Source organism: Enterobacter sp. K16B (genome assembly GCF_020216105.1).
Taxonomy (GTDB): domain Bacteria; phylum Pseudomonadota; class Gammaproteobacteria; order Enterobacterales; family Enterobacteriaceae; genus Enterobacter; species Enterobacter sichuanensis.
The window spans coordinates 1-48295 of the sequence record NZ_JAIWJZ010000045.1 but is presented as its reverse complement, the minus strand read 5'-3'; the positions used below and the strand labels follow the sequence as shown (position 1 = coordinate 48295).

Genomic DNA, 48295 nt, shown 5'->3' with positions numbered 1-48295 from the left:
AGGCCCGTCTCACGACGGGCCTTTTTTGACGAAAGGTTGCTTATTCGCGGAACAGCGCTTCGATATTCAGACCTTGCCCCTGCAGGATTTCACGCAGACGGCGCAGACCTTCAACCTGAATCTGACGAACACGTTCACGGGTCAGGCCAATTTCACGGCCGACATCTTCCAGTGTCGCAGCTTCATACCCCAGCAAACCGAAACGACGTGCCAGCACTTCACGCTGTTTGGCGTTCAGTTCGAACAGCCATTTGACGATGCTCTGCTTCATGTCATCGTCCTGCGTGGTGTCTTCCGGGCCGTTGTCTTTTTCATCAGCCAGGATGTCCAGCAGCGCTTTTTCGGAGTCGCCACCCAGCGGGGTGTCAACGGAGGTAATGCGCTCGTTGAGACGCAGCATACGGCTTACGTCATCAACCGGTTTATCGAGTTGTTCGGCAATTTCTTCTGCGCTTGGCTCGTGGTCCAGTTTATGGGACAACTCGCGCGCGGTGCGCAGATACACGTTCAACTCTTTGACGATGTGAATCGGCAGGCGGATCGTACGGGTCTGGTTCATAATAGCCCGTTCGATGGTCTGACGAATCCACCAGGTCGCGTAGGTTGAGAAACGGAACCCGCGTTCCGGGTCAAACTTCTCAACTGCGCGGATGAGACCTAAGTTGCCCTCTTCAATCAGATCCAGCAGAGCCAGACCACGATTGCCGTAACGGCGGGCAATTTTCACGACCAGTCGCAGGTTACTTTCAATCATGCGACGACGCGAGGCCACATCACCACGCAAAGCACGACGTGCGAAATAGACTTCTTCTTCGGCCGTTAGCAGTGGGGAGTAACCAATCTCCCCAAGGTAAAGCTGAGTCGCGTCCAGTACACGCTGTGTGGCGCCCTGCGATAACAGCTCTTCTTCAGCCAAATCGTTATCACTGGGTTCCTCTTCTACTAAGGCTTTTTCGTCAAAAGCCTCTACTCCGTTCTCATCAAATTCCGCGTCTTCATTTAAATCATGAACTTTCAGCGTATTCTGACTCATAAGGTGGCTCCTACCCGTGATCCCTGGACGAGACACCCTGGCTGGCATGCCCCGTCAAATTATCGCTGCGGCAAGTACTGCAGCGGGTTTACGGATTTCCCCTTGTAACGAATTTCAAAATGCAAGCGTGTAGAACTGGTTCCGGTGCTACCCATGGTAGCGATTTTTTGCCCCGCCTTAACTTCTTGTTGTTCCCGGACCAGCATTGTGTCGTTATGGGCGTAGGCACTCAGGTAATCATCGTTGTGTTTGATGATGATAAGATTACCGTAACCGCGCAGAGCGTTACCGGCATACACAACGCGTCCGTCTGCGGTCGCGATGATAGCCTGTCCTTTACTCCCTGCGATATCGATCCCTTTATTTCCCCCTTCGGAGGAAGAGAAGTTTTCGATAACCTTGCCGTCAGTTGGCCAGCGCCATGCAGAGATTGGCGAACTGGATGTCATACTGCTGGCAGTCGGTTCAGTAGAGCTAACCACAGGTGCCGTTACCGGTGCTGTGACAACAGTCGCAGTCCCTTTATTATTCGGCAACATTTTGTTAGCAGTCTGATCACCTGAATCCTCAGAATACGTAATTACAGGTTGTGAAGCAACCACCGTGGTGGATTTTTGTGCAGGCTTAACGCTGTTATTTTGCGCGGTCACGTCGGCTGCGGAAACGGTGTTGCCAGGCGTAAGCGGCGTACCCGTTGCGTTGCCAACCTGCAGCGTTTGCCCGACTTCCAGACCGTATGGGGCCTGCACGTTATTGCGCTGGGCGAGGTCACGGAAATCGTTCCCGGTGATCCAGGCGATGTAGAACAACGTGTCGCCACGCTTCACGGTATAGGTGCTGCCACCGGTATAACTGCCTTTCGGAATGTTCCCATACTGGCGGTTATAGACTATGCGGCCATTTTGGGTCTGAACAGGTTGTTCAACTGGCTGAACCTGCATTGGCTGTGTAACAGGATGTTGCACAGGCTGAATTTGTGGTGTTTGCTGCGGTGCAGCAGTGCCCATTTTAGGTGGCGGCGTGATTAACATTCCGCTGGACGTGTTACCGGAGCCGCTGTTTCCGCCGACGGAACTGACGGGCGCAGGCGCGTTATTAGAACTTGTGCAACCTGCCAGCCAGAGCGAAACCAGTGATAATGCCGCAACACGGCTGATGGTGAATTTAGGGCTTCCCGCGCTCATTTATCCCCCAGGAATGTGTTAACTACCAGTGACTTAAAATTTACCGTGATGGCACGAATCTTTCGCGCCACACCATACGCTGAATTTGCCTTAATAACCCTGGATAATTCCGAGTCTCAGGCTAACTCCCCCTTTACCAGAGGCACAAAGCGCACGGCTTCCACGGTATCGATAATAAACTCGCCGCCGCGGCGACGAACGCGCTTCAGAAGCTGCTGCTCGTCCCCGACGGGCAGAACAAGAATGCCCCCCTCATCCAGCTGCGACAACAGTGCCACAGGTATTTCAGGTGGGGCCGCCGTCACGATGATAGCGTCAAACGGGGCACGAGCCTGCCAACCCTGCCATCCATCACCGTGTCGTGTCGAAACATTATGTAAATCAAGTTGTTTCAGGCGGCGACGCGCCTGCCACTGTAAACCTTTAATCCGCTCAACGGAGCAGACATGATGTACCAGATGCGCCAGGATCGCGGTCTGATACCCCGACCCGGTACCGATCTCCAGCACGCGGGAGTTGGGCGTGAGCTCCAGCAGCTCGGTCATGCGCGCCACCATGTAGGGCTGCGAAATCGTCTGGCCCTGCCCGATGGGTAGCGCCACGTTTTCCCACGCTTTGTGTTCAAACGCCTCGTCGACAAATTTCTCACGCGGAACCCGGGCGAGCGCGTCAAGCACGTGCTCGTCGCGGATCCCCTGTGCGCGGAGTTGCTCCAGAAGAGTTTGTACACGTTTGTTTACCATTGCGCGTTCACTCCTGCGCGATCCAGCCAGCCCGACACCACATCATGCGCGCTATACGCGGTTAAATCTACGTGCAAGGGCGTCACCGAAACATAGCCTTCATCCACGGCGGCAAAGTCGGTATCCGGGCCCGCATCGCACTTCTCGCCGGGAGGGCCAATCCAGTAAAGCGTGTTGCCGCGCGGATCCTGCTGCGGGATCACCTGATCGGCCGGATGCCGGCTTCCGCACCGGGTGACGCGAATGCCTTTAATCTCACTCAGGGGCAGATCAGGCACGTTGATATTGAGGATGCGTCCGGTGCGCAGCGGCTCGCGGCTGAGGGCCCGCAGGATCGAACAGGTCACCACGGCGGCGGTATCGTAATGGGTGTGGCCGTTTAACGAGACCGCCAGCGCCGGAAACCCGAGGTGACGCCCTTCCATTGCCGCCGCCACGGTACCGGAGTAAATCACGTCATCGCCGAGGTTGGGCCCGGCATTAATGCCGGAGACGACAATATCCGGACGCGGCCGCATCAGCGCGTTCACGCCCAGAAAAACGCAGTCGGTTGGCGTGCCCATCTGCACGGCAATATCGCCATTTTCAAAGCTAAAGGTGCGAAGCGACGACTCCAGCGTCAGCGAGTTAGACGCTCCACTGCGGTTACGATCGGGAGCCACGACCTGCACATCCGCGAATTCGCGGAGGTGTTTCGCCAGCGTCTGAATGCCTGGCGCGTGGATCCCGTCATCGTTACTCAGCAATATTCGCATAATCACCCGACGTGTTGATAAGTTCCCTGACAACACTGGTGGCAAAGCTACCTGCCGGCAGCCAGAAACGTAACTCGACGGTCACGTCATCCCACCAGTTCCAGCTTAACTGCTGCGGATAAAGCAGCATCGCGCGGCGTGCTGCGTCGACTTTTTCCCGCACCAGCAAGGATTGTAATGCCTGCGCATCCGCAACGGCAGACTGCTCCGCCGCCAGGGCTTCGCCCTGGGTTCCCCAGTCGCCTGTACCGGGCAACGCGGCGGTAATCATCAGCGCTTTGGCGTCCACGCGCGACTGTACATCGGCCATCTCTTCGGCCGTTGCCACAAACCAGCTTCCGCGTCCCGCTAATTGTAGCGCATCGCCAACAACAACTTGATTCGCGTCCGGTTTTTTCAGCCTTTCGCTCACAATCTGATTAAACAACGCACTGCGGGCCGCCGACAACCAAAAACTGCGTTTATTCCTGTCACGAACCGGCGCATCGCTTTGCGCCCAGCGCAATGCGCCCTGCAGGTTACTGCCGCCGATCCCAAAACGCTGCGCGCCAAAGTAGTTCGGCACGCCCTGCGCGCTGATGGCATTCAGGCGTTTCTCCACGTCATCGCGGTCGGTCACTTCACGCAGCACCAGCGTAAAGTCGTTACCTTTCAACGCCCCCAGACGCAGTTTGCGCTTGTGACGGGCATATTCCAGTACCTTACAGCCCTCAAGTTCAAATTTGCTTAAATCAGGCATCGCATTGCCGGGCACGCGGGCGCAGAGCCACTGTTCCGTGACGGCGTGTTTATCTTTCTGACCAGCAAAGCTCACTTCGCGGGCATGAATTTTGAGGAATTTTGCCAGAGCGTCGGCCACAAAACGGGTATTGCAGCCATTTTTAAGAATGCGCACCAGGATATGTTCGCCTTCGCCATCCGGCTCAAAGCCCAGATCCTCCACCACGAGGAAGTCTTCAGGGCTGGCTTTCAGCACCCCATGCCCCTGCGGTTTACCGTGCAGGTAGGTCAGGTTGTCGAAATCTGTCATTTGCTCGCCTTCACCAGCAGCGCCACGGCTTCACAGGCAATGCCTTCACCGCGGCCAGTAAAGCCCAGCTTCTCGGTGGTCGTTGCTTTGACGTTGACGTCGTCCATATGGCAGCCCAGATCTTCAGCAATAAATACGCGCATCTGCGGAATATGCGGCAGCATTTTCGGTGCCTGAGCAATAATCGTGACGTCAACGTTGCCGAGGGTGTAGCCTTTCGCCTGGATGCGGCGCCACGCTTCGCGCAGCAGCTCGCGGCTGTCCGCCCCTTTAAAGGCCGGGTCGGTGTCCGGGAACAGTTTGCCAATATCGCCCAGCGCCGCAGCGCCCAGTAAGGCGTCGGTAAGCGCATGCAGCGCCACGTCGCCATCAGAATGCGCCAGCAGCCCTTTTTCATAAGGAATGCGCACGCCGCCAATGATAATTGGGCCTTCTCCGCCAAAGGCGTGTACATCAAAACCGTGTCCAATTCGCATTATGCCTTCTCCTGATGGGTCGAACGGGTAAGATAGAATTCCGCGAGCTGTAAATCTTCCGGACGCGTCACTTTTATATTATCAGCACGTCCTTCAACCAGCGTTGGGTGGAAACCGCAATACTCCAGCGCCGAGGCCTCGTCCGTAATGGTCGCCCCTTCATTCAGCGCTCGCGTTAAGCAGTCATGGAGTAATTCGCGGGGGAAAAATTGTGGCGTCAGCGCGTGCCATAAATCGACGCGCTCAACGGTGTGGGCGATAGCCGCTTTGCCCGGCTCGGCACGCTTCATGGTGTCACGCACAGGGGCAGCCAGAATGCCACCCACCCGACTGGTTTCACTCAACGCCAGCAGGCGAGCGAGATCGTCCTGATGCAGACACGGACGCGCCGCGTCATGCACCAGCACCCACCGCGCGTTTCCGGCAGCCTGAATGCCTGCCAGCACGGAATCGGCGCGCTCGGCACCGCCATCGACAACGGTAATCTGTGGGTGATTGGCCAGCGGTAACTGCGCGAAGCGCGCATCGCCCGGGCTGATGGCGATGATCACCCGCGTCACCCGTGGGTGCGCCAGCAGCGCCGCCACGGCGTGCTCGAGGATCGTTTTATCGCCAATAGAGAGGTATTGCTTGGGACATTCTGTCTGCATGCGCCGGCCAAAACCTGCGGCCGGCACCACGGCGCATACGTCCGAAAAAGTTACTGCCATGTCGTAATCCTGGGCCTGATTATCGATTGTTTTGTGCTGAGCCCTGATTGCGTTTAGACGCATCCGGAACCAGACGATAAAAGGTTTCGCCCGGCTTAGTCATACTGAGTTCATTGCGTGCGCGTTCTTCAATCGCCTCTTGCCCGCCATTGAGGTCATCAATTTCAGCGAAGAGTTGATCGTTTCGCGCCTTAAGTTTGGCGTTTGTTGCCTGCTGAGCCGCGACGTCATCACTCACCCGGCTATAGTCGTGCAGTCCGTTCTTACCGAACCACAGCGAATATTGCAGCCAGATTAGCAAAGCCAGCAACAGCAGCGTTAGTTTACCCATCCTGCCCCCTGAAAAACGGCATCCTCATCCCAAGACTTCCCCAGAGCACAACGCCGGGGTAACAGAGATGCCGCAACATCGCGGGCAAATGTACCACATTTTTTCCGCAGAATCGTCCTGCACAATATCGCCACACAGTTGGTTACGGTTTGAATTATGGCTGAAGTTAGCCCATGAGCCACAAAAATAACAGGCCAAACATCAGAACCACCGTCACAATCGTGATCGCGGTACTGTACAGGAGGCGGCCATTGAGCAGCGAGTGCAGCGCAATGCCGACAACCACCGCCACGGGCATTAACGCCAGGAAGAAAGGCCAGGTGTAGAGAAAGAAGAACAGCGTGTTACCGCCGTAGATGAGAAACGGAATGCCAAGCGCCAGCAACCATGAGACGAAGCCAATGATGGCCCCAGGAAATGACCAGGTCGTCTCGTCGTCGGTCGCAAGCGGCTCCGACCCGGTGGTGATGATGTAATTTTCACTGTTGCGCATAGCTAATCCTGTGACCGTGACTCATCGTTCGGGAAGACAGCTCCCGAACGATACCGTCTCAGGATCTGATAATATCGTCCCGTCTGAGCAGGTCTAATAATTGGCTTACTAAATTTGTTACCAATTGTTGACCTTCCAGGTGAATTTCAGGCGATTCAGGCGCTTCGTAGACCGCGTCAATGCCGGTGAAGTTGCGCAGTTCACCGGCACGGGCTTTTTTGTACAGCCCTTTCGGATCGCGCGCTTCGCAAACCTCCAGCGGGGTGTCGACAAACACTTCGATAAAGCGATCCTGACCCACACGTTCGCGCACCATCTGGCGCTCGGCGCGGTGCGGTGAGATAAACGCCGTCAGCACCACCAGCCCGGCGTCCGCCATCAGGCTGGCGACCTCCCCGACCCGGCGGATGTTCTCTTTACGATCGTCATCGCTGAACCCCAAATCGCTGCACAGGCCGTGGCGCACGTTGTCGCCATCCAGCAGGTAGGTGCTTACTCCCTGCTGATGCAACGCCTCTTCCAGCGCCCCGGCGACCGTGGATTTACCGGAGCCAGAGAGCCCGGTAAACCACAGCACAACCCCACGGTGGCCGTGGAGCTGTTCGCGCTGGGCGACGGTGACCGGATGAGGATGCCAGACGACGTTCTCATCATGGGCGGCCATTACTTACCTCCCAGCAGATCGCGTGCGCCCCAGTGCGGGAAGTGCTTACGCACCAGTGCGTTCAGTTCCAGCTCAAAGGCGCTGAATTCCGAGGCCACGCTCGCCTGCTCGTTTGGCTCGCGCACCATACCCGCGCCGACGGTAACGTTCGTCAAGCGGTCGATAAAGATCAGCCCGCCCGTCACCGGGTTCTGCTGATACGGATCCAGCACCAGCGGTTCGTCGAAGGTCAGATCGACCAGACCAATGCCGTTCAGCGGCAGCTCGGTGACCTCGCGCTGGGTCAGGTTGTTGATGTCCACCTGGAACTGAATGCCGTCCACGCGGGCGCGGGTTTTCTTGCCGGCAATTTTGATGTCATAGCTCTGACCCGCGGTCAGCGGCTGCTCCGCCATCCATACCACGTCCACAGAAGCACCCTGCACGGCCGCCAGCGTTTCCTGGGCATCCACCAGCAGGTCTCCGCGACTGATATCAATCTCGTCTTTCAGCACCAGCGTTACCGCTTCACCGGCGCCCGCTTCCTGCAGGTCACCGTCAAAGGTAACGATACGGGCAATGGTTGATTCCACACCGGATGGCAGCACCTTGACGCGTTGCCCCACCTTCACGACACCCGAAGCGAGGGTACCGGAGAACCCGCGGAAATCGAGGTTCGGACGGTTGACGTACTGCACCGGGAAGCGCATCGGCTGGGTGTCGACCACGCGCTGGATCTCAACGGTCTCCAGCACTTCCAGCAACGTCGGGCCGCTGTACCACGGCATGTTCGCGCTCTGGGAGGCGACATTGTCCCCTTCCAGCGCCGAGAGCGGCACAAAGCGAATGTCGAGGTTGCCCGGCAGCTGTTCAGCAAAGGTCAGGTAGCTCTGGCGGATCGCGTCGAACGTCTCTTCACTGAAGCTCACCAGATCCATCTTATTGATGGCCACCACCAGGTGTTTGATCCCCAGCAGCGTGGAGATAAAGCTGTGGCGACGGGTCTGATCCAGCACGCCTTTACGGGCGTCGATCAGCAGGATCGCCAGGTCACAGGTCGACGCACCGGTCGCCATATTGCGGGTGTACTGCTCGTGCCCCGGGGTGTCGGCGATAATAAATTTGCGCTTCTCGGTGGAGAAATAACGATAGGCCACGTCGATGGTGATGCCCTGCTCGCGTTCCGCCTGCAGGCCATCCACCAGCAGCGCCAGGTCGAGTTTTTCGCCCTGGGTACCGTGACGCTTACTGTCGTTATGCAGGGAAGAGAGCTGATCTTCATAAATCTGGCGCGTATCGTGCAGCAGGCGGCCAATCAGGGTACTTTTCCCGTCATCCACGCTGCCGCAGGTCAGAAAACGCAGCAGGCTTTTATGTTGTTGCGCGTGCAGATACGCTTCCACGCCGCCTTCTTTGGCAATTTGTTGAGCAATAGTGGTGTTCATGGCGGCTCCTTAGAAATAACCCTGACGTTTCTTCAGCTCCATCGAGCCTGCCTGGTCGCGGTCGATCACGCGCCCCTGTCGCTCGCTGGTGGTCGACACCAGCATCTCTTCGATGATCTCCGGCAGCGTCTGCGCGCTGGATTCCACCGCGCCGGTCAGCGGCCAGCAACCCAGGGTACGGAAACGCACCATCTGTTTTTTGATCACTTCCCCCGGCTGCAGGTCGATACGATCGTCGTCGATCATCATCAGCATGCCGTCGCGCTCCAGCACCGGGCGTTCAGCCGCCAGATACAGCGGAACGATCTCGATATTTTCCAGATAGATGTACTGCCAGATATCCAGCTCGGTCCAGTTGGAGAGCGGGAAGACGCGAATGCTTTCGCCTTTGTTGATCTGACCGTTGTAGTTGTGCCACAGCTCCGGACGCTGGTTTTTGGGATCCCAGCGGTGGAAGCGGTCGCGGAAGGAGTAGATGCGCTCTTTGGCGCGGGATTTCTCTTCGTCACGGCGCGCGCCGCCGAAGGCCGCATCAAAACCGTATTTATTCAGCGCCTGCTTCAGCCCCTCGGTTTTCATGATATCGGTGTGTTTGGCGCTGCCGTGCACGAACGGGTTAATGCCCATCGCCACCCCTTCCGGGTTTTTATGCACCAGCAGCTCACAGCCGTAGGCTTTCGCGGTACGGTCACGGAACTCATACATCTCGCGGAATTTCCAACCGGTATCTACGTGCAGGAGCGGGAACGGCAGCGTACCCGGATAAAACGCTTTACGCGCCAGATGCAGCATGACGCTGGAATCTTTACCGATGGAGTACATCATCACCGGGTTAGAAAACTCGGCGGCCACTTCGCGGATAATATGGATACTTTCCGCTTCAAGCTGTCGCAGGTGAGTAAGACGTTTTTGGTCCATAACCGTTCCTTAAGCCAAATTTATGACAGAAGCGCCGAAGCCTTCTGTGTCGGTTGTGTGCTGAAACCAGGCGAGCGTGCTGTGCAGTTGCACCACTTCCCCAACCACGATCAGGGCGGGCATCGGGGCGTCTTTCGCCAGGGTTGCAAGTTCCTGAAGTGTGCCGACAGCAACGTGCTGATCGACGCGCGTACCGCGGGAAATCACGGCGACTGGCGTCGTCGCCTCACGGCCGTGCTGAATAAGCTGTTCGCTGATGTCCGCCGCCTTCATGGTGCCCATGTAGATAGCCAGCGTCTGTCGGCTCTGGGCGAGGTGCGACCAGTCAAACGGCGTGCTGTCCGCCTTGTAATGGCCGGTCACAAAGGTCACGCTCTGGGCGTAATCGCGATGCGTGAGCGGAATACCGGCGTAGGCCGTTACCGCAGAGGCCGCCGTGATGCCTGGCACCACCTGGAACGGCACGCCCGCTTCGGCTGCCGCCTGCAGCTCTTCACCGCCGCGACCAAAAATAAACGGATCGCCGCCTTTCAGGCGCACCACGGTCTTGCCCGCTCTGGCGGCCGCAATCAGCATCTGGTTGGTGTCATGCTGGGGGACAGAGTGCTCGCCTGCCCGTTTGCCGACGCAGATTTGCTCCGCATCACGACGGATCAGTTCGCGCACGCCGTCGGTGACCAGATGGTCATAGAACACCACGTCCGCATCCTGCAGTACCTGCAGGCCACGCAGCGTCAGGAGTCCGGCATCACCAGGCCCGGCCCCCACCAGAATGATTTCCCCGCCCGTGCTGCCGGGGTTATCCAGTTCGTCTTCAAGAATTTTTTGTGCCGCCGTCTCATTACCGGCATGCATCAGGCTGGCAAAGCGGCCGCGAAACACGCGCTCCCAGAAGCGACGGCGTTCCGTCACGCTGGTCAGGCGGGTTTTCAGATGGTTGCGCCAGTAGCTGGCTTTCTCCGCCATTCGTCCAAGGCTGGTTGGCAGCAGCGCTTCGATTTTTTCACGCAGCACGCGCGCCAGCACCGGTGCGGTGCCGCCGGAAGAGATAGCCACCAGCAGCGGCGATCGGTCGACGATTGAGGGGAAAATAAACGAGCACAGAGGCTGGTCGTCGACCACGTTCACCAGGCGGTAACGCGCCTGCGCGGCCTCGGAGATCCGCCGGTTGAGTTCGCGATTTTCCGTTGCCGCAATCACCAGCACCACGCTGTCGATCTGTGATTCGTCAAAATCTGCCTCTGCGACGGTCTGCACCTGCGCGCCCGCACGCTGCAGAAACGCGATTTTGCGATCGGCAATGTCACCGGTACCAACAACCAGCACCGGTTTCTCTTTAATCGCGGCAAATAAGGGCAGATAGTCCACAAGCAACAACTCACTCACAACAAGGAATAGAGGGACTATAGGGGGCGGCTTAGACCGAATGAAATTACGAATTGGAATGAGTAGTTACTCAATGGAATAACGCAATGAAAAAGCAAATATCAAAAAGTGCTTAACACGCGAAATTTCGGGCATTTAAGAGCAATTCAAATTGTGTATGGGCGATCACAGTTTCATACTAGGCGGGTTAAAATTTTGCTCTGTTTTTTAAGGACTCCCTATGTTTTCCGCAACGCGCCACCGTATCGCTGCCCTGGCGCTCGGCGTTTGCTTTATCCTTCCGGCTCAGGCAAAAAATCAACCGTATGGTGAAATCGCCAATATGCAGGCGCGGCATATTGCTACCGTCTTTCCCGGACGCATGACCGGCTCTCCGGCGGAAATGCTCTCCGCCGACTATATTCGTCAGCAGTTTGCCGATATGGGTTACCAGAGCGATATCCGTTCGTTTCACAGCCGCTACGTTTATACCTCCAGAAATAAAACCAAAAACTGGCATAACGTGACCGGCAGTACGGTTATCGCGGCGCATGAAGGTCGCGCGGCTGAGCAGATCATTATTATGGCGCACCTTGATACCTACGCCCCGCAGAGTGACGCAGATTCGGATAACAACCTCGGTGGGCTGACGCTGCAGGGCATGGACGATAACGCCGCAGGCCTGGGCGTGATGCTTGAGCTGGCCGAGCGGATGAAAGACATCCCGACAAAATATGGTATTCGCTTTGTGGCGACCAGCGGCGAAGAGGAAGGCAAGCTTGGCGCTGAGAATCTCCTTAAGCGCATGAGCGCAGAGGAGAAGAAAAATACGCTGCTGGTGATTAACCTCGATAATTTAATCGTCGGCGATAAGCTCTATTTCAATAGCGGACAGAGTACGCCAGGTACCGTGCGGAAACTGACCCGTGACCGGGCGCTGGCGATTGCCCGCAGCCATGGCGTTTATGCCACGACCAATCCTGGCGGGAACGCCAGCTATCCGCGAGGAACGGGCTGCTGTAACGACGGCGAAGTGTTCGATAAGGCCGGCATTCCGGTACTGTATGTGGAAGCGACAAACTGGTCGCTGGGCAAGAAAGATGGCTATCAGCAGCGGACTCAATCGAAAGCCTTTCCGGGCGGGACAAGCTGGCATAACGTGATGCTGGATAATCAACAGCACATTGATAGCGCCCTGCCGCAGCGCATAGAGCACCGCAGCCGGGATGTGGTGAAAGTGATGCTGCCGCTGGTGAAAGAACTGGCAAAAGCGGGGAAAGCGTAGAGCGGTATTTCCCCCTCATCCCTGCCCTCCCCAAAGGGGCGAGGGAGAAAAGACGCCTCCGGGCAATCCCCTCTCCCCTTTGGGGAGAGGGTTAGGGTGAGGGGGGCAAAGGCATCACCCTTCGTGCAACCCGCACTCGCGCTTCAGCCCAAAGAATCGCGTCTCTTCTTCCGCCATTCCCGGTTCCCATTTGCGCGTGGTGTGGGTATCTCCCACTGACAGGTAGCCCTGATCCCACAGCGGATGGTACTTCAGCCCGTGTTTTTGCAGGTACTGGTACACCGTCCGGTTATCCCAGTCGATGATCGGCAGCACTTTAAACACCCCGCGCTGAACCGCCAGCACCGGCAGCGTGGCGCGGCTGCCGGACTGCTCACGGCGCAGCCCCGCAAACCACGTCTGCGCGTTCAGCTCTTTCAGCGCCCGGTTCATCGGCTCAACCTTGTTGATCTCATTGTATTTCTCAATGCCCTCAACGCCCTGCTCCCACAGCTTGCCGTAGCGCGCTTCCTGCCAGGCCGCGCTTTCAGCCGCGCGGTAGACTTTCAGGTTCAGCCTGAGCTTGTCCGTCAGCTCGTCAATAAACTGGTAGGTTTCCGGGAACAGGTAGCCGGTATCGGTGAGGATCACCGGAATGTCCGGGCGGATCTGATTCACCAGATGCAAACTGACCGCCGCCTGAATACCAAAGCTCGACGACAGCACGTAGTCTCCCGGCAGGTTTTCCAGCGCCCACGCCACACGCCCTTCGGCGTCCAGCTTCTCCAGCTGAGCGTTGGTTTCGGCGAGTGCCAGAATGCGTTCGACTTTTGGCAATGCGTTAAGCGCGTTTAGATCGAGTACGGACATAAGAACCTCGTTTGCCTGTTTTGCCGGGCGGCACTGCGTTTGCCCGGCCTACAAAACCCGTAGGCCCGGTAAGCGAAGCGCCACCGGGCAAAGGAAGGGTTACTCCCAGAAATCCCTGGCGGGATCGAGCACCGGGCGAATGATGCCCGCACGCACCGTAAAGTCGCCGAAGCCTTCACCCGCTTCGCGCTCTTTCGCCCAGCGCCCGACAAGCTCGTCGATGGAATCAAGAATTTCCGGCTCGGTGATGTTCTCGCGGAACATACGCGGAATACGCGTGCCGATACGGTTACCGCCCAGGTGCAGGTTATAGCGCCCCGGCGCTTTCCCCACCAGGCCCAGCTCAGCGAGCATCGCACGACCGCAGCCGTTCGGGCAGCCGGTGACGCGCATAACAATATGCTCGTCCGGAATGCCGTGTTTTTCCAGAATCGCTTCCACTTTGTCAGTGAAGGACGGCAGGAAACGCTCCGCTTCGGCCATCGCCAGCGGGCAGGTCGGGAATGACACGCAGGCCATCGAGTTTTCACGCTGCGGCTTCACCGCATCCATCAAGGCGTGTTCGCGCGCCAGCTTCTCGATCTTCGCCTTCTGGCTTTCCGGCACGCCGGCAATGATCAGGTTCTGGTTAGCCGTAATGCGGAACTCACCTTTATGGATCTTCGCGATTTCCAGCAGACCGGTTTTCAGCGGACGCCCCGGATAGTCCAGGATACGGCCGTTTTCGATAAACAGCGTCAGATGCCATTTATTGTCGATGCCTTTAACCCAGCCAATACGATCGCCGCGGCTGGTGAATTCGTAAGGGCGAATCGGCTCAAATTTGATGCCCGCACGACGCTCCACTTCCGCTTTGAACGTCTCCACGCCCACGCGCTCCAGGGTATATTTGGTTTTCGCGTTTTTACGGTCGGTACGGTTACCCCAGTCGCGCTGGGTTGTGACCACCGCTTCCGCCACGGCCAGCGTATGCTCAAGCGGCAGGAAGCCGAACTCGCTCGCGGTGCGGGCGTAGGTTTTCTTGTTACCGTGTTCGATGGACAGACCGCCACCCACCAGCAGGTTAAAGCCCACCAGCTTGCCGTTTTCGGCAATCGCCACGAAGTTCATGTCGTTGGCGTGCAGATCAATATCGTTCTGCGGCGGGATCACTACTGTGGTTTTGAACTTACGCGGCAGGTAGGTCTGGCCGAGGATCGGCTCTTCATCCGTGGTCGCGACTTTTTCCTGATCGAGCCAGATCTCTGCATACGCGCGGGTACGCGGCAGCAGGTGCTCGGAGATCTTCTTCGCCCACTCGTACGCTTCGGCATGCAGCTCGGACTCATACGGGTTAGAGGTGCAGAGCACGTTACGGTTCATGTCGTTAGCGGTCGCCAGCGCGTCCAGCCCGACGGAGTGCAGCATCTGGTGCACCGGCTTCACGTTCTTCTTCAGAATGCCGTGGAACTGGAAGGTCTGACGGTTGGTCAGACGGATGCTGCCGTAGATCGTGTTTTCACCGGCAAACTTGTCGATGGCCTGCCACTGTTTGGTGGTGATTACCCCACCCGGCAGACGGCAGCGCAGCAGCATCGCATGACGCGGCTCCAGCTTCTGTTCCGCACGTTCGGCACGAATATCACGGTCATCCTGCTGGTACATGCCGTGGAAACGGATCAGCAGGAAGTTGTCGCCTTTGAAACCGCCGGTGAGACCGTCATTCAGATCTTCAGCAATGGTGCCGCGCAGGTAGTTGCTTTCCAGCTTCATGCGCTCGGCGTCTGTCAGTTTACCTTCGACCACCAGTGGCCCTGGATGTTTTTCGCTCATTAGTAGACATCTCGCTGATAACGGCGCTCAACGCGCAGCTCACTTAAAAATTCATCCGCCGCTTCGGCATCCATACCGCCGAACTCGGCAATCACTTCCAGCAATGTCTGCTCAACGTCTTTCGCCATGCGATTGGCATCGCCGCAGACATAAATGTGGGCACCGTCATTGATCCAGCGCCACAGCTCTGCGCCCTGTTCGCGCAGTTTGTCTTGTACGTATACTTTTTCTTTCTGATCGCGAGACCAGGCCAGATCGATGCGGGTCAGTACGCCTTCTTTGACATAGCGCTGCCACTCCACCTGGTAGAGGAAATCTTCCGTAAAGTGCGGGTTCCCGAAGAACAGCCAGTTTTTACCCGGCGCACCGTCTGCCGCACGCTGCTGCATAAAGGCGCGGAACGGCGCAATACCAGTCCCCGGGCCAATCATAATGACCGGCGTTTCCGGATTCGCAGGCAGGCGGAAGTTGTCGTTGTGCTCGATAAAGACGCGCACTTCGCCCTCTTCTTCTACGCGGTCAGCCAGGAAGCCCGATGCTCCACCCGTACGGGCGCGGCCTTCGATGTCGTAGCGCACTACGCCCACGGTGATATGCACTTCGCTCTCCACCTCGGCCTGAGACGAGGCAATGGAGTACAGGCGTGGGGTCAGCGGACGCAGCAGGCCGATCAGCGCCCCGGCATCCAGCTGCGCCGGAGAGAAACGCACCATATCGACAATCGGCGTCGTCGCCGCGTAATGCTGCAGCTTCGCTTTGTCGCCCACCAGCGGCAGCAGGGATTCACTGCGGGTTAAGGTGGCGTAATTTTCGACGATGTTCGGCGTGTTGACCGTCAGCTCGAAATGCCACTGCAATGCTTCAGAGAGGGGCAGCGTTTTGCCTTCCACGGTGACCGGTTCGTCGCCTTTCAGCCACAGCAGCTCAACCAGCTCTTTCACCAGCGCCGGATCGTTCTGATACCAGACCCCCAGCGCATCGCCAGGCTGGTAGCGCAGGCCAGAGTCACCGAGATCGATTTCGATATGGCGCACGTCTTTTTCAGAATCGCGGCCGGTAATTTTCTGGTTCACCGACAGGCTCGCGATCAGCGGTGCCTCTTTGGTGTACGGACTGGTGTGGATGTCGTTGACCGCACCCGTCGCGGTGAATGCCGCCTGCGCCGACGTCGCTTTTGGCACGCGGGCTTTCAGCACCTCAACGATACGGGCACGCCATTCTGCTGCGGCGGTCTGGTATTCGACATCTGCGTCAACGCGGTCCAGCAGGCGCTCCGCGCCGAGCTCCGCCAGCTTACTGTCGAAATCTTTCCCGGACTGGCAGAAGAATTCATAGGAGGTATCGCCCAGGCCAAATACGGCAAACGCCGTGCCGTCCAGTTTTGGGGCTTTTTTCGAGAAAAGGTACTTATGCAGCGCCACCGCTTCTTCAGCGGGTTCACCTTCACCCTGGGTAGAGGCGACAACCACCAGCAGTTTTTCCGACGCGATTTGCTTAAATTTATAATCCCCGGCGTTGACCAGGTTCACGTTCAGTTTGGCGGCCAGCAGGTCGTCACGCAGTGCTTCAGCCACGCGGCGGGCATTGCCTGTTTGCGAGGCGGAAATCAGGGTAATGGCCGGAATTTCAACGGCTGTTGCCGGTGCCCCCGCCACAGCGCCAGGCTGCTGATTGAGCATTCCCCAGAAATAACCGGAGACCCAGGCAAGCTGAGTGGGAGAAAAGTCAGAGGTGGCAGCCTGAAGACGCGCCAGTTGCTCCGGGTTAAGGGGAAGCAAATTTGAAGGTGGGGCCTGTGTTGTCATGCGTCGTTATGTTCCAGTAGCAAAGCGGAATTTATGCAAAAAGACCAAACTAGAGATAAGGTTAACGGCGAGGATAATAACAATTAAAGAAGGGATGGAAATAATAAATAACCAAATGGACTAACCTGTTTTGGTTGTCATGCTTAGCGATAAAACCGATTAATTAACCTTCTGAAATTGTTAAATAAAAACCATATAAAACCGCTTTTAATGCAAGCTCAGGCTTCAGAGCCGTTTTAGTTAATGCGAAAAATTGTGCTTTCCGGTACTATGCGGCGGTTTTTTCCGCATTACTGAGAGCGATCATGTCCACCACACTGTTTAAAGATTTCACCTTCGAAGCTGCCCACCACCTCCCGCACGTTCCTGCAGGACACAAATGCGGCCGGCTGCACGGGCATTCGTTTATGGTGCGTCTTGAGATCACCGGTGAAGTTGATCCGCATACCGGTTGGATCATGGATTTTGCCGAGCTGAAGGCTGCATTCAAACCGACTTACGATCGTCTGGATCACTACTATCTGAACGATATCCCGGGTCTTGAAAACCCGACCAGCGAAGTGCTGGCGAAATGGATTTGGGATCAGATGAAACCGCAGGTTCCGCTGCTGAGCGCGGTGATGATCAAAGAGACCTGTACGGCAGGCTGCGTGTATCGCGGCGAGTGATGCTTGCCGGGTGGCGGCTTCGCCTTACCCGGCCTACGAAAGCCTCGAAACCCCGCCCCGGAAAGCGCTAACGCCACCGGGCTTTTTTTCAGGCGATATTCAGATACTTGTGCGTCTGCATCGACAGGCGCCAGTTGCGCGCAATGCAGGTTTCAATGCACAGGCGCGTCGCGTCCTCTTTCTGGCTGATAGGCTGCAGGGCGATCACCCGCTGCTTTTCATCCGTCAGCGTCGCCAGCAGTTCATCCAGCGCTTCAATATCACGCACGCGTCCCACCGGATGCTTAATCTCATCCGCGCGCTCCAGCGCCTGAGACAGCACATCATATCCGCCGCGCATATTCACTTTCGGCGATACCGTCACCCAGGTGGTATGCGAGCAACGCACTTCATGGGTGCCGCTGGTTTCAATCTGACAGCTGTAGCCGTTCTTTTCGAGCAGCTCGGTCAGCGGGGTCAGATCGTGAATGCAGGGTTCGCCGCCGGTGATCACCACATGGCGCGCCGTCCAGCCCTGACGACCAATGATGGCCAGCAGATCTTCTGAACTGCCCGCGCCCCACTTATCGCTCTCTTTGGTTTTCGCCAGAATGCTAAACAGCGACACTTCCCGATCTGCGAGCTTATCCCACGTATGTTTGGTATCACACCAGGCACAGCCAACCGGGCATCCCTGTAAACGGATAAAGATAGCGGGAACGCCGGTAAAGTAACCCTCGCCTTGCAGGGTCTGGAACATCTCGTTAATCGGGTACTGCATAGTCATCTCAGTAAAGGGGATAAACGATAAGTATCGCAGATCCCCGCCGGATGGTCATGCTCCATCGGTGCTTTGCGCGTCAATCGCCGCCATAAACCGTTCGGTAATTTGCTGTGGACGGGTGATCGCGCCGCCGACGACAACCGTATGCGCGCCCAGCGCCAGACACCTGGCCGCACGCTCGGGCGTATCCACGTTGCCTTCAGCCACCACGGGAATCGTGACGGCCGCCAGCACCGCCTTGAGGAACGCACAGTCATTTTCCGGAAGAGCATGGCCCGCGGTGTCCGCCGTATAGCCATAAAGCGTGGTGCCGACGCAATCAAAACCTAACGCCTGCGCCGTTACGGCTTCCTCTGTTGAGGAAATATCCGCCATCAGCAATACCGTGGGGTAGCGTGCGCGGATACGCGTGACCAGGGCTTCCAGCGATTCACCGCCGGGGCGTGCCCGCGCCGTCGCATCAAGCGCGATGATCTCCGGAGAGACGGTCATAAGCTCATCCACCTCTTTCATCGTCGCGGTGATAAACACCTCGCTGTCGGCATAATCCCGCTTGATGATGCCGATAACCGGCAACGACACCTGCTGTTTAATGGCCACGATATCCACTACGCTGTTGGCGCGTATGGCGGCAGCTCCGCCCTGCGCCGCCGCCAGCGCCATTCGCGACATAATAAACGGGCTATGCAGGGGTTCGTTTTCCAGCGCCTGACAGGAGACGACCAGTTTTCCCTTCAGGGTATCCAGTACAGTTTTCATTACGATAAGATCTCTTCCACTTCGTTTTTGATAATCGTGACGTGCGGGCCATAGATGACCTGAACACCGTTTCCGCGCACGATAACGCCGCGCGCGCCGGTGGCTTTCAGCGCCGCGTCATTCACTTTGCTGCCGTCTTTTACCGTGACGCGAAGACGCGTTGCACAGCAGTCCACCTCTTCCAGATTGTCTTTTCCGCCTAATCCGGCAATCACCGCCGCGGCGCGATCGCTTTGCGGGAGAGTCACCTCGTCAGATATCGTCTCCTTTTCACGGCCCGGCGTGGCAAAATCAAAGCGGTTAATCAGGTAGCGGAACGTGAAGTAGTAGAGGAAGAACCACGGCACGCCGACCAGCGGAACGAACATCCAGTGGGTTTTGGCCTCCCCCTGCAAAATGCCGAACAGCACGAAGTCGATAAAACCGCCGGAGAAGGTTTGCCCGATGGTGATATGCAGCATGTGCGCCAGCATGAATGCCAGCCCGTCAAACAGCGCATGGATGACGTACAGCACCGGTGCGATAAACAGGAAGGAGAACTCGATGGGCTCGGTGATCCCGGTCAGGAACGAGGTCAACGCCGCTGAAAGTAACAGCCCGGCAACGCGTTTTTTGTTCTCGGGTTTTGCCGTGTGATACATCGCCAGACACGCTCCGAGCAGGCCAAACATCATCGTAATAAAGCGCCCGGACATGAAGCGTGACGTACCTTCATAGAACTGACGCGTCGCAGGGTCGGCCAGCTGGGCGAAGAAAATTCGCTGTGTGCCTTCAACAAGGTGACCGTTGACCATCTCACTGCCGCCGAGCGCGGTGGTCCAGAACGGCAGATAGAAGATGTGGTGCAGCCCAAACGGGCCCAGCATGCGTAGAATAAAGCCGTACAGCAGCGTCCCCAGATAACCGGTGGCATCCACCAGCCCGCCCAGACCAAAAATCAGTTTCTGAAAATGCGGCCAGACCACGGTCATTGCGGCACCGACGAGGATCGCCGCCAGGGAGCTGATAATGGGAACAAAACGTGAGCCGCCAAAGAACCCGAGAAACTGCGGAAGCGCAATCTTATTAAACCGATGATGAAGCGCGCAGGTCACCAGTCCAATCACCACGCCGCCAAACACGCCGGTTTCCAGCGTCTGAATGCCCAGCGTCATGCCCTGTCCCACGGCTCCCGGGTTCTCGTGCGCCAGCTTGCCGGTGAGGATCAGCAGCGCGTTGATGGTGGCATTCATCACCAGAAATGCGAGCAACGCCGCCAGCCCAGCCGTACCCTTATCACTTTTGGCCAGCCCGACGGCCACCCCAACGGCAAACAGCACCGGGAGGTTCGCAAAGACGATTGAACCTGCGCTGCTCATGATGGTGAAAATCGCCTGTAGCCAGCCCATATCCAAAAACGGATAAGCCGTCAGCGTATTAGGATTCGATAGCGTACCGCCTATTCCCAGCAGCAGACCCGCCGCAGGCAACACGGCGATGGGCAACATGAAGGATTTGCCAAAGCGCTGCGCTTTTTCAAACCATCCGCCCGAAGAAGCCCCACTGAACATTTGCATCATTTTTTCATCCCCCCTTTCATGGATGAAAATTTTTACCACATTAATATTTAATAGTGAAAATTATCATCATAAACCAGGAGCCCGATCATACTTTTTCGAAATGACTGGCATCTTTCCCCCGCTTTCCGCCACACTAGGCGCAGAGAAATGCATTAAGGACGTGGCATGTCGGATCATGAAAACCTGCTGCTGAAGCTCCGCCAGGAGGCTTCCGGGTACAGCCCAACACAACAAAAACTCGGTGAGTTTGTCCTCAGCGATCCTGCCCGGGTGCTCTACCTGACGATCACCGAGCTGGCCCGCGAAAGCCATACCAGCGAGGCCAGCGTCACGCGTCTTTGCCGCACGCTGGGCTGCAAGGGCTATAACGAATTCAAGATGGCGCTTGCGCTGGATATTCAGCAGGGCCAGCCCGCGCGTCAGGCCGGGGACGAAATTGATAACGTCGTGGAGGAATCGGTGCAGGCTTTGCAGGATACCGCCCGACTCCTCGACCGCGCGCTGCTGGGAAAGGCCGCGCTGGCGCTGCATCAGGCACAGTCCGTGCAGATTTACGGCGTTGCGGCCAGCGCCATACTCGGGGAGTATCTGCACTATAAGCTGCTGCGGCTGGGCAAACCGGCGCAGCTGTTTAGCGATATGCACCGTGCGGCCATGAATGCGACCACGCTTTCAAAAGAGACCCTGGTGGTGGCCATCTCCAGCTCCGGTTCAACGCGGGATTTGCTTCACGTGGTGAAACTGGCCCGCAAGCGCGGCGTTACGGTGCTGGCGCTCAGCAATACGCCACGTAGCCCGCTGGCATCACTGAGCGATATGCAGCTGGTGGCCGCCAAACCGGAGGGACCACTGAGCGCAGGCGCGCTCAATGCTAAGGTTGGGGTTATGCTGCTGGTTGAGCTGCTGACCACGTCCATGATTGCGCTGGACGGTCATTACGGGGACGTTAGCCAGCAAACCGCCAGCGCCACGCTTCCTCTGTTACTCTGAAAACCCTTCGCAGGCTAAATAAAATAGCCTGCGGTTAATATCATCTGATTTGCGTTAAGCTCTATTTAAATGATTTATTCAGTAAATGTTTGGTGTAACAAAGTATTTTATTAATTACATTTTGAATTATGCTTAACACGCTGACACACCCATTTAAATCACTTTAAAATCAGATAATTAAAATATAATAGTTAATAAATTGAATTTTTATCCCAGCCGCAATGTCCAATATCTCCACCTGATTTCCTTTCCTTAAAATAAGCTTAAGAGGCCGTCGGTTTCGGCGTTTTATTATTTAAATGCCGTTTACTTTTGCACGCCTACAATCCGCCTCATCAATCATAATGAGACGGTATTAATGAAAATGTTAATGATTACAGGCGTGACGGGGTTTCTGGGCGGTGCAGTACTGGAAAAAGTGCTAACCGGCGATCAATCCGTGAAACTGCTTTTGCTCGCGCGAGCCGGCGATGCGCAGAGCGGGCTGGAGCGGGTGCTGGAGAACATGCGCAAGTTTAACGTTCCCGAAGATAAACTGGCCTCCCTGAGTGTGGAGAATATCCTTATTGGCGATCTCAGCCAGCCGGAAGCCTTCCTGAACGATCCGCGTCTGGATCAGGTCACACATGTCGTTAACTGTGCGGCCGTTGCCTCATTTGGAAATAACCCGCTGATCTGGAAGGTCAACGTAGAAGGTACTCTGGCGCTGGCGCGCCGCATGGAGCAGGTTTCAACGCTACAGCGTTTCCTCCACGTCGGCACGGCAATGTCATGCACGCCTGAGCAGGATTCCCTGGTCGCCGAAAGCGCTGAATTCAGAGAGAATGCTGAACATTTGGTGGAATACACCTGGTCGAAGTCAACCATCGAACAGCTGATGCGCCAGGCGTGTCCAGACCTGCCGCTGCTGATTGCCCGTCCGTCCATCGTTGTCGGCCATACCCGCCACGGCTGCACGCCATCGAGCAGCATTTTCTGGGTCTTTAGCATGGGTCTGATGCTGCAGAAGTTTATGTGCTCCATGGAAGACCGAATCGACGTTGTTCCGGTGGACTACTGCGCCGATGCACTGTTAATGCTGCTTCACAGCAACGCTCGTCCGGGGGAAGTGGTGCATATTTCGGCGGGTGAAGAGAACAGCGTTCGCTTTGCGGATATTGATAATGCGATGGCGCAGGCGCTGGAGAAAGCCCCCGTGGGTGATAAATATGCGCAGGTCAGCTACGAAACGCTGGTCAGAATGCGCCGCGAGCTGAAGGACATTTTTGGCCCGTGCAATGAACGTCTGATGCTCAAAGCCATGCGGTTATACGGTGCGTTCGCCACGCTTAACGTGCGCTTTAGCAACGACAAGCTGTTGAGCATGGGGATGCCGAAGCCACCCCGGTTTACGGATTATATCGCCCGCTGCGTGCAAACCACCCGGGGGCTGACCATACCGGAACAAATGGCGGTCGACTTCAAATAGACAAAAAAAATGCCAGTCATTCGACTGGCATTTTCATTTTAAGGCTTAAGCAATTATGCCTGGCCTTTGATCTCTTTACGGCCGTTGTATGGTGCTTTTTCGCCCAGCGCTTCTTCGATACGAATCAGCTGGTTGTATTTAGCAACACGGTCAGAACGGCTCATAGAACCGGTTTTGATCTGGCCTGCAGCGGTACCCACAGCCAGGTCGGCAATGGTAGCGTCTTCAGTTTCGCCAGAACGGTGAGAGATAACAGCGGTGTAGCCAGCGTCTTTCGCCATTTTGATCGCAGCCAGAGTTTCGGTCAGGGAACCGATCTGGTTGAATTTGATCAGGATGGAGTTAACGATGCCTTTCTCGATGCCTTCTTTCAGGATCTTGGTGTTGGTTACGAACAGGTCGTCACCAACCAGCTGGATTTTGTCGCCCAGTACTTTGGTCTGGTATGCGAAACCAGCCCAGTCAGACTCGTCCAGACCGTCTTCGATAGACACGATTGGGTACTGTTTGGTCAGGTCTTCCAAGAAGTGAGTGAACTCTTCGGAGGTGAACGCTTTGTTACCTTCGCCAGCCAGAACGTATTTACCGTCTTTGTAGAATTCAGATGCTGCACAGTCCATCGCCAGGGTGATGTCTTTGCCCAGCTCGTAGCCCGCTGCTTTTACCGCTTCAGCGATAACAGCCAGAGCTTCTGCGTTAGAACCCAGGTTTGGCGCATAGCCACCTTCGTCACCCACAGCGGTGTTCATGCCTTTCGCTTTCAGCACTTTCGCCAGGTTGTGGAATACTTCAGAACCCATACGAACCGCTTCTTTCAGGGATTTCGCGCCAACTGGCTGAATCATGAATTCCTGAATATCAACGTTGTTGTCTGCGTGCTCACCACCGTTGATGATGTTCATCATTGGTACAGGCATGGAGTATTTGCCTGGGGTGCCGTTCAGCTCAGCGATGTGCTCGAACAGTGGCATACCTTTCGCTGCTGCAGCCGCTTTGGCGTTCGCCAGGGAAACCGCCAGAATGGCGTTTGCACCGAAGTTAGATTTGTTTTCAGTACCGTCCAGATCGATCATGATCTTGTCGATGCCAGCCTGGTCTTTGGCGTCTTTGCCAATGATTGCCTGAGCAATCGGACCGTTTACAGCGCCAACCGCTTTCAGTACGCCTTTACCCAGGAAGCGAGATTTGTCGCCATCGCGCAGTTCCAGCGCTTCGCGGGAACCGGTAGAAGCACCTGATGGAGCAGCAGCCATACCAACGAAACCACCTTCCAGGTGAACTTCGGCTTCAACGGTCGGGTTACCACGGGAGTCGATGATTTCACGACCGATGACTTTAACGATTTTGGACATTAGATTTTCCTCAGTACAAGTTAAACTAAAACTCCAGACAAACAACGCGTACCAAAGGTACGCGTTGCCGTTCTAACTTTTTTTACTTCGCCTGACGCTTCTGGTAGTCGCTGGCGGCTTTCACGAAGCCTGCAAACAGCGGATGCCCGTCGCGTGGCGTTGAAGTAAATTCCGGGTGGAACTGGCAGGCAACAAACCACGGATGATTTGGCACTTCGATGATCTCGACTAACTGATCATCCCCGGAGCGGCCCGCAACACGCAGACCCGCAGCTTCAATTTGTTTCAACAACATGTTGTTGACTTCATAGCGGTGACGATGGCGCTCGGTGATGACCGGCTCGCCATACAGCTTGCGAACCACGCTATCGTCAGTCAGCTGGCACGCCTGTGCGCCAAGACGCATGGTGCCACCCAGATCGCTCTTCTCGGTACGGACTTCGACGTTACCTTCTTCGTCACGCCATTCAGTGATAAGCGCCACCACAGGGTACTTACAGTCTGGCACAAATTCCGTAGAGTTCGCGTTTTCCATTCCCGCTACGTTGCGCGCAAATTCGATCAGCGCAACCTGCATACCCAGACAGATGCCGAGGTATGGAATATTGTTTTCACGCGCATAGCGCGCGGTGGCGATCTTGCCTTCTACACCACGGTAGCCGAAGCCGCCAGGGATAAGGATAGCATCCAGATCTTTCAGGATTTCAACGCCACGCGTTTCAACATCCTGTGAATCAATCAGCTTGATGTTCACGGAGACACGGTTCTTCAGACCACCGTGTTTCAGCGCTTCAATCACTGACTTATAGGCATCTGGCAGCTCGATGTACTTGCCAACCATACCGATAGTCACTTCGCCTGCCGGATTGGCTTCTTCGTAAATAACCTGTTCCCATTCAGACAGGTTAGCTTCCGGACAGTTCAAGCTGAATCGTTTACAAATATAATCGTCCAGGCCCTGCGATTTCAACAGGCCCGGGATTTTATAAATGGAATCGACATCTTTCATTGAAATAACGGCTTTTTCTGGCACGTTACAGAACAATGCAATTTTCGCACGTTCGTTCGCCGGAACCGCACGGTCAGAACGGCAAACCAGGATGTCTGGCTGAATACCAATAGAGAGCAGCTCTTTGACAGAGTGCTGAGTCGGCTTGGTTTTCACTTCACCTGCAGCGGCCATGTAAGGCACCAGGGTCAGGTGCATGAACAGCGCGTGTTCACGGCCAATGTCTACCGCCAGCTGACGAATCGCTTCCAGGAACGGCAGGGATTCGATGTCACCCACGGTCCCGCCGATTTCAACCAGCACCACGTCGTGGCCTTCGCCACCCGCCACAATGCGTTCTTTGATAGCGTTAGTGATGTGCGGAATAACCTGAACGGTGGCACCCAGGTAGTCACCACGGCGCTCTTTACGCAAAACGTCGGAGTAAATACGGCCCGTCGTAAAGTTGTTACGACGCGTCATTTTGGTGCGGATGAAACGCTCGTAGTGGCCAAGATCCAGATCGGTTTCAGCGCCGTCTTCAGTAACGAACACTTCCCCGTGTTGGATTGGGCTCATGGTGCCCGGATCGACGTTGATGTACGGATCCAGTTTCATCATGGTCACATTGAGGCCACGGGCTTCAAGAATGGCTGCGAGGGAGGCTGCGGCAATGCCTTTACCCAGAGAGGATACGACCCCGCCGGTCACAAAAATATAGTTCGTTGTCATGCTGAACCTGAGAAGTTAGGGTGAAACGATGGAATAACCAGGACGGGAAAGTAGTATACCCGAACACGGCGAGCGCCACAAACTTTCATTCTCCGTCTCCATTCCAGGCCATGACAAACATAAGGAGTGAGAAAATAGCCCCTTTTGGGTAAATGTTTTTGACGCAAATCAAGCGCTTGTCATTTAAAAAATCACACAAATTGCGCTTGATCGCAAAATTCCGTTAGAGATCAGATTCCTGGCGTTTTACTTCCTGCCAGACTTCTTCCATGGCTTCGAGGTCAATTCCGCTCATTTCCAGGCCCCGCGAGGCCACAATCCGCTCGACTTCGCGAAAGCGTCGTTCGAATTTTATGTTTGCTTTTTGCAGGGCGGTTTCCGCTTTTACACCCAGGTGGCGCGAAAGGTTGACGGTCGCAAACAGCAGGTCGCCCATCTCCTCTTCGAGCTTTGCTTCATCCACCACCGCCTGCTGCGCTTCATGCATCACTTCGTCAATCTCTTCGTGCACTTTATCCAGCACCGGGCCAAGCGAGGTCCAGTCAAAACCGACGGCGGAGCAGCGTTTTTGAATTTTATGCGCGCGCATCAGCGCGGGCAGGCTCATCGGGATGTCATCCAGCGCAGAGTGCTGAGATTTTTCTGCCCGTTCGGCGCTTTTGATTTGCTCCCAGCGGGCCAGGACTTCGCTGCTGTTCCCTGCCGTGGCGTCACCGAAAATATGGGGATGACGGCGCTCCAGCTTGTCGCTGATGGCGGCGCAGATATCGTCAAAGTTAAAGCGCCCTTCTTCCTGCGCCATTTGCGCATAGAACACCACCTGGAACAGTAGATCGCCCAGCTCGCCGCGCAGGTCGTCAAAATCTTCACGGGAAATGGCGTCCAGTACCTCGTAGGTCTCTTCAAGGGTGTACGGAGCGATGGTGGCGAAAGTCTGCTCTTTGTCCCACGGGCAGCCGTTTTCCGGGTCGCGCAGGCGTTTCATGATGCCGAGCAGGCGGTCGATTTGAGTCATAATCTGTTCCATTAAAAAACAAGCCGGGTAGCGGCAAAGCCTTACCCGGCCTACATAAGAAAGTGCAGTTAACCGCCGTGCAGACGACGCGCGTCAATCACATCCGGCACCTGGTTCAGTTTACCGAGCACGCGGCCCAGCACCTGCAGGTTGTAGATTTCGATGGTCATATCAATGGTGGCAAGCTGCTCGCGGGTATCGCTGCGGCTGGCGACGCCCAGCACGTTGACCTTCTCGTTGGCAAGAATGGTGGTAATGTCGCGCAACAGACCGCTTCTGTCGTTCGCGGTGACGCGAACCACCAGCGAGTAACCGGCGGAATAGCTCTCGCCCCAGACCGCTTCCACAATGCGCTCCGGTGCGTGAGACTGCAGCTCGGCAAGCTGATCGCAGTCGGAACGGTGAATCGAGATCCCGCGCCCCTGAGTGATAAAGCCGACGATGTCGTCACCCGGAATAGGCTGGCAGCAGCGGGCAATGTGGTGCATCAGATTGCCCACGCCCTCGACCACCACGCGACCGTTGTCTTTGCTGCGCTGCTGCGGCGCATAGGTTTTTTGCTGCAGCTGTTTGAGCGCCGCCGCGTCCTGCTCTTCCGCGCTTGGCTTATTAAACTGCGCCTGCAGGAAGTTCACCATCTGATTCAGACGGATATCACCGCCGCCAATGGCCGCTAACAGCTCATCAAGCTCGTTGAAGTTGTAGCGCGGCAGCAGGAATTTCTCCGCCTCTTTCAGGCTTATCCCGATGTGCTCCAGCTCGTCGTCAAGGATCTGGCGACCGGCAAGGATATTCTTGTCACGATCCTGTTTACGGAACCAGGCGTGAATCTTCGAGCGCCCGCGGCTGGTGGTGACATACCCCAGGTTTGGGTTAAGCCAGTCCCGGCTCGGGTTGGGCTGCTTCTGGGTAATGATTTCAATCTGGTCGCCCATCTGCAGCTGATAGGTGAACGGTACGATGCGTCCGCCAATTTTGGCCCCGATGCAGCGGTGCCCCACATCGCTGTGGATGTGGTAGGCAAAATCGAGCGGCGTAGAGCCGGCCGGCAGGTCGACAACGTCGCCTTTTGGGGTAAAGACATACACCCGGTCGTCAAAGACCTGGCTGCGCACTTCGTCGAGCATCTCGCCGGAGTCGGCCATCTCTTCCTGCCACGCAATCAGCTTACGCAACCAGGCAATACGGTCTTCGTGACCAGAACGCGCCCCACCGGAGGTGCCTTCTTTGTACTTCCAGTGCGCGGCGACGCCCAACTCAGCGTCTTCGTGCATCTGTTTGGTGCGGATCTGAATCTCGACCGTTTTCCCACCCGGACCAAGCACAACAGTATGGATAGACTGGTAGCCGTTCGGTTTGGGGTTGGCGACGTAGTCATCGAACTCGTCCGGCAGATGGCGGAAGTGAGTGTGCACTATCCCCAGCGCGGCGTAGCAGTCCTGCAGACGCTCCGCCACGATACGCACGGCGCGCACGTCAAACAGCTCGTCAAAGGCGAGGTGTTTCTTCTGCATTTTGCGCCAGATGCTGTAGATGTGCTTAGGACGGCCGTAGACTTCGGCGCGCACGTTCTCTTCTTTCATCGCCTGACGTAAGCCGCCGACAAAATCCTCAATATAGTGCTCGCGGTCGATACGGCGCTCGGCAGGAGTTTGGCAATGCGTTTGTATTCCGCCGGATGCAGGTAACGGAAGCAGTAGTCTTCCAGCTCCCATTTGAGCTGACCAATCCCTAAGCGGTTCGCCAGCGGTGCATAGATGTTGGTACACTCTTTGGCCGCCAGCACGCGCTCGTCTTCCGGCGCATCCTTGACCTCGCGCAGGTGGGCAATACGCTCGGCGAGCTTGATGACCACGCAGCGGAAATCATCCACCATGGCCAGCAGCATCCGGCGGACGTTATCGACCTGTTCTGAGGAGACGGAGTCAGTATGTGCGGCTTTAAGCTGGCGGATGGCCGCCATATCGCGCACGCCGTGGATCAGCGCGACAACGGATTTTCCGACGCTGTCGCGCAGCACCTCTTCGGTGACCACGTCCGCATCGGCAAGGGGGAAGAGCAGCGCGGCCTGCAGCGTTTCGATGTCCATATTCAACATGGACAAAATTTCAACCATCTCCACGCCGCGCCACAGCAGAAGATCGGCGTCAGGATGCCCCTGCGTGGTGCGCAGACAATAGGCCCAGGTTTCGGTTAAGCGTTCACACGACTGCTGGCTGGAAATTCCCAGACTTGCGATCCATTTTTGTGGGTCAAATTCCCCAGCTTTATTGAGATGTGCACTTCTTACCGCAACCATTGTCCTCTCCTTTAGGGACCTGGGCCTGTCGAAGTCGACAAGCCAAACTCATTATATATGTTCGAACAACACCATGGATTCCAGATGCCCAGTGTGCGGGAACATGTCCATCATTGCCAGACGCTGAATCTGGTAACCCGCGCTGACTAATGCCTCGCTATCTCGGGCAAGCGTTGCCGGGTTACAGGAAACATAGACCACACGCTTTGGCGCGAGTTTAATAATATGCTGCATTACACCCGGGGCGCCTGCACGCGCCGGGTCGAGAAGAATTTTATCAAAGCCCTGCTTAGCCCACGGCTGTTGAGTGACATCTTCCTCAAGATTTTGATGAAAGAATGTCACATTTTGCAAGCCGTTCTGTTGGGCGTTCTCCCGCCCTTTCGCCACCAGCGCGTCGACGCCTTCGACGCCCACGACGCTGGCCGCGTTGCGGGCCAGCGGCAGGGTGAAGTTGCCCATTCCGCAGAACAGGTCAAGCACCCGATCGCTTTTCTGAACATCCAGCCACGCCAGCGCTTTCTCCACCATCTGCTGGTTAACGCCATCATTCACCTGAATGAAATCCCGTGGACTGAACGTTAAGCGTAGCCCGTTTGACGCATACCAGGGTGCATCACCGGTAACCTGCTCAAGTATCTCGCTTTGTGGTGCAAGGAAAAGCGCCAGGTCGTGGGAATGCGAAAAGCGTTCCAGTTTTTCGCGGTCTTTTTTCGATAATGGCGCCGTATGGCGCAGCACCATCAGCGGGCCATTGTTTGCCATAACCAGTTCAACATGCCCGAGGTGACGAACGCCGTCCAGCCCGGAGAGGCAGGTGCGTACGTCCGGCAGCAATGCCTCAAGTTGGGGCACCAAAATGGGGCACTGCTTCACATCAACGATGTCGCTGGACCCGGCCTTGCGAAACCCCATCTCCAGATGCGCCGTTTTTGGCTGATAGCTCAGACTCAGACGTGCACGGCGGCGGTAGCCCCATGGCTCACCGGCAATGACCTCGTTCACTTCATGTTTAAGCAGACGCGCCAGGGCGTTGCTTTTACTTTTTTGCTGTAATTCTGTGCTCGCATGCTGTTGCTGGCAGCCGCCACAGACGCCAAAATGCGCACAGCGAGGCTTCACACGCTCGGGGCTGTCGTTGAGACGACGCTTAACCTGCCCCCGTGCGAACTGACGTTTGTCTTCCGTCAGCGTAATTTCTGCTCGTTCTGTTGGCAGTAAACCTGTTATAAACAGAGCCTTACCATTGTGACGCGCCACACCCTGGCCAAACGGATCCAGGTCCGTGGCTTCAACAGTGATGATTTGACGCGTCGTCACGCGTCGCTTTGCAGAGTAGAATTGCGCCATCGCCGGGAATTTTCTCACATAAACATAATTATCTTAATTGTCCCATAACGGAACGCCATGACCAACTACAGCCTGCGCGCGCGCATGATGATTTTGATCCTCGCCCCCACCGTTCTCATCGGTTTGCTGCTGAGTATCTTTTTCGTGGTGCACCGCTATAACGATTTGCAGCGACAACTGGAAGATGCAGGCGCCAGCATCATCGAACCGCTTGCCGTCTCCAGCGAGTACGGCATGAACCTGCAAAACCGCGAATCCATTGGTCAGTTAATCAGCGTACTCCACCGCCGACACTCAGACATCGTACGCGCCATTTCCGTTTACGACGAACACAACCGGCTGTTTGTCACCTCGAATTTTCATCTTGACCCGGCGGCGCTGAAGATCCCGGACGGTACGCCCTTCCCGCGCCATCTCACCGTATTGCGGCGCGGCGATATCATGATCCTGCGTACGCCCATCGTGTCGGAAAGCTATTCCCCGGATGAGTCCGCGCAATCTGATGCCAAATCCAGCGATAACATGCTGGGATATGTGGCGCTGGAGCTGGATCTCAAGTCGGTTCGGCTACAGCAGTACAAAGAAATTTTCATCTCTGGCGTGATGATGCTGTTCTGCATCGGCATTGCGCTGATCTTCGGCTGGCGCCTGATGCGCGATGTGACGGGGCCTATCCGTAACATGGTCAACACGGTTGACCGCATCCGCCGGGGACAGCTCGACAGCCGGGTGGAAGGCTTTATGCTGGGCGAGCTGGATATGCTGAAAAACGGCATCAACTCGATGGCGATGTCGCTGGCGGCGTATCACGAAGAGATGCAGCATAATGTGGACCAGGCCACGTCCGACCTGCGCGAAACGCTGGAGCAGATGGAGATCCAGAACGTTGAGCTGGATCTGGCGAAAAAGCGTGCTCAGGAAGCGGCACGTATTAAATCAGAATTCCTTGCCAATATGTCGCACGAGCTACGTACGCCGCTCAATGGCGTGATCGGCTTTACCCGCCTGACCCTGAAAAGCGAGCTGAACCCGACTCAGCGCGATCACCTGCACACCATTGAACGCTCGGCCAACAACCTGCTGGCAATCATCAACGACGTGCTGGACTTCTCCAAGCTGGAAGCGGGCAAGCTTATCCTGGAGAGTATTCCTTTCCCGCTGCGCAGCACGCTTGATGAAGTAGTGACGCTGCTCGCGCACTCGTCCCACGATAAAGGCCTTGAGCTGACGCTGAACATTAAAAACGATGTGCCGGATAACGTCATTGGCGATCCGCTGCGCCTGCAGCAGGTCATTACCAACCTTGTCGGGAATGCCATTAAGTTCACCGAAAGCGGCAACATCGACATCCTGGTCGAAAAGCGCTCTATCAGCAGCAACAAGGTGCAGATTGAAGTTCAGATCCGCGATACGGGCATCGGTATTCCGGAGCGGGATCAGTCGCGTCTGTTCCAGGCGTTCCGACAGGCCGACGCCAGTATCTCCCGCCGTCATGGCGGTACTGGCCTGGGTCTGGTGATCACGCAACGCCTGGTGAACGAGATGGGGGGCGATATCTCTTTCCACAGCCAGCCGAACCGCGGCTCAACCTTCTGGTTCCATATCAATCTGGACCTCAACCCGAACGTGCTGACCGATGGCCCGGTGACGGACTGTCTGAAAGGGAAGCGTCTGGCCTACGTGGAGCCGAACGCGGCGGCAGCGCAGTGTGCGCTCGATATTTTAAGCACCACGCCGCTGGAGGTGATCTACAGCCCGACCTTCTCCGCCCTTGCCGTTGAGCACTACGACATTCTGCTGATGGGCATCCCGGTCACCTTCACAGGCGAACTGACCATGCAGCAGGAGCGGCTGGCGAAGGCCGCGTCAATGACCGACTATCTGCTGCTGGCGCTGCCCTGCCATGCGCAGCTCAATGCCGAAGAGTTGAAAAATGACGGCGCCGCCGCGTGTCTGCTTAAGCCGCTCACCTCGACCCGCCTGCTGCCCGCGCTTACGGAGTATTGCCGTCTTAGCCAGCATGCCCTTCCGCTGATTGACGAAGAGCAAAAACTGCCGATGAGCGTGATGGCGGTAGATGATAATCCGGCCAACCTGAAGCTCATTGGCGCACTGCTTGAAGACCAGGTACAGCATGTTGAGCTGTGTACCAGCGGCGCGCAGGCGGTTGAACAGGCGAAGCAGATGCAGTTTGATTTAATCCTGATGGATATTCAGATGCCGGGCATGGATGGCATTCGTGCCTGCGAGCTGATCCACCAGCTGCCGCACCAGCAGCAAACCCCGGTGATTGCGGTCACCGCCCATGCGATGGCTGGCCAGAAAGAGAAGCTGCTGAGCGCCGGGATGAATGATTATCTGGCGAAGCCAATCGATGAAGAGAAACTTCACAACCTGCTGTTACGCTATCAGCCGGGTCATATTGGCGGGACGTACACGGTATCCAGTGAGCCGGTTGAGCTCAGCGTCAATCAGAACGCGACGTTTGACTGGCAGCTTGCGCTGCGCCAGGCGGCAGGTAAACCCGATTTAGCCCGCGAAATGCTGCAAATGCTGGTCGCGTTTCTGCCGGAAATTCGCAACAAGGTTGAAGAGCAACTGGTGGGTGAAAACCCGGAAGCGCTGCTGGAAGCGATCCACAAGCTGCACGGCAGCTGCGGCTACAGCGGTGTGCCGCGGCTGAAAAACCTCTGCCAGTTGCTGGAGCAGCAGTTGCGTGCAGGGACCCCGGAATCAGAGCTTGAACCGGAGTTCCTGGAGTTACTGGATGAAATGGATAATGTGACGCGGGAAGCGATGAAGGTGTTAGGGAACTGAGGTGGGTACGGCTTGATTTTCCCCTCACCTCGGCCCTATCCCCAAAGAGGCGAGGGTGTATAAAGTCCCCTCTCCCCTTTGGGGAGAGGGTTAGGGTGAGGGGGGAAACTACATCCCCTGCCCCACTTTCAGCACCGCCGCGATATTCCTTGCCGCCATCCTGACGTTCTCGCTGGCATTTTCCAGCGCGTCTTCCAGCGAGCAGATGGTGTAGATCACGCTGAACACCGCATCAATGCCGTGATCGTGTACCACGCCAACGTCCGCCGTCAGGCTCCCTGCGATGCCGATGACGGGTTTGTTAAAGCGTTTCGCCACTTTCGCCACGCCCACCGGGACTTTGCCGTGGATCGTCTGGCTATCAATACGCCCTTCCCCCGTGATCACCAGATCCGCATCGGCCACCTGATCGGCCAGATGTAGCGCATCGGTCACAATCTCAATACCCTGGCGCAACTGCGCGCCGCAAAAGGCGTACAGCGCGGCGCCCATGCCCCCCGCCGCGCCACCACCTGCCAGGTTCAGCACGTCGATATCCAGATCCCGGGCAATGACTCGCGCATACTGAGCAAGCGCGTTGTCCAGGGTGACGATCATTTCGGGTGTGGCCCCCTTTTGCGGACCAAATATGGCTGACGCCCCCTCCTTTCCGGTCAGGGGATTGGTGACGTCGCAGGCGACCTCAATCCGGCACTCCGCCAGACGTTGATCCAGACCACTCAGGTCGATTCGCGCGAGTTTTCCCAGCTCGCGCCCGCCCAGGCCAAGGGACTCTCCACTGGCATCCAGCAGTTTCGCGCCCAGCGCCTGCACCATTCCGGCTCCGCCGTCGTTGGTCGCGCTTCCCCCGATCCCGATGATGATATGCTTAACGCCTGCATCCAGAGCGTGGCGGATAAGTTCCCCCGTGCCCCAGGAGGTCGTTTTCAGCGGATCGCGCTGCGCAGGCGCAACGAGCTCCAGACCGCTTGCCGCCGCCATTTCAATAAAGGCGCTTTGCTCGTCACCGGAGATCCCGTAAAACCCTTCCACCCGCTCGCCCAGGGGACCGGTCACCGGAACATGCACCATTCGCCCCTGGGTTGCCGCGATCATCGCCTCAACCGTGCCTTCGCCACCGTCCGCAACCGGCAGCTTGACGTAAACCGCCTCGGGAAAGATCTCGCGGAAACCACGCTCTATCGCTGTCGCGACCTCGAGCGCACTTAAACTTTCCTTATACGAGTCCGGTGCGATAACAATTTTCATAAGCCATCCTTACGCATAGTCGTTACGTTAAGCATACACCACGTAAAGAACCGCCCATGGGAGCGGTCCCATTGCTTTTATCGTACCATGCACGGACGTTTATTGTCGAATGCCCAGTCTGGGATCAGGTACTGCATCGCCATCGCGTCGTCGCGGGCGCCCAGACCGTGTTTCTGATACAGCTCGTGGGCCTTCATGACCTGGTCCATATCCAGCTCAACGCCTAACCCCGGCGTGGAAGGTACCTGCACCATGCCACCTTTGATCTCAAACGGCGCTTTGGTCAGGCGCTGATTCCCTTCCTGCCAGATCCAGTGCGTATCGATAGCGGTGATCGTGCCCGGTGCGGCGGCGGCAACGTGGGTGAACATCGCCAGCGACACATCGAAGTGATTGTTGGAGTGTGAGCCCCAGGTCAGGCCAAACTCGTGGCACATCTGCGCCACGCGAACCGACCCCTGCATTGTCCAGAAGTGCGGGTCCGCCAGTGGAATGTCGACAGACTGCAGTGACAGGGTGTGTCCCATCTGACGCCAGTCGGTGGCAATCATGTTGGTCGCGGTCGGCAGCCCCGTGGCACGACGGAACTCGGCCATCACTTCCCGGCCTGAGAAACCCTGTTCAGCCCCGCACGGATCCTCCGCATAGGCCAGCACGCCCTTCAGCTGCTTGCCGATGGCGATCGCTTCATTAAGCGACCAGGCACCATTCGGATCCAACGTCACGCGCGCCTGCGGGAAACGTTTTGCCAGCGCGGTGATGGCTTCCGCTTCCTCCTCCCCGGCCAGCACGCCGCCCTTCAGTTTGAAATCGTTGAAGCCATATTTTTCGTACGCGGCTTCCGCCAGACGCACCACCGCGTCCGGGGTCATCGCCTCGTCGTGGCGGAGCCGGTACCAGTCGCATTTGTCATCCGCCTGGCTCTGATAGGGCAGAGGCGTCAGCTTGCGGTCGCCGACAAAGAACAGATAGCCCAGCATTTCCACTTCGCTGCGCTGCTGACCCTCGCCCAACAGCGAGGCAACGTTAACCCCCAGATGCTGACCCAGCAGATCCAGCATCGCGGCTTCAATGCCGGTTACCACGTGGATGGTGGTGCGCAGATCGAACGTCTGCAGACCACGACCTCCGGCATCGCGGTCGGCAAAGGTGTTGCGCACGGTATTGAGAACATTTTTGTACTCACCCAGCGTTTTGCCCACCACCAGCGGGATGGCCTCTTCCAGCGTTTTGCGGATCTTCTCCCCGCCCGGAATTTCCCCCACGCCGGTGTGGCCGGCATTGTCTTTGATAATCACAATATTGCGGGTAAAGAATGGCGCATGTGCGCCGCTCAGGTTCATCAACATGCTGTCATGGCCCGCAACCGGTATGATCTGCATGGCGGTGACGACAGGGGTAGAAAAAGTACTCATCGTTCAATCCTTTTATCAGTGACGTCCGAAAACAGGGCGCTTACGGTCAAATGTCCAGCCGGGAATAAGGTACTGCATTGGGCCCGCGTCGTTACGCGCGCCGCCCGGCAATTTTTTATACGCCTCATGGGCTTTGTGGATCTGATCCCAGTCAGGCTCCACGCCCAGGCCCGGCGCATCCGGTACGGCAATCTTGCCCTGTTTGATTTCCAGCGGATTTTTCGTCAGGCGGGCTTCTCCCTCCTGCCAAATCCAGTGGGTGTCGATGGCGGTCGGGTTACCCGGCGCTGCCGCGCCAACGTGGGTAAACATCGCCAGCGAAATATCGAAGTGGTTGTTCGAGTGACAGCCCCAGGTCAGGCCCCACTCATCGCACAGCTGCGCCACGCGCACCGCGCCTGAAAGCGTCCAGAAGTGGGGGTCCGCCAGCGGAATATCGACGGCGTTCAGCATCACCGCATGCCCCATTTCACGCCAGTTGGTGGCGATCATATTGGTCGCCACCGGCAGCCCGGTGGCACGACGAAACTCGGCCATCACTTCACGGCCCGAGAAGCCCTGCTCCGCTCCGCAAGGATCTTCCGCATAGGTCAGGACATCCTGCAGCCCTTTGCACAGACTAATCGCTTCCTCCAGCAGCCATGCGCCGTTCGGGTCAACGGTGATGCGCGCCTCCGGAAAACGCTTTTTCAGCGCCCGGGCCGTTTCAATCTCCTGCTCGCCGGGCAGCACGCCGCCCTTCAGTTTGAAATCCTTAAAGCCGTAGCGATCTTGCGCGGCCTCGGCCAGACGCACCACGGCCTCCCCGGAGAGCGCCTCCTGGTGGCGCAGGTGATACCAGTCATGGTCGCCCGTGGATCGCGCCAGGTAAGGGAGATCGGTTTTATTGCGATCGCCTACGTAGAACAGATAACCCAGCACCGTCACCGCATCCCGCTGTTTACCCGGCCCCAGCAGCTCGCAAACCGGGACATTCAGCGCCTGGCCCAGCAGATCGAGCAGGGAGGCCTCCAGTGCAGCAACCGCGTTGACGCGCAGTTCGAACGTCCAGGCGCCTTTCCCGAACGTGTCAAAGTCTGCCGACTGATTGCCCTTATGCACCCGCTGAACCAGCTTATTCAGACGGCCTACCTGCTGGCCCACCACCTGCGGGATGGCATCGACCAGCGTCTGGTAAATGACCTCACCGCCAGGGGCTTCACCCACGCCGGTATGCCCTGCGCTGTCTTTCAGCACCACGATATTACGGGTAAACCAGGCGTTATGGGCGCCGCCAATATTGAGCAGCATGCTGTCCTGGCCAGCCACCGGGATAACCTTCATCTCCGTGACGATTGGGCTCGATTGCATTGTCATCAGCCACGCTCCGCAACAGATTTAAGCTCGACGCGTTTGATATCGCCCACCAGCACCAGATAGCTCAGCACCGCGACCAGCGCATGCACCCCCACATAAATCAGCGCACCGTTGAAAGATCCGGTCGTGCCGACGATGTAACCGATAGCGATTGGCGTAACAATCCCGGAGATATTGCCGAACATATTGAACAGACCGCCGCTCAGGCCGCTGATCTCCTTCGGTGCCGTATCCGCCATCACTGCCCAGCCGAGCGCGCCGATACCTTTGCCGAAGAAGGCCATCGCCATAAAGCCGATAATCATCCATTCCGCATTCACGTAGTTACAGAACACCATGGTCATGGAGAGCAGCATACCGAGCACAATCGGCGTTTTACGCGCGATGTTCAGTGATCCCGTGCGGCGCATCAGCCAGTCAGAGATCACCCCGCCGAGCACGCCCCCTACGAAGCCGCAGATTGCCGGGACCGAGGCAACAAATCCCGCCTTCAGAATCGACATGCCGCGGGCCTGCACCAGATACACCGGGAACCAGGTGATGAAGAAGTAGGTTAAGGCGTTAATGCAGTACTGACCCAGATAGATCCCGATCATCATCCTGGAGCCAACGAGCTGTTTGATCTGCGCCCATTTCTGGCTGAACGGGACTTTCGCCGTCGCCGATTTTTGATCCATATTGATCAGCGCACCACCTTCTGCGATGTACTCCAGCTCTTTTTTATTCACGCCAGGGTGCTGGCTGGGTTCGTGGATCACTTTCAGCCAGACAAAGCTGATCACGATCCCCAGCCCGCCCATAAAGAAGAACACGTGCGACCAGCCCACCTCATGCGTCAGCCAGCCCATAATGGGGGCAAAGATCACCGTGGCGAAGTACTGTGCGGAGTTAAAAATCGCCACCGCCGTTCCCCTCTCCTGTGCCGGGAACCAGGCGGCCACAATGCGGCTGTTGCCGGGGAAAGAAGGGGCTTCCGCTAAGCCCACCAGGAAGCGCAGCGTGAAGAGTGCGACGATGATGCCAAAACCGCTGAACACATCGACGAAGCCCTGTAACAGGGTGAAGGCAGACCAGATGAAGATGGACCAGAAATAGACCCGTTTCGAGCCAAAACGGTCCAGCAGCCAGCCGCCAGGAATCTGCCCGATAACGTAGGCCCATGAGAACGCAGAGAAAACGTAACCCATGCCCACGGGATCAAGGCCGATGTCTTTCGCCATTTCCGAGCCGGCAATCGACAGCGTGGCGCGGTCACCATAGTTAAAGGATGTGACGATAAACAGCATCACCACTATCCAGTAGCGGGCATTGGTGCGCTTTTCAGCGCGGCTCGCTGCGTGGCTTAATGTACTCATTGTTGCACTCCTGAAACATAGCTTTCGCCAGGTTCATTCTGTACAGCACCGGTAGGGTAATCAGAATGAGATTTATGTTTTGTCGTTTTGGTACGGCCTGCAGCCGTTTTATCGTGACCGGAAAAGTATATGAAGGAGTGACACGTTCTCTCACCGTGCAAAAACACAGTATTAAAGAGTGTGAGGGAGGTTGTTTAGGGCATAAGCCCAGAGGAGTGGAAGGTGGTTCACGGAAATGGCGTTTGGTGCGGGGTGTAATGCCGGGTGGCGGCTACGCCTGACCCGGCCAGGAAAACCCGTAGGCCCGCGCAAGCGAAGCGCCGCCGGGCAGAGTGTTATTTGAGAAGTGAGGCCCAGTTTTCCACCCACGGGTTTGATTCACTCTCGGGTTCTGGGTGTTCGCCCGCGTCAATCATCAGCATCTCGCCAACGCGCTGGGCGCTCTGCTCCTGGAGGAGCGCATCGAACTGCTTGCCGCCGCCGCAAAAGTTGGCGTACGAGCTGTCGCCGAGGGCAATGATGCCGTAGTGAACGTCAGGCTGATAGCCAAGCTGCTCTTTAATGCCCTGGAACAGCGGCACGATGCTGTCCGGCAGATCACCCTGCCCGGTGGTGGAGGTCACCACCAGAATGTATTTATCTTTATACTTTTCCCAGTCCGCCAGCGCCGGGTCTTCATAGACCGTGGCTTTATGGCCCTTGCCTGCCAGAATCGCCTCAGCCTCTTCCGCGACCAGCAGCGAGTTGCCGTACATTGTGCCGACAAAAATGCCTACTTCAGCCATGATATTTTCCCTTTTTGAATACGCTTATTGTTCATCCTGAACGTTGCCTGATACAAACTCAACCCTTTCATTTTCGGGGAGTTGTCCCAGCCAGCCAAACTGTGACAGCGCCTGCATCCAGACGTCATCCAGCCCCGCGCGGATAGTCAGCGGTTCGCCGGTAAACGGGTGCGTCAGGCTGAGCTCGCTGGCGTGTAACATCAGACGGTTGCAGCCAAAATGTTCGGCCGCGCTGCGGTTCTGGCGCAAATCACCGTGTTTGCTGTCACCAATAATCGGATGACGCAGATGCTTCAGGTGTCGGCGAAGCTGGTGTTTACGCCCGGTTTTCGGCAAAAGCTCCACCAGGCTGTAACGCGTGGAGGGAAATTTGCCGGTGGCGACCGGCATGTCGGTGGTCGCCATACCGCGATAATCCGTCACGGCAGGCTGCGGGCCCTTATCCTCGCGGGCAAATTTATCGGCGATTTTGTCCAGTTCCTCCACCAGCGGATAGTCCAGGGTGGCGGAGTCGGTCAGCCAGCCACGGACGATGGCGTGGTAGCGTTTCTGGATCTGGTGCTGTTCGAACTGCTGCGCCAGCAGACGCCCTGCTTCGCTGGAAAGCCCCATCAGCAGCACGCCGGAGGTCGGCCTGTCGAGACGATGGGCAGTAAACACATGCTGACCAATCTGGTCGCGCACGGTTTGCATCACCACCACTTTCTCGTCGCGATCCAGCCAGCTTCGGTGCACCAGCCAGCCTGACGGTTTATTCACCGCCACCAGCCATTCATCCTGATAGAGGATCTCAAGCGTCATGCATCTTCACCGGCAAACAGGGCATCCAGTTTTTCCAGTTCGACCAGCATCACGTCGCGCGCAGGGTGCGTCGCCTCCAGCGCCATTTCATAATAGGGAGAAACAGCAAACGCCTGCGGCAACGGGTGTCCGCCCTCAAGCAACGCGTGCATCCGCGGAAGTAAAACCCACTGGAGCCACTCGAACGGTGCCAGCGTATCCAGGCAGAAGGGCTGGGTGCTCGCAAACGCTTCTGGCTGCGGCGCGGTCTCCTGCCACAGCTGATGTTGGCGCAAAAGGGCTTCGATGGCGTGCAACTGAGCACGAACGCTATCGTGATGCGTCATAATAACCTCAACTGAAAAAGTGAACGGCGCGCAGCATAGCATTGCGGAAGGCAGAAATAAAAAAAGGGAGCACTGTAAAAACAGTGCTCCCGGTTCGTTTCGCAGCATTCCAGCTACAATTCGTGCTCCCTGCTCATCCGTGACAACTTTTCCTGAAGCCCGAAGGCCTGGTCATCCGTAAACCGATGCATCCTGCACACATCTTCCTGACGTGACTGTTTCATCCTGAAACGTCCTGGCCTTCCTGACCCACCGACCATCCTGACCGGTTCTCGTTCTCCTTCCTGGAGGTGTCCCTTACGCTTCCTGCGTTATCCACTTGCTTCATCCTGAAGCCTTCCTGCAGCGCCATCCTGACGTGTCCTGTGTAAGAAACGTCATCATCCTGATGTTCGTTTCTTGTGTCGGCGTCCTGTCGACGGAGATAGAATCCGCTATTCCGCTTCGTCTTACAACCCACCCTGTCAGGGGTGTAAGCCGTAAGAAACCGCCAAATCCGAAGCGATGATCCAGTAATTCGTTGAAATACAGCGTGATATTAATCTTAATTGAATAAGGCAATACTGAATGATCCAGCGATCTCTCACAAACCTTGTAAGAGATCTCTCACACGCGGTGTAGCATCATGGATTACAGAAGCGGCTCAAGTCGGGTGAGGAAATCCGCAAGAGAGGGGGCGAGAGTCTCGCGATTGCGGGTGCCGATGGTCTCTTTAACCACTTCTCCGGACAGGTTACAGACAGAGATAACATCCAGTTCGCTGTCGAGTGTGGCGATAAAGAGCGTCGGAGAAAGCTTAAGGCGTTTTTGCGTGACCAGATGACCAATCAGGTTTTCCTGAACACGCAGCAGATCGTCTTCGCTCCAGGTCTGCAACAGCGTCAGCGTCATGTCCGCAAAGCGCGCAGGCATATCCCCTGCAAACTGCGTGGCATAAAACGCATGAACCGCTGGTTGTACCACAATGTCCATTGCCCGTTCAACCGCATTTACATTTTGCTCGCCGGTATTGGGCTTCGGCTGCCAGATCACGTAATCGTCGGGCGAAGAGATAATGCAGGGTGAGGGTACACCGTATAAATCAGCACTTTGCGGCCATGTACCGTGCTTTTCATGCCAGGCATCGCAATAGCGGGTTGTGAAGGTAGTCAGGGCATTTGCAGTTTCGATGTCCACCGATTTCTCTCTTCTTGTCAGACAGGATAAACTCAGGGCATAAGTGTACCTGTAAAGTGGCTATGAAACATGTCTTACGAAAATCATCAGGCGTTAACCGGCTTAACGCTGGGTAAATCGACCGACTACCGCGATACCTACGATGCCAGCCTGCTGCAGGGCGTACCGCGCAGCCTGAATCGCGATCCGCTGGGTCTGCATGCGGACGCGCTGCCGTTTGTCGGCGGGGATATCTGGACGCTGTACGAACTCTCGTGGCTCAACGCCCGTGGGCTACCGCAGGTGGCGGTGGGCCACGTTGAGCTGGATTACGCCAGCCAGAATCTGGTGGAATCCAAAAGCTTCAAGCTCTATCTCAACAGCTTTAACCAGACCAGATTCAACAGCTGGGACGACGTTCAGCACACGCTGGAACGTGATTTAAGCGCCTGTGCGCAGGGCAAGGTGAGCGTTTCACTGTATCGCCTGCACGAGCTGGAAGGGCAGCCGATTGCCCACTTCAACGGGACCTGCATCGACGATCAGGACATCGAGGTGGAGAACTATGAATTCAGCGCCGACTACCTCGAAAACGCGGCAAGCGGAAAGGTGGTCGACGAGACGCTGGTCAGCCATCTGCTGAAATCCAACTGCCTGATCACCCACCAGCCGGACTGGGGCTCAGTGCAGATCCAGTACCGCGGCCCGAAAATCGACCGGGAAAAGCTGCTGCGCTATCTGGTGTCGTTCCGCCATCACAACGAATTCCACGAGCAGTGCGTGGAGCGCATCTTCAGCGACATCCAGCGTTTCTGCCAGCCAGAAAAACTGAGCGTATATGCGCGCTACACCCGCCGTGGCGGTCTGGACATTAACCCGTGGCGGACCAATACCGATTTTGTGCCTGCGACGGGCCGGCTGGTACGTCAGTAAGCTAACTATTTTCACAATATGCGCGGTTTGTTCCGCGCTTTAGGTTGTGAAACGTCACGCGCCAGGGCTATTGTAATCAACAGGGAAAGACGATAATCGTCCCGTAAGGAGCTCACTTGATTACACATATTAGCCCACTTGGCTCAATGGATATGTTGTCGCAGCTGGAAGTGGACATGCTTAAACGCACGGCCAGCAGCGATCTTTATCAACTGTTTCGTAACTGTTCACTTGCCGTACTGAACTCCGGAAGCCTGACAGATAACAGTAAAGAACTGCTGTCCCGCTTCGAAAGCTTTGATATCAACGTGCTGCGCCGCGAGCGTGGCGTGAAGCTTGAAGTCATCAACCCGCCGGAAGAGGCCTTCGTCGACGGACGTATCATTCGTTCACTTCAGGCTAACCTGTTTGCCGTGCTGCGCGACATCCTGTTTGTTAACGGGCAGATCCACAACGCCGGCCGCTTCCAGCATCTCGACCTGGAAAGCTCAGTCCATATCACCAACCTGGTGTTCTCCATTTTGCGCAACGCCCGTGCCCTGCACGTTGGCGAAGCACCCAATATGGTCGTCTGTTGGGGCGGCCACTCTATTAACGAAACCGAATATCTCTATGCCCGTCGGGTGGGAACACAACTCGGCCTGCGTGAGCTGAATATCTGTACCGGTTGCGGCCCGGGCGCCATGGAGGCGCCAATGAAAGGTGCCGCGGTGGGGCATGCTCAGCAGCGTTACAAAGAGGGACGCTTTATCGGCATGACCGAGCCGTCCATCATCGCCGCTGAACCACCTAACCCACTGGTTAACGAGCTGATTATCATGCCGGATATCGAGAAACGTCTTGAGGCGTTTGTCCGTATCGCCCACGGCATTATCATCTTCCCGGGCGGCGTAGGAACGGCGGAAGAGCTGCTCTATCTGCTGGGGATCCTGATGAACCCGGCGAACAAAGATCAGGTGCTGCCGCTGATCCTGACCGGGCCAAAAGAGAGCGCTGACTACTTCCGCGTGCTGGACGAGTTTATCGTGCATACGCTGGGCGAAACCGCGCGCCGCCACTATCGCATCATCATTGATGATGCCGCGGAAGTGGCGCGTCAGATGAAAAAAGCGATGCCGCTGGTGAAAGAAAACCGCCGTGATACCGGGGATGCCTACAGCTTTAACTGGTCAATCCGCATTGCGCCGGACCTGCAGATCCCGTTCGAGCCAACGCATGAGAATATGGCAAACCTGAAACTGTATCCGGATCAGCCGGTGGAAGTGCTGGCGGCCGACCTGCGTCGCGCCTTCTCCGGCATTGTGGCGGGTAACGTTAAAGAGGTAGGTATCCGCGCTATCGAGCAGCATGGTCCGTACAAGATCCACGGCGATCCGGAAATGATGCGCCGCATGGACGACATGCTGCAGGGCTTTGTTGCGCAACACCGCATGAAGCTGCCGGGCTCAGCCTACATTCCTTGCTACGAAATCTGCACATAACGCTTAGCAGCGTCTCACCAAAGCCGGGTCGCCCTGTCGCGTATCCCGGCTTTTTTATTACCAAAGCAATTCATATATATCCCTTATGTGATTTACAAAGTTTTCACATACGCAAACGATTACTTCGTTTTTGCGACCGTAAATTATCAGCCTTAATCAAAATTACCTGCCAGAAAATCCTAAAAACCTGCTTCTTTACAGCTAAAGACACCTATATCACGGGTCAGTCTTTCAGCCCACATGTCGTTGGTGGTAGCCTTCGCGCCCGTAAATTCTCTTTGATGTTTTTTTAACAGATAAATGGTCTAAAGATGCCCACATCATAAGTGGATTATTGCATTTGGGATCAGGATCACTGATAGATTCATAACTAGAATGTATCTTTCCGCCCGCCAATAGTTACGGGTGAAAATTATTAAAAAACCGTCACTGAACGAATTTCATATTACCGTCAGGCACTTTTTCATCGGATTTGACTAAAAACCTGACAATTCGCTTCCTCCAGGAGATACAGATGGAAACCACTCAAACCAGCACCGTTGCTTCGATTGAATCCCGAAGTGGTTGGCGCAAAACGGATACCATGTGGATGCTTGGCCTTTACGGCACAGCAATCGGCGCTGGTGTACTGTTCCTTCCTATCAACGCAGGCGTCGGCGGTCTGATCCCGCTGATCATTATGGCAATCATTGCTTTCCCGATGACCTTCTTCGCACACCGCGGACTGACCCGCTTCGTGCTGTCCGGTAAAAATCCGGGTGAAGACATCACTGAAGTGGTTGAAGAACATTTCGGCGTGGGTGCAGGTAAACTGATTACCCTGCTCTACTTCTTCGCGATTTACCCTATCCTGCTGGTCTACAGCGTGGCGATCACCAACACCGTTGAAAGCTTCATGACGCACCAGCTGCACATGACGCCACCACCACGTGCGATTCTGTCTCTGATCCTGATTGTGGGCATGATGACCATTGTGCGCTTTGGTGAGCAGATGATTGTTAAAGCGATGAGCGTGCTGGTGTTCCCGTTTGTGGCTGCGCTGATGTTACTGGCCTGCTACCTGATCCCACAGTGGAACGGTGCCGCGCTGGAAACCCTGTCCCTGAGCAGCGCATCTGCAACCGGTAACGGTCTGCTGATGACCCTGTGGCTGGCAATCCCGGTAATGGTCTTCTCCTTCAACCACTCTCCAATCATCTCTTCTTTCGCTGTGGCGAAACGTGAAGAGTACGGTAATGGTGCTGAGAAGAAGTGCTCCAGCATTCTGGCACGCGCTCACATCATGATGGTGCTGACCGTTATGTTCTTCGTATTCAGCTGCGTACTGAGCCTCTCCCCGGCGGATCTGGCGGCAGCGAAAGAGCAGAACATCTCTATTCTGTCTTACCTGGCAAACCACTTTAACGCACCGCTGATTGCGTGGATGGCACCGATCATCGCGATGATCGCCATCACCAAATCCTTCCTCGGCCACTACCTGGGCGCACGTGAAGGCTTCAACGGTATGGTGATTAAATCTCTGCGCGGTAAAGGCAAGAGCATTGAAATCAGCAAGCTGAACAAAATCACTGCGCTGTTCATGCTGGTGACCACCTGGGCTGTTGCCACCCTGAACCCAAGCATCCTGGGCATGATTGAAACCCTGGGCGGCCCGGTTATCGCGATGATTCTGTTCCTGATGCCGATGTACGCGATTCAGAAAGTCCCTGCTATGCGTAAATACAGTGGTCATGTGAGCAACGTCTTTGTGGTTATCATGGGGCTTATCGCTATCTCTGCGATCTTCTACTCCCTGTACACCATGTTCTGATTATCACCCGCGCCGTCCCTGGACGGCGCACTCCTTCCTCTCTGACTGAAAGCAATGGACGCATCATGATTAGCGTATTCGATATCTTCAAAATCGGTATTGGTCCTTCCAGCTCTCACACCGTCGGACCGATGAAAGCCGGTAAGCAGTTCACGGATGACTTGATTGCACGCGGCATTCTGCACGACGTCACCCGCGTGGTTGTCGATGTGTACGGCTCGCTTTCCCTGACCGGGAAAGGTCACCATACCGATATCGCCATTATCATGGGCCTGGCGGGAAACCTGCCGGATACCGTTGATATTGATGCGATCCCTGGCTTCATCCAGGACGTTAACACCCACGGTCGCCTGCTGCTGGCAAACGGCGAACACGAAGTGGAATTCCCGGTTGATCGCTGCATGAATTTCCATGCCGACAACCTGTCGCTGCACGAAAACGGTATGCGTATTACCGCGCTGGCAGGCGATAACGCGGTATACAGCCAGACTTACTACTCTATCGGCGGCGGTTTTATCGTCGACGAAGACCACTTTGGTCAAACCAGCACCTCCTCTGTCGAAGTGCCGTATCCGTACAAAACGGCGGCGGATCTCCAGCGACACTGCCAGGAGACGGGACTTTCCCTCTCCGGTCTGATGATGAAAAACGAGCTGGCCCTGCACAGTAAAGAAGAGCTGGAACAGCACTTTGCAAACGTCTGGGAAGTGATGCGCGGCGGTATTGAGCGCGGGATCACCACCGAAGGCGTCCTGCCGGGCAAGCTTCGCGTACCGCGTCGTGCCGCCGCGCTGCGTCGTATGCTGGTGAGCACCGACAAAACGACCACGGACCCGATGGCCGTCGTGGACTGGATCAACATGTTCGCTCTGGCGGTAAACGAAGAGAACGCTGCCGGGGGCCGGGTGGTCACTGCGCCGACCAACGGTGCCTGCGGCATTGTTCCGGCGGTGCTGGCGTACTACGACAAGTTTATCCGTGAAGTGAACGCTAACTCTCTGGCGCGCTACCTGCTGGTCGCCAGTGCGATTGGTTCCCTGTACAAGATGAACGCCTCGATTTCCGGCGCGGAAGTGGGCTGCCAGGGTGAAGTTGGCGTGGCGTGCTCCATGGCTGCTGCAGGTCTGGCAGAGCTGCTGGGCGCAAGCCCGGCGCAGGTGTGCATTGCGGCCGAAATCGGCATGGAACACAACCTGGGGCTGACCTGTGATCCGGTTGCCGGACAGGTACAGGTTCCGTGCATCGAGCGTAACGCGATCGCCTCCGTGAAGGCGGTTAACGCGGCGCGTATGGCGCTGCGCCGCACCAGCGAGCCGCGTGTCTGTCTCGATAAGGTTATCGAAACCATGTATGAAACCGGTAAAGATATGAACGCCAAATACCGCGAAACCTCGCGCGGGGGCCTGGCGATGAAGATCGTTACCTGCGATTAAGCCTCCCAGGAAGCCTCGTTTTGCGAGGCTTCTTCCTGTTTTCCCCACCATTCATAGTTTCATGCTGCTGACAGTGTTACCCTTCTTGCATTAGATAGAAGGGAGATTATCTGTGGCTGTTCATTTGCTCATCGTCGACGCGCTCAACCTGATTCGCCGGATCCACGCGGTGCAAGGCACGCCCTGTAAGGACACCTGTCTGCATGCGCTGGAGCAACTCATTCGCCACAGCGAACCGACGCATGTCGTGGCGGTGTTTGATGACGAAGCTCGCAACAGCGGTTGGCGACACCAGCGTTTACCGGACTATAAAGCCGGACGCGCCCCCATGCCGGACGATTTGCATGCAGAAATGCCGATGATCCGCTCGGCATTCGAGCAGCGTGGCGTGCCCTGCTGGGGGGCTCAGGGCAATGAAGCTGACGATCTGGCGGCCACGCTGGCGGTGAAGGTTGCCAGCGCCGGTCATCAGGCGACGATCGTCTCAACCGACAAAGGCTACTGCCAGCTGCTCTCTCCCACTATCCGCATCCGCGATTACTTCCAGAAACGCTGGCTCG

The 48295-nt window shown here is 56.4% G+C and carries 42 protein-coding genes and 1 pseudogene; 11 read left to right on the top strand and 32 right to left on the bottom strand.

Features of this window, described 5'->3' with window-relative positions; genetic code table 11:
- Nucleotides 1–40: 40 nt before the first annotated feature.
- Entirely contained in the window at nucleotides 41–1033 is a 993-nt protein-coding gene (gene rpoS, locus LDK53_RS10925) for an RNA polymerase sigma factor RpoS (RefSeq protein ID WP_008499600.1), read from the bottom strand.
- 59 nt (nucleotides 1034–1092) lie between these two features.
- The gene (gene nlpD, locus LDK53_RS10920; protein ID WP_394805580.1) at nucleotides 1093–2166 is read right to left on the bottom strand and encodes a murein hydrolase activator NlpD; all 1074 of its coding nucleotides are present in this window, start codon (nucleotides 2164–2166) and stop codon (nucleotides 1093–1095) included.
- On the opposite strand from nlpD, the gene LDK53_RS23050 reads away from it, so the two are divergent.
- Nucleotides 2108–2239, top strand: coding sequence for a peptidase (locus LDK53_RS23050; RefSeq protein ID WP_369751013.1), 132 nt, complete (start codon nucleotides 2108–2110; stop codon nucleotides 2237–2239). The two genes, nlpD and LDK53_RS23050, sit on opposite strands and share 59 nt — an antisense overlap.
- Before the next feature lie 94 nt (nucleotides 2240–2333).
- Here the strand turns inward: LDK53_RS23050 and LDK53_RS10915 are convergent, their stop codons facing one another.
- From LDK53_RS10915 to cysG, 11 genes are all read right to left on the bottom strand, one after another.
- Entirely contained in the window at nucleotides 2334–2960 is a 627-nt protein-coding gene (locus LDK53_RS10915) for a protein-L-isoaspartate(D-aspartate) O-methyltransferase (RefSeq protein WP_025757075.1), read from the bottom strand.
- Entirely contained in the window at nucleotides 2954–3715 is a 762-nt protein-coding gene (gene surE, locus LDK53_RS10910; RefSeq protein WP_025757074.1) for a 5'/3'-nucleotidase SurE, read from the bottom strand. The genes LDK53_RS10915 and surE overlap by 7 nt, the downstream gene beginning before the upstream one ends.
- Nucleotides 3696–4745, bottom strand: a complete 1050-nt coding sequence (gene truD / locus LDK53_RS10905; RefSeq protein WP_059384997.1) for a tRNA pseudouridine(13) synthase TruD — start codon at nucleotides 4743–4745, stop codon at nucleotides 3696–3698. Before truD ends, surE begins: the two co-directional genes overlap by 20 nt.
- A complete protein-coding gene (gene ispF, locus LDK53_RS10900; protein WP_008499607.1) occupies nucleotides 4742–5221 on the bottom strand; it encodes a 2-C-methyl-D-erythritol 2,4-cyclodiphosphate synthase in 480 nt (159 codons plus the stop codon). The genes truD and ispF overlap by 4 nt, the downstream gene beginning before the upstream one ends.
- The gene (gene ispD, locus LDK53_RS10895; protein WP_225287209.1) at nucleotides 5221–5931 is read right to left on the bottom strand and encodes a 2-C-methyl-D-erythritol 4-phosphate cytidylyltransferase; all 711 of its coding nucleotides are present in this window, start codon (nucleotides 5929–5931) and stop codon (nucleotides 5221–5223) included. The genes ispF and ispD overlap by 1 nt, the downstream gene beginning before the upstream one ends.
- 19 nt (nucleotides 5932–5950) lie before the next feature.
- A complete protein-coding gene (gene ftsB, locus LDK53_RS10890) occupies nucleotides 5951–6262 on the bottom strand; it encodes a cell division protein FtsB (protein ID WP_008499609.1) in 312 nt (103 codons plus the stop codon).
- Nucleotides 6263–6428: 166 nt separating this feature from the next.
- On the bottom strand, nucleotides 6429–6755 hold the full coding sequence (locus LDK53_RS10885; protein ID WP_045286500.1) for a DUF3561 family protein: 327 nt from the start codon (nucleotides 6753–6755) through the stop codon (nucleotides 6429–6431).
- Between the two features lie 58 nt (nucleotides 6756–6813).
- The gene (gene cysC / locus LDK53_RS10880) at nucleotides 6814–7419 is read right to left on the bottom strand and encodes an adenylyl-sulfate kinase (RefSeq protein WP_021241908.1); all 606 of its coding nucleotides are present in this window, start codon (nucleotides 7417–7419) and stop codon (nucleotides 6814–6816) included.
- Nucleotides 7419–8843 carry a sulfate adenylyltransferase subunit CysN gene (gene cysN / locus LDK53_RS10875; RefSeq protein ID WP_025757070.1) on the bottom strand — a complete coding sequence of 475 codons (1425 nt, stop codon included), beginning with the start codon at nucleotides 8841–8843 and terminating at the stop codon, nucleotides 7419–7421. The genes cysC and cysN overlap by 1 nt, the downstream gene beginning before the upstream one ends.
- Before the next feature lie 9 nt (nucleotides 8844–8852).
- Nucleotides 8853–9761 carry a sulfate adenylyltransferase subunit CysD gene (cysD, locus tag LDK53_RS10870; protein ID WP_006811770.1) on the bottom strand — a complete coding sequence of 303 codons (909 nt, stop codon included), beginning with the start codon at nucleotides 9759–9761 and terminating at the stop codon, nucleotides 8853–8855.
- Nucleotides 9762–9770: 9 nt separating this feature from the next.
- Nucleotides 9771–11129: a siroheme synthase CysG gene (gene cysG, locus LDK53_RS10865; protein ID WP_095441262.1), complete on the bottom strand. Its 1359-nt coding sequence runs from the start codon at nucleotides 11127–11129 to the stop codon at nucleotides 9771–9773.
- 238 nt (nucleotides 11130–11367) lie between these two features.
- Between cysG and LDK53_RS10860 the strand changes: the two genes are divergently transcribed.
- Nucleotides 11368–12411 carry an aminopeptidase gene (locus tag LDK53_RS10860; protein ID WP_225287208.1) on the top strand — a complete coding sequence of 348 codons (1044 nt, stop codon included), beginning with the start codon at nucleotides 11368–11370 and terminating at the stop codon, nucleotides 12409–12411.
- 114 nt (nucleotides 12412–12525) lie between these two features.
- Here the strand turns inward: LDK53_RS10860 and cysH are convergent, their stop codons facing one another.
- The 3 genes from cysH to cysJ all read right to left on the bottom strand — a co-directional run bounded on the left by cysH (nucleotide 12526) and on the right by cysJ (nucleotide 16877).
- Entirely contained in the window at nucleotides 12526–13260 is a 735-nt protein-coding gene (gene cysH, locus LDK53_RS10855) for a phosphoadenosine phosphosulfate reductase (protein ID WP_025757067.1), read from the bottom strand.
- 99 nt (nucleotides 13261–13359) lie between these two features.
- A complete protein-coding gene (cysI, locus tag LDK53_RS10850) occupies nucleotides 13360–15072 on the bottom strand; it encodes an assimilatory sulfite reductase (NADPH) hemoprotein subunit (protein WP_059384993.1) in 1713 nt (570 codons plus the stop codon).
- Nucleotides 15072–16877, bottom strand: a complete 1806-nt coding sequence (cysJ, locus tag LDK53_RS10845) for an NADPH-dependent assimilatory sulfite reductase flavoprotein subunit (RefSeq protein WP_225287207.1) — start codon at nucleotides 16875–16877, stop codon at nucleotides 15072–15074. Before cysJ ends, cysI begins: the two co-directional genes overlap by 1 nt.
- Before the next feature lie 305 nt (nucleotides 16878–17182).
- Here cysJ and queD point away from each other — a divergent pair, with 305 nt between their 5' ends.
- The gene (queD, locus tag LDK53_RS10840) at nucleotides 17183–17545 is read left to right on the top strand and encodes a 6-carboxytetrahydropterin synthase QueD (protein ID WP_025757064.1); all 363 of its coding nucleotides are present in this window, start codon (nucleotides 17183–17185) and stop codon (nucleotides 17543–17545) included.
- Nucleotides 17546–17633: 88 nt separating this feature from the next.
- Here the strand turns inward: queD and queE are convergent, their stop codons facing one another.
- The 3 genes from queE to LDK53_RS10825 are packed head-to-tail and all read right to left on the bottom strand — an operon-like array spanning nucleotide 17634 to nucleotide 20626.
- Nucleotides 17634–18305 carry a 7-carboxy-7-deazaguanine synthase QueE gene (gene queE, locus LDK53_RS10835; RefSeq protein ID WP_023309006.1) on the bottom strand — a complete coding sequence of 224 codons (672 nt, stop codon included), beginning with the start codon at nucleotides 18303–18305 and terminating at the stop codon, nucleotides 17634–17636.
- Nucleotides 18306–18359: 54 nt separating this feature from the next.
- On the bottom strand, nucleotides 18360–19067 hold the full coding sequence (locus tag LDK53_RS10830) for an N-acetylmannosamine-6-phosphate 2-epimerase (RefSeq protein WP_225287191.1): 708 nt from the start codon (nucleotides 19065–19067) through the stop codon (nucleotides 18360–18362).
- The gene (locus LDK53_RS10825; RefSeq protein ID WP_225287189.1) at nucleotides 19067–20626 is read right to left on the bottom strand and encodes a maltose/glucose-specific PTS transporter subunit IIC; all 1560 of its coding nucleotides are present in this window, start codon (nucleotides 20624–20626) and stop codon (nucleotides 19067–19069) included. The genes LDK53_RS10830 and LDK53_RS10825 overlap by 1 nt, the downstream gene beginning before the upstream one ends.
- Before the next feature lie 165 nt (nucleotides 20627–20791).
- On the opposite strand from LDK53_RS10825, the gene LDK53_RS10820 reads away from it, so the two are divergent.
- On the top strand, nucleotides 20792–21616 hold the full coding sequence (locus tag LDK53_RS10820; RefSeq protein WP_225287188.1) for a MurR/RpiR family transcriptional regulator: 825 nt from the start codon (nucleotides 20792–20794) through the stop codon (nucleotides 21614–21616).
- Nucleotides 21617–21974: 358 nt separating this feature from the next.
- Nucleotides 21975–23084 (top strand): SDR family oxidoreductase, encoded by a 1110-nt coding sequence (locus LDK53_RS10815; RefSeq protein ID WP_225287185.1) that lies wholly within the window; start codon nucleotides 21975–21977, stop codon nucleotides 23082–23084.
- 53 nt (nucleotides 23085–23137) lie between these two features.
- Here the strand turns inward: LDK53_RS10815 and eno are convergent, their stop codons facing one another.
- The 5 genes and pseudogenes from eno to rlmD form a co-directional block, all read right to left on the bottom strand.
- Nucleotides 23138–24436 (bottom strand): phosphopyruvate hydratase, encoded by a 1299-nt coding sequence (gene eno, locus LDK53_RS10810; RefSeq protein ID WP_024909267.1) that lies wholly within the window; start codon nucleotides 24434–24436, stop codon nucleotides 23138–23140.
- An 82-nt stretch (nucleotides 24437–24518) separates the two neighbouring features.
- The gene (gene pyrG, locus LDK53_RS10805) at nucleotides 24519–26156 is read right to left on the bottom strand and encodes a glutamine hydrolyzing CTP synthase (protein ID WP_025757058.1); all 1638 of its coding nucleotides are present in this window, start codon (nucleotides 26154–26156) and stop codon (nucleotides 24519–24521) included.
- Between the two features lie 223 nt (nucleotides 26157–26379).
- On the bottom strand, nucleotides 26380–27171 hold the full coding sequence (gene mazG, locus LDK53_RS10800; RefSeq protein ID WP_047959371.1) for a nucleoside triphosphate pyrophosphohydrolase: 792 nt from the start codon (nucleotides 27169–27171) through the stop codon (nucleotides 26380–26382).
- A 68-nt stretch (nucleotides 27172–27239) separates the two neighbouring features.
- Nucleotides 27240–29470: pseudogene (relA, locus tag LDK53_RS10795) on the bottom strand (GTP diphosphokinase).
- Between the two features lie 51 nt (nucleotides 29471–29521).
- Nucleotides 29522–30820: a 23S rRNA (uracil(1939)-C(5))-methyltransferase RlmD gene (gene rlmD / locus LDK53_RS10790; protein ID WP_225287174.1), complete on the bottom strand. Its 1299-nt coding sequence runs from the start codon at nucleotides 30818–30820 to the stop codon at nucleotides 29522–29524.
- Between the two features lie 57 nt (nucleotides 30821–30877).
- Between rlmD and barA the strand changes: the two genes are divergently transcribed.
- Nucleotides 30878–33637 carry a two-component sensor histidine kinase BarA gene (barA, locus tag LDK53_RS10785; RefSeq protein WP_095449224.1) on the top strand — a complete coding sequence of 920 codons (2760 nt, stop codon included), beginning with the start codon at nucleotides 30878–30880 and terminating at the stop codon, nucleotides 33635–33637.
- A 108-nt stretch (nucleotides 33638–33745) separates the two neighbouring features.
- Here the strand turns inward: barA and LDK53_RS10780 are convergent, their stop codons facing one another.
- The 8 genes from LDK53_RS10780 to syd form a co-directional block, all read right to left on the bottom strand.
- On the bottom strand, nucleotides 33746–34885 hold the full coding sequence (locus LDK53_RS10780) for a glycerate kinase (RefSeq protein ID WP_025757054.1): 1140 nt from the start codon (nucleotides 34883–34885) through the stop codon (nucleotides 33746–33748).
- 77 nt (nucleotides 34886–34962) lie between these two features.
- On the bottom strand, nucleotides 34963–36300 hold the full coding sequence (gene gudD / locus LDK53_RS10775) for a glucarate dehydratase (RefSeq protein WP_225287162.1): 1338 nt from the start codon (nucleotides 36298–36300) through the stop codon (nucleotides 34963–34965).
- A 15-nt stretch (nucleotides 36301–36315) separates the two neighbouring features.
- Nucleotides 36316–37656 (bottom strand): glucarate dehydratase family protein, encoded by a 1341-nt coding sequence (locus LDK53_RS10770; RefSeq protein WP_225287141.1) that lies wholly within the window; start codon nucleotides 37654–37656, stop codon nucleotides 36316–36318.
- Nucleotides 37656–39011 carry an MFS transporter gene (locus LDK53_RS10765; RefSeq protein ID WP_225287131.1) on the bottom strand — a complete coding sequence of 452 codons (1356 nt, stop codon included), beginning with the start codon at nucleotides 39009–39011 and terminating at the stop codon, nucleotides 37656–37658. The genes LDK53_RS10770 and LDK53_RS10765 overlap by 1 nt, the downstream gene beginning before the upstream one ends.
- 335 nt (nucleotides 39012–39346) lie before the next feature.
- Entirely contained in the window at nucleotides 39347–39796 is a 450-nt protein-coding gene (locus tag LDK53_RS10760) for a flavodoxin (protein ID WP_025757050.1), read from the bottom strand.
- Nucleotides 39797–39820: 24 nt separating this feature from the next.
- Nucleotides 39821–40597, bottom strand: a complete 777-nt coding sequence (truC, locus tag LDK53_RS10755) for a tRNA pseudouridine(65) synthase TruC (RefSeq protein ID WP_047959379.1) — start codon at nucleotides 40595–40597, stop codon at nucleotides 39821–39823.
- Nucleotides 40594–40923 carry a YqcC family protein gene (locus tag LDK53_RS10750; protein WP_094918907.1) on the bottom strand — a complete coding sequence of 110 codons (330 nt, stop codon included), beginning with the start codon at nucleotides 40921–40923 and terminating at the stop codon, nucleotides 40594–40596. Before LDK53_RS10750 ends, truC begins: the two co-directional genes overlap by 4 nt.
- A gap of 630 nt (nucleotides 40924–41553) precedes the next feature.
- On the bottom strand, nucleotides 41554–42099 hold the full coding sequence (gene syd, locus LDK53_RS10745) for a SecY-interacting protein (RefSeq protein ID WP_045286491.1): 546 nt from the start codon (nucleotides 42097–42099) through the stop codon (nucleotides 41554–41556).
- 69 nt (nucleotides 42100–42168) lie between these two features.
- On the opposite strand from syd, the gene queF reads away from it, so the two are divergent.
- From queF to xni, 5 genes are all read left to right on the top strand, one after another.
- Entirely contained in the window at nucleotides 42169–43011 is an 843-nt protein-coding gene (gene queF / locus LDK53_RS10740; RefSeq protein WP_059384981.1) for an NADPH-dependent 7-cyano-7-deazaguanine reductase QueF, read from the top strand.
- A 116-nt stretch (nucleotides 43012–43127) separates the two neighbouring features.
- Nucleotides 43128–44492, top strand: a complete 1365-nt coding sequence (gene ppnN, locus LDK53_RS10735; protein ID WP_025757045.1) for a nucleotide 5'-monophosphate nucleosidase PpnN — start codon at nucleotides 43128–43130, stop codon at nucleotides 44490–44492.
- Nucleotides 44493–45006: 514 nt separating this feature from the next.
- Nucleotides 45007–46302 carry an HAAAP family serine/threonine permease gene (locus LDK53_RS10730; protein ID WP_025757044.1) on the top strand — a complete coding sequence of 432 codons (1296 nt, stop codon included), beginning with the start codon at nucleotides 45007–45009 and terminating at the stop codon, nucleotides 46300–46302.
- Between the two features lie 65 nt (nucleotides 46303–46367).
- Entirely contained in the window at nucleotides 46368–47735 is a 1368-nt protein-coding gene (gene sdaB / locus LDK53_RS10725) for an L-serine ammonia-lyase II (protein ID WP_025757043.1), read from the top strand.
- 112 nt (nucleotides 47736–47847) lie between these two features.
- On the top strand, nucleotides 47848–48295 hold a 448-nt coding region (gene xni / locus LDK53_RS10720; RefSeq protein WP_225287118.1), incomplete at its 3' end, for a flap endonuclease Xni.

What these genes read in the sequence shown, in the direction of transcription:
- rpoS (WP_008499600.1), bottom strand. Translation starts at nt 1,033, where the DNA reads ATGAGTCAGAATACGCTGAAAGTTCATGATTTAAATGAAGACGCGGAA.
- LDK53_RS10915 (WP_025757075.1), bottom strand. Translation starts at nt 2,960, where the DNA reads ATGGTAAACAAACGTGTACAAACTCTTCTGGAGCAACTCCGCGCACAG.
- surE (WP_025757074.1), bottom strand. Translation starts at nt 3,715, where the DNA reads ATGCGAATATTGCTGAGTAACGATGACGGGATCCACGCGCCAGGCATT.
- truD (WP_059384997.1), bottom strand. Translation starts at nt 4,745, where the DNA reads ATGACAGATTTCGACAACCTGACCTACCTGCACGGTAAACCGCAGGGG.
- ispF (WP_008499607.1), bottom strand. Translation starts at nt 5,221, where the DNA reads ATGCGAATTGGACACGGTTTTGATGTACACGCCTTTGGCGGAGAAGGC.
- ispD (WP_225287209.1), bottom strand. Translation starts at nt 5,931, where the DNA reads ATGGCAGTAACTTTTTCGGACGTATGCGCCGTGGTGCCGGCCGCAGGT.
- ftsB (WP_008499609.1), bottom strand. Translation starts at nt 6,262, where the DNA reads ATGGGTAAACTAACGCTGCTGTTGCTGGCTTTGCTAATCTGGCTGCAA.
- LDK53_RS10885 (WP_045286500.1), bottom strand. Translation starts at nt 6,755, where the DNA reads ATGCGCAACAGTGAAAATTACATCATCACCACCGGGTCGGAGCCGCTT.
- cysC (WP_021241908.1), bottom strand. Translation starts at nt 7,419, where the DNA reads ATGGCCGCCCATGATGAGAACGTCGTCTGGCATCCTCATCCGGTCACC.
- cysN (WP_025757070.1), bottom strand. Translation starts at nt 8,843, where the DNA reads ATGAACACCACTATTGCTCAACAAATTGCCAAAGAAGGCGGCGTGGAA.
- cysD (WP_006811770.1), bottom strand. Translation starts at nt 9,761, where the DNA reads ATGGACCAAAAACGTCTTACTCACCTGCGACAGCTTGAAGCGGAAAGT.
- LDK53_RS10860 (WP_225287208.1), top strand. Translation starts at nt 11,368, where the DNA reads ATGTTTTCCGCAACGCGCCACCGTATCGCTGCCCTGGCGCTCGGCGTT.
- cysH (WP_025757067.1), bottom strand. Translation starts at nt 13,260, where the DNA reads ATGTCCGTACTCGATCTAAACGCGCTTAACGCATTGCCAAAAGTCGAA.
- cysI (WP_059384993.1), bottom strand. Translation starts at nt 15,072, where the DNA reads ATGAGCGAAAAACATCCAGGGCCACTGGTGGTCGAAGGTAAACTGACA.
- cysJ (WP_225287207.1), bottom strand. Translation starts at nt 16,877, where the DNA reads ATGACAACACAGGCCCCACCTTCAAATTTGCTTCCCCTTAACCCGGAG.
- queD (WP_025757064.1), top strand. Translation starts at nt 17,183, where the DNA reads ATGTCCACCACACTGTTTAAAGATTTCACCTTCGAAGCTGCCCACCAC.
- queE (WP_023309006.1), bottom strand. Translation starts at nt 18,305, where the DNA reads ATGCAGTACCCGATTAACGAGATGTTCCAGACCCTGCAAGGCGAGGGT.
- LDK53_RS10830 (WP_225287191.1), bottom strand. Translation starts at nt 19,067, where the DNA reads ATGAAAACTGTACTGGATACCCTGAAGGGAAAACTGGTCGTCTCCTGT.
- LDK53_RS10825 (WP_225287189.1), bottom strand. Translation starts at nt 20,626, where the DNA reads ATGATGCAAATGTTCAGTGGGGCTTCTTCGGGCGGATGGTTTGAAAAA.
- LDK53_RS10820 (WP_225287188.1), top strand. Translation starts at nt 20,792, where the DNA reads ATGTCGGATCATGAAAACCTGCTGCTGAAGCTCCGCCAGGAGGCTTCC.
- LDK53_RS10815 (WP_225287185.1), top strand. Translation starts at nt 21,975, where the DNA reads ATGAAAATGTTAATGATTACAGGCGTGACGGGGTTTCTGGGCGGTGCA.
- eno (WP_024909267.1), bottom strand. Translation starts at nt 24,436, where the DNA reads ATGTCCAAAATCGTTAAAGTCATCGGTCGTGAAATCATCGACTCCCGT.
- pyrG (WP_025757058.1), bottom strand. Translation starts at nt 26,156, where the DNA reads ATGACAACGAACTATATTTTTGTGACCGGCGGGGTCGTATCCTCTCTG.
- mazG (WP_047959371.1), bottom strand. Translation starts at nt 27,171, where the DNA reads ATGACTCAAATCGACCGCCTGCTCGGCATCATGAAACGCCTGCGCGAC.
- rlmD (WP_225287174.1), bottom strand. Translation starts at nt 30,820, where the DNA reads ATGGCGCAATTCTACTCTGCAAAGCGACGCGTGACGACGCGTCAAATC.
- barA (WP_095449224.1), top strand. Translation starts at nt 30,878, where the DNA reads ATGACCAACTACAGCCTGCGCGCGCGCATGATGATTTTGATCCTCGCC.
- LDK53_RS10780 (WP_025757054.1), bottom strand. Translation starts at nt 34,885, where the DNA reads ATGAAAATTGTTATCGCACCGGACTCGTATAAGGAAAGTTTAAGTGCG.
- gudD (WP_225287162.1), bottom strand. Translation starts at nt 36,300, where the DNA reads ATGAGTACTTTTTCTACCCCTGTCGTCACCGCCATGCAGATCATACCG.
- LDK53_RS10770 (WP_225287141.1), bottom strand. Translation starts at nt 37,656, where the DNA reads ATGACAATGCAATCGAGCCCAATCGTCACGGAGATGAAGGTTATCCCG.
- LDK53_RS10765 (WP_225287131.1), bottom strand. Translation starts at nt 39,011, where the DNA reads ATGAGTACATTAAGCCACGCAGCGAGCCGCGCTGAAAAGCGCACCAAT.
- LDK53_RS10760 (WP_025757050.1), bottom strand. Translation starts at nt 39,796, where the DNA reads ATGGCTGAAGTAGGCATTTTTGTCGGCACAATGTACGGCAACTCGCTG.
- truC (WP_047959379.1), bottom strand. Translation starts at nt 40,597, where the DNA reads ATGACGCTTGAGATCCTCTATCAGGATGAATGGCTGGTGGCGGTGAAT.
- LDK53_RS10750 (WP_094918907.1), bottom strand. Translation starts at nt 40,923, where the DNA reads ATGACGCATCACGATAGCGTTCGTGCTCAGTTGCACGCCATCGAAGCC.
- queF (WP_059384981.1), top strand. Translation starts at nt 42,169, where the DNA reads ATGTCTTACGAAAATCATCAGGCGTTAACCGGCTTAACGCTGGGTAAA.
- LDK53_RS10730 (WP_025757044.1), top strand. Translation starts at nt 45,007, where the DNA reads ATGGAAACCACTCAAACCAGCACCGTTGCTTCGATTGAATCCCGAAGT.
- sdaB (WP_025757043.1), top strand. Translation starts at nt 46,368, where the DNA reads ATGATTAGCGTATTCGATATCTTCAAAATCGGTATTGGTCCTTCCAGC.